Below are 54,177 nucleotides of genomic sequence, written 5' to 3'. Positions count from 1 at the left end.
CCGATGCGGTAACTCAGATGATCGACTGTATGCCCCGGCGTTGCCCACACCTCGATCGTCTGCTCGCCGAACGGCAGTCGGTCGCCCTCGTCCAAGAGACGGTCGAACGGGTCGACGACGGCTTCGTCCGTTGCCGCGTCCGGAAGGGCGTAGACGTCCCTCACCGCTGCACCGACCTCGATCACCAGCCGGCCGATCCCGATCCGCCCGCCAACCGCCTCCCGAAGGGCGATGGCGCCGGAGACGTGGTCGTGATGGACATGGGTGTCCAGGATCCATTCGAGGCGCAAGTTCTCGGCCTGGATGAATTCGACCACGGCGTCGACCGGGGCGCGGCTGGTACGCCCCGACTTCGGGTCCAGATCGAACACGGGGTCGATCACCACGCAGGACCCGGATGTGCGGCAGGAGACGACATGGGTGGCCGTGCCGCTGCGCACGTCGTGGAACGTGTGCACGTCGATCCCCATCGCCGTCTCCTCGCTTCCCCGATCGTCCATCGATCAGCCCTTGGGTTGCGCGACGACGCGCAGGTAGGGCTTCAGCGTCTTCCAACCGTCGGGAAACTTCTCGCGGGCGGCCTCGTCGGAGACCGATGGCGCGATGATGACGTCCTCGCCCTGGCGCCAGTTCACCGGGGTCGCGACCGAATGGTTCGCGGTGAGCTGAAGCGAGTCGACGACGCGGAGTATCTCGTCGAAGTTGCGGCCCGTGCTCGCCGGATAGTTCAGGCTGAGCTTCAGCTTCCGGTCGGGGCCGATGACGAACACCGAACGCACCGTCAGCGTGTCGCTCGCGTTGGGATGGATCATGCCGTAGAGCTGAGAGACGTGGCGGTCGTGGTCGGCGATGAGCGGGAAGTCGACGCGCTGCCCCTGCGTCTCTTCGATGTCGTCTTCCCAGGCGCCGTGGCGCGCCAACTCGTCGACGCTGAGGCCGATCACCTTCACGCCGCGTCGGTCGAACTCGGGCTTGAGGCGCGCCACGTCGCCGAGTTCGGTCGTGCAGACCGGCGTGAAGTTCTTCGGGTGCGAGAACAGCACGGCCCAGGAGCCGGCCAGCCACTCGTGGAAGCGGATCGGCCCTTGTGTCGTCTGTGCCTCGAAGTCGGGTACGGTATCGCCTAGCTGCGGCATTGGTCTGCTTCTCTCCTTGGATTGGGTAGACGGCGTCGCGTCTAGGCGCGGTCCGGCGTGCGGCCGGACGCATTGTGACCCGGTCCGTCGGCGTCGCGGCACGCTTCTTCGTGCCCGTTGCGATCCTCGCTGCGGGCATGGTGATTTGTTCGGCCGCGATCGTCACGGTCGTGACGGTGCCGATCCGTCCGACCGCGCAGGTCCGGTTCGCCTTGATAGTGGCGTGAGCGGTCGTGCCGGGCGTCCGAGTCGTGCATCGTAGAGGCGTCGCCGTGATGCACTGCGTCCTGAGCCACGGCGGGAGCGACGAACAGTACGGTCGACAAGGCGGCGATGGTGAGCTTCATGGATGGTCTCCCTTCGTCATGATGCGCCCTACTTCGGGTCTGTACCCGCTATAGGGTCAAACGAAGTCACGGCATCGTGAGATGGCGGTTGGCGACGCAGATCGGCACGGTCCACCACCTCGCCGTGCCCGCCGTTGCACCGACCCACTCCAGCGTCTCGGAACTGCCCCGTTTGAGGCCGACACCTTCGGCAGAGCCACATTCCGGAGGTCCGTCCATGAATCCCGTCGACATCGACCTCGTCCAGCAACGGCGGAAGCAGGTCCTGAGACTGTCCGCCTTGGTGCTGCTCGCCTTCTGCCTGGCGATCGGGCCGCTTTGGGCCGAGCACTCCATCCTGGAAGAGGCCGTCGAGTCGACAGGCCTCGCCGCGATCGCCGCGGGGGTCATCGGGCGGGCGTGGTGCTCCCTGTACATCGGCGGACGCAAGACGAGGGAGATCGTCGACGTCGGCCCCTACTCGATCAGCCGCAACCCGTTGTACGTCTTCACCTACTTGGCGATGTTCGGCGTCGGCGCCCAGTCCGGGAGCCTGACCATCGGCTTGGTCCTCGCCCTGTCGGTGGCCGCCATCTTCCGCGTCGTCATCGGCCGCGAGGAGGCATTCCTCGCCGCGGAGTTCGGCCCTGCCTACGAAGCTTACCGCCAGCGGGTGCCGCGCTACGGCCCTCGGCTTTCGGCTTGGCGCGACATGCCCGTGGTCGCGGTGCGCCCCGACCGCGTGGCACGCACGCTGGCGGACGGCCTCCTGTTCCTGCTCGCGTGGCCCGCCTTCGAGCTCCTCGAGGAAGCCCGCGAGTTCGGCTGGATCGGAACGGTGCTGCTCGTGCCCTGACGCCCGACCCGAAACGGTCGGCGCCACGTCGGCCGACTGCCGTTCCTCCCGGCGCCCGGAACGCAGCGCCGGGCAACGGAGGGGTTGCCCCTCCGGCAACCGGGCGGGCCGTACGGGACGGCATGCCCAAGAGGCGCCGAACGGGGCCCCCGGGAATCCCGAGGCCACGGGGACGATGTCAGTCGTCGCCTCTCCGGCCGGCGGCCCCATCGAGCTTGTCCAGCCAATCCGGGCTCGATTGATCGTGATGGTGTAGGTCGTCGGCGTCGCGATAGCCCTCGACCGTCGCGGACAGGGTCTGCACGGTCCCGTCGCGGAAAGCGAGGTCGAGCGTCACCGTGTCCCCTATGGCGATCGGGTCCTTCGGGGTGAGGTGCATGTGGATCCCCCGCTGCAACATCACCAACTCGGCGTGACCGGGAATCGTTACGCCGGGCTGCTTCTCCTTCGCTCCGGCACGGGACCTGTCCGATGGCTGGACGAACCGCACGCGGCTGAAGGCGTCACCTTCGACATTCTCGAGGTATGCCTCCGCGGCCACGCCGTTCCAAACCACGAGGTACCCCTCCAGGTCGCCGTCCCCTTCCCGTGGAACGGTGAGCACGGCCAACTCCGCGACGGGGCCGGCCGGCGAAGCACCTGCCTGGCTGGCCGCGACCGACACGTCCGTCGGCGACAGCGGGATCAGCAGGGCCATCCAGGGACGCAAGACCGCCATCGTGTGGCTCCGGTTCGAAAACGGTTCGCTCCGGTGTCACGGCAATGCGGCGGGAACGCGTTCCCGACCTCGAGCGGCCGACGAAGCCCCGGCGGCGCGCACTGGCAACTGGACCGGGAACCCGCACCCGGCGCGGCGACGGGAGCGGGTTCCACCGGACGCTGCCTCAAGCGGACGTTGGGAACCCGCCTCGGACGAGGATCGGCGAGGGTGTCGAGACGCGGGAGTACAGGTCGACGATGTCCTGGTTCAGCAATCGCACGCAACCGCTGGATACGGCCTTGCCGATGGTCCAGGCCTCCGGGGTGCCGTGCAGGCGGTAGAGCGTGTCGACCCCGTCCTGGAAGATGTAGAGGGCGCGGGCGCCCAGGGGATTGTCGAGGCCGGGAGGTTGTCCCCCGTTCTCGGCGCTGTACCGTTCCAGTTCCGGCTGTCGTTCGATCATTTCGGCCGGTGGGGTCCAGGTCGGCCACGGACGCTTCCACTGGACGACCCCCTTGCCGGACCACGTGAAGCCCTGCCGTCCCAAACCGACGCCGTAGCGCAACGCCTGCCCGTCCTCTCGTACCAGGTAGAGGAAGTAGTTGTCCGTATCGACCACGACCGTCCCGGGACGCTCGCCCGTCGGGTCCGTCACGACCTGTCGGTAGAAGCGGGGGTCGATCTTGCGAAGGTTCACGGCCGGGATCGGGAACCGTTCCTCCGGCATGGCCCGGTACATGGAGAGATAGTTCGGGTCGACCGGGGGTTCCGCAGGCGGGGACGTCGGCGGAGGCGTCCCGACGGTCGTGCAGCCGGGCAGGACGATGGCGCCCAGCGAGAGGGACGCCAGTGTCAGGAACTGCCGGCGGGTGGGATGTGGGAAGTTCGGCTCGATCGCCATTCGCGCATTCGCTTTCATGAAGGTGAACGCTCGGCACCCACCGACCTGACGGGCGCCTCTCGGTGACGCGCGCAGGAGAAGATCCCCTCGGTTACGCCGAAGGAACCGTCTGCCCGGACGTCGCGGACACGCCGGACGGGCGCGGAGGGGGAACCGCGACGGGCATCGATAGCGAAGCGGGCCACGGGGACGTTCGGGGGCGGAGGGCAACCGATCGATCGCCCGGCCCCCCGAGCACGAAGACCTCGACGGACCAGCCGTTCTGGTGGCAATGCTCGTAGGCAGGCGCCGGGAGTTGCGGTCCCCGTTCGTCCATCCTGCCCATGTCTTCAGTCGATCGCGTCGCGGTTGAAGCGACCCTGTCTGACCAAGCGGGCTGGCGCTCCACTGTCGAAGCGGACGCGACGACGCCGTGCATGCCCAGCGCGACGACCGTCATCAGCATCCAGCACAGGAGGAGCCGACGCATCATTCGGCGTGGCCCCTCGACCACGTCGGCGGCCGCCTGGCGGTGCGGTCTTCGCCGCTCGGCGAGCCGCCTGCGTCACGCGCGGGAACGCCGATGGAGGCTCCCCGAAGTTTGGCTGCCAAGCGCACGTCGCCCCACTCGCATGCGGAATCGTCGGGCTACGGGCCCGTGGTCGCAAGGTGTCCGCGTCGGGTTAACTTTCCCTATCCGGTCCGACGTGCCGCGATGCGGTTCGCGACGGGCGCAGCCCGCCCCGGCAGGTTCGTTTTCGGTGAAGCTTCCCCGGATTTGCGGGGCCCTTGCGTCCGCGTCTCGGAACGTCCGGTAACTTTCCCGCATGCGGCCGGGGAAACGCGTTCACGCAAACGTGGTGATCCGAACGTGCCGCGGCACAGGCCGATGGGCGTTTTGTCCAGTTGGTTTACGTCGCCGACAGGTCCCTTTTGCCGAGCAAAGGAGGACGTTCATGTTCGACGGCTTCGACCCCATCCTGCTGGCACGCATCCAGTTCGCCTTCACGGTCAGCTTCCACTTCATCTTCCCGGCATTCTCGATCGGCCTGGCGAGCTTCCTCGCCGTGCTGGAGGGGCTGTGGTTGTGGACGGGGCGCCAGCTTTACCTCGAGCTCTTCAAGTACTGGACCAAGATCTTCGCCGTCGCCTTCGCGATGGGCGTCGTCTCGGGGATCGTCATGTCCTACCAGTTCGGGACGAACTGGGCGGTGTTCTCCGACAAGGCGGGGCCGGTCATCGGCCCGTTGATGGCCTACGAGGTGCTGACCGCCTTCTTCCTTGAGGCGGGGTTCCTGGGTGTAATGCTGTTCGGCATGAACAAGGTCGGGAGGGGTCTGCATTTCGCCTCCACCCTTGCCGTCGCCGTCGGCACGCTGATCTCGGCGACCTGGATCCTGTCGGTGAACAGTTGGATGCAGACGCCCGTTGGGTTCGAGATCAACGAGGCAGGCCAGTTCGTACCGGGAGCCAGTTGGTGGGCGATCGTCTTCAACCCGAGCTTTCCCTACCGCCTGACCCACACCGTCATCGCCGCCTACCTCACCACCGCCTTCGCGGTCGGGGCGGTCGGTGCCTGGCACCTCCTTAAGGACCGCTCGGATCCCCATGCCCGAAAGATGTTCTCCATGGCCATGTGGATGGCTGCGGTCATGGCCCCGGTCCAGATCTTCGCCGGCGACCAGCATGGACTGAACACACTGGAGCACCAGCCCGCCAAGGTCATGGCGATGGAGGGCCACTACGACAGTCACCCGGACGGGGCGCCGCTGATCCTGTTCGGCATCCCGAACTCGGAGGAGAGACGGATCGACTATGCGGTCCAGATCCCGAAGCTGTCCTCGTTGATCCTGAAGCACGACTTGAACGCGCCCCTCGCGGGGCTGGACACGGTTCCCGAAGCCGACCAACCGCCCGTCGGCATCGTCTTCTGGTCCTTCCGGATGATGGTGTCCATCGGGATGGCGATGCTGGGTATCGGCCTCTGGAGCTTGTGGGCACGATGGCGCGGGAGTCTTTACGAGACCCCGTGGCTTCACCGCGCGGCGCTCGCGATGGGTCCGTCCGGCTTCGTCGCCGTGCTCGCCGGATGGGTGACCACGGAGGTCGGGCGCCAGCCGTTCACGGTCTACGGTCTCCTTCGAACGGCGGAGAGCGCGTCCCCGTTGGCGGCCCCCGCCGTCGGCGCCTCGCTGGTGGCGTTCGTGGTCGTCTACTTCACGGTCTTCGGCTTCGGTACCTGGTACATCCTCCGCCTCATGCGCAAGGGCGCCCACTCGGGAGAACGCCAGATAACTCGGGACGCGCCGATCCGGACCGCCGGCATCACGCCCGGCCTCGCCCAGCAGACGGAGGGACACCCGTGATCGGCGTCGACCTTGACCTTGCCACCGTCTGGGCCTTCGTGCTCGCGTTCGCGGTTTTTGCCTACGTCGTCATGGACGGGTTCGACCTCGGGATCGGCATCCTCTTCCCAGTCTTCGAGGTCGGTTCCGAGCGCGACAAGGCCATGAACTCGATCGCCCCCGTCTGGGACGGCAACGAGACATGGCTGGTGCTGGGAGGGGGAGGCCTGTTTGCGGCCTTCCCGCTCGCTTACGGCGTGGTCATGACGGCGCTCTACCCACCGATCATCGCCATGCTCCTTGGTCTCGTCTTTCGGGGCGTCGCCTTCGAGGCGCGCTGGCGCGATCCCGCCCATCGCCGCGGTTGGGACCTCGCCTTCACCTGCGGCTCGATCGTCGCGGCATTCTCGCAAGGGATGATCCTCGGGGCACTCCTGCAAGGCATCGAGATCGAGGGGCGTGGCTATGCGGGAGGATGGCTCGACTGGCTGACCCCTTTCAGCGTCCTCACCGGAATCGGCGTGGTCTGCGGCTACGCCCTGCTCGGCGCCACTTGGCTGATCTGGAAGACGGACGGCGGGACGCAGGACCACGCCTTCCGCCTCGCCGGACGATACGGTGTCGCCACGCTCGTCGCGATCGCGCTCGTCAGCCTCGCGACCCTTGGTCTCGACTACGGCTACCGCGACAAGTGGCTGAGCTTCCCAGCCGTGATCCTGACGGCGCAGGTGCCCCTGCTGACGGCGATACTCGCCTTCGCGTTCCGTCGCTCGATCCGCAAGCGCCGGGAGGCGCGTCCCTTCTTCCTAGCGCTGGCCTTGTTCCTGATGTGCTTCGTGGGACTTGGCATCAGCATGTATCCGTTCATCGTCCCCGACACCCTGACCATCTGGCAAGCTGCCGCGCCCGCATCGAGCCAGGAGTTCCTTCTGGTCGGCTCGGCGGTCTTGATCCCCGTCATCCTCTGCTACACGGCGTTCTCGTACTGGGTGTTCCGGGGAAAGGTCGCCGAGGACGGGTATCACTGATGGAGGACGGCCTTCACGCGGGTCCTTGGTGGAAGCGGCTCCTGTGGCTGGTGGCCATCTGGGCCGCCAGCCTGGCAGTGCTCGGCATCGTGGCTTTGGGCATTCGGTTCTGGCTGAACGGATGAACGCACCGTCCGGGTCGAGCCGACGCGGCATGGGAGCCCCGAGCCGCGCCCCGTTCGTCGTCAGGCTCCTGCCGGAACCGGACTTCCCCGCAAGGGCGGGATGTCCGCCGCTGACCCAGCCGTCATTCGACGCGCCTTCGGAAGACCAGGACCTCGTGTCCGGCTTCCGGCGGAAGGACCAACCCGGACAGGGACGCGTCCGACTCGCAGGTGAAGCCGGGCGACGAGCGGTACGCGTCCCTGTTCCCGGTCGCAAAACCGTACCGACTGCCCACGACCACGTATGTCTGGACGCTCCGCGTGTCGAAGACGGCCGCTTCGAACGGGTTCCCCGGCGGGGGCCATGAACATATGACCACCTCGGGGGCAAGCGCCGCGAGCGCTTCCCTCGCATCCATCTTCCGGACGAAGTCGGGGTAGCGGATCTCGTGCCCCCAGCTCATGTCGTCGACCGCAGCGATCTGGATGCCCGCTCCCGCGAGGAAGCGGGTCAATGTGCCGTCGCCTGCCGCGATCTCGAGGCATCGCCTGCCGCCCACGATTCCGGCGACGGCATCCACGAACTCGCGCGACAGGAAGCAGTAGCTGCCGCGGGACTGTTCGCGTGTCAGAAAGGCACCCTTGTCGCGGACGAACGGCCAAGCCAGCCGGAACACGCGCATCGAGACGGGCTTCTTGTTGCCGTCCCCGTCGCGGAGGAGGCCCGAGGCGATCGCCGCGGACATCCTGCCGAGGGCGGGTGCATCCTCGTCCCCCCTCGTCACGGCGTCGGTGCCGATCCGCTGGAGCGCGAGGATCGCCATGCGTTGCCGGACTAGGCGCAGCGTCTCCTCCCGGCGACGCTTCCTCCCTTTCGCTCGAACGGTCCATGCGGGGCCGGAACGCAGCAGTACCGTGTTCATGCGTGCGGCGGATCGCTCGGAGATGGCGGTCGCCATGTCGCGCTCGACGCGCGCCCACTCCTCGGGGAAGCGCTCGCGCATGGACTGAAGGTCGGGCTTCGACCGCAACCATGCCCCGACGTCGAACGGATCCTTCATGGCATCCGCCCCCGGGAACACGATGGGGCCCGGCAGCAAACGGCGGCGGAAGCCGAGCCGGGGAATGCGTACGGGGCGAGGCTCGGCCGGCCGAACGTTCCGTTGCGGGGCTGATTGCCCGCGCCGATGTCGTCGGTGCGGTGTGTCGTGGTCCAGGCCGGCATCGCGAACGGTACGGGCGCGGACATGGGAGGCGCCGCCCGGATCGCGTCACGCGAGCGGGTGCGGCCTTCCAAGGAAGGTCGTGTCATGGATGGGTTCCGAGTGTCCGAATGCTGTCGTGCCGCGTCGGGCGCAAGCCACGGCCGCGGCGGCGGTCAGGCGACGTCGGGGGATCTCGGGGGTCGGTCGAGCCTTGCGGGAAGACCCGACACGTAGTCGGCGGTTGCCGGGGCTACGACCGTGTCGCCGGTACGCGCCATGAAGGGTGGGAGCGCGGGCGGGACTCCCAGCTTCTCGTGGCCATGGTCTGCGGAGTGGTTCTTGTGATGGCCGCCGGCGCTCTTGATCGTCGTGTCGGCGGGACCCTCGTCCCGGTCGCGGCGATGTCCGGCGTCGTCGAACGCGACCGTGGCGAGGCTCGCTTCATGGCGATCGTTGAAGACGGACGGACCGACCGATACGCACAACAGGGTGACGACGACCGCTAGCGCGACCGCCAAACGTCCCGCGATGGCTCGTCCAAGTCTCCGCATGCTGCTCATGCAAGTGTCCGGGGACTTCGAGAGGACGCCCCACTTCCGGCGCGAACCTTGTCGGCGCAGATCGGCGCGGGGTCAAGGTTTCGAAACGGCCAGACCGGTCGCCGTCGTCCTGGCCGCCGCCAGCGGATTGCCTTGGAAGCGCCGGAACGGGCATCGCCCCGCAATGGTCCGCAAGGCTCAGAGGGCGGATGACGCACGCGAGCCGAAGCCTGTCCCTCGACGATGGCCGAACGACATGGAGGTTGTCCACAGGGTTACGGGGTGGCGGTATTTCGAATCGATCGCATCGTTGACTCTTGGTGCCCGACGGACCTAGCCTGGTGCTCATGCGACAGGCACCTGCCTACATGCGGAAAAGCCAGCGCCCCGTCGGCGCAGCGCCGACGCGCGTCGCATCCCTCCGACCGCCCATACGCTGACCCCGCCACCTTCCCGAGGTTGAAGGACGCGAGGCCATGCCCCGTCCGAAGCGGAGCTTAGCCATGCGTGCCGAGCGTTCAAACACCTGCGCTCCATCCGACGTCGGCGACCATCCGTCGTGCGCATCCCGTACCGGGTTCGAGGCCCGCCACCGTCCACTGCGCTGCATCGGCGATGCGTCGTTCGCGTCCGCGCTGGCGGCGGACGTCGCGCTGCTTCTCGACGTCGACCCGTCGGTCCACCGCTGGAGGTGCCGCGTGGCGGTCGGCCGCGACGGGCTCGTCGCTGACTTCGAGACGTGGGGCAGCGGTGGCCAGGAGTTCCTGTTCGTGGCGGCTGACAGTCCCCCGTCATGCGACCCTCGTGCTCTGGCGCTTCCGTCGAGCGCGAAGGTCGTCGGCCCCGACGACGTCGATCCGATCAGGCTGGAGAACGCGCGGGCGATCGTCCCCTACGCGAGGTGGCGGGTGACCCTCGATGACCGCGTCAGGCTGCTCGCCGCGCTTGACGAGGAAGGCTCCGTCACCCTCGCGGACTGCCTGGGCATCCTCAGGCATACCTCGCGCCCGGTCGCCGCCGTCGCCGCGCTGGCGCTTGCCAGGGTGGTGGACCTCGACCTCGACGAACCGCTCGGATCGCGGACGCGCGTCATACGCCGCCAAGCCTGACCCCTCCGCAACCCTTTCCTTCCTTCGCGTCCGTCCGCACCGCGGCCGGCGAACGGAGTGTCACGTCATGGCGATCTTCGTCGCGCCGAACGGCGCCCCCCTCAACCTTCGCGATGAACTGGAGCGCCTGCGGGGCGTCGTCACGGACATGGAAGCGCTGGCAAGGGGCGAGTACCCCGGGCGTGCCGTGCTCGCCGACGCCCCGCTCATCGACGGGTGGGCGCTCGGCTCGCGCACGACGCACTGCCTTGCGGGCCGCGTCACGGGGCATCCCGTTCTCGCCTCCGGCAGGCTCGCAAGGACGTCGGACCTCTGGATCCTTGCGCCCTCGCACGGCTTCGCGCGCACGCTGTCCCGCGTCTACCGTCTGGGCCGTCCCTACGAGAGCGACGGGAGGGACGGCGAATGACCCGGCTCGACAACTACCGCCCGGTCGATGACCTCCCGCGTTCTTCGCGCGGCGGCACGCCGTTCGACCTGACCGACTTCGTGGCGACGTCGCTCCTGAAGCGCGCGCTGCGCGCGGCCGGGCTTCATCACGTCCTCGCAGGCGCCCCGTGCACCTTCGTCGTCGTTGGCATCCCCGGCGGTGCCCTCAGCCTCTTCATGGACGCGATCGAGAACCAGTTCCGCAGGTCGGGACGCGACCCGAACTGCGTCAGGAGCAAGGTCCACGACCGTACGGGCATGAAGGCCGACCGCACCAAGTCGGTCGACGTCGCAGTGCCCAGCCTCCAAAGCCATCGCAGCACCTGCTGGCTCTACGACACGCCTGACGACGTCCCGGCGTTCCTCGCGACCATCGCGGACGGGGTCGCCGCCATCCCCATGCCCGACCGCCGCCTGCTCCTGGCGATGGCCTCGCGCGTGCGGGCCATCGAGCCGATGGGTGCCCGCGAGCTCGAGTACGTCATGTCGGTGCCCTGGCACCTGCTGACCTCCTTCGTGGAGGGCGGCCGCTCGTTCCGCGCTGCGGCCGGGCTGGCCATGCGCATCGAGGCCGCGCGCTCGGCTGAACCGACGGGTCGGGAGAAGGAGGCCGCATCAGAAAAGAATTCCGATGCGGCAGGTGAGGTCGTCGGCGTTTCCGATGGCCCGACCCTGGACGATCTGCCGGGCCTCGGCGAGGCTGCCGAATGGGGACGGACCCTCGCGGTCGACCTCGCGGACTACAGGGCCGGCCGCATCGGTTGGGGCGAGGTGGACCGAGGCGCGCTCCTGCACGGACCGCCGGGAACGGGCAAGACGACGTTCGCCCGTGCGCTCGGGAGGACGTGCGGTGTCCCCGTCCACATCCACAGCCTCGCGCGCTGGCAGGCGGCGGGCTACCTCAACGCCCTGCTGAAGGCCATGCGCAATGCCTTCTCCGAGGCGATCGCAGCCGCTCCGTGCATCCTGTTCGTCGACGAACTCGACTCGTTCGGCGACCGGGCGAACGTCGACGACCACAACGCGAGATACACGAGGGAGGTGATCAACGCCTTCCTGGAATGCCTTGACGGTGCCGAGGGACGGCCGGGCGTCGTCGTCGTCGGCGCCACCAACCATCCGCAGCTCATCGATCCCGCCATCCGCAGGGCCGGTCGCCTCGACAGGGAGATCGCGATCCCCCTGCCGGATGCGTGCGCGCGGGCGCAGATCCTGCGCTTCCACCTTCGGTGGGACCTCCCGGGCGCGGACCTGACGGAGGTCGCCGAGGCCATGGACGGCAAGAGCGGCGCCGACATTGAAGCTCTCGTGCGCGGCGCCCGCCGGGCGGCGCGCACGGCGCGGCGCCCCATGGAGCACGGCGACCTGGTCAGCGCCCTGCCGCCGGCCCTCCGCCTGACCGACGCGGCCTTCAAGCGGGTGTGCGTGCACGAGGCGGGACACATCGTCGTGGGGCAGGCGCTCGCCGCTGCGTCGGGTTCCGTCCCCGTGCGGGCCGCGGTCCGGCGCGAGCTCCGGGGGCCGAACGGCAACCGGACGGAGTTCACGCTCGAGCGCGGGGGAGAAGGAACGCTGGCCTCATACCTTCACTTGGTGACGACGATGCTCGGGGGGACGGCTGCCGAGCTCGAGGTGTTCGGCCAGTCGAGCGAGCTCAGCGGCGGTTCGCCGGATTCGGACCTCGCGAGGGCGACGAGGCTCGTCGCCCGCATCGAGCTGGACCTCGGCCTCGGCGGCACGCTGGCCACGACGGGGATGACGTCCGACGACGAGGTCGCCCGGTGCCTCCGACTGGACAGGGCGTTCGGGCGTCGCGTCGAACGGACGCTGGCCGAGTGTCTGGAATGTGCGCGCGGGTTCCTAAGGGAACGGCGAACCGACCTCGATGCCATCGCCGGGCGCCTGGAGATGCACGGGACCTGGCATGCCGCATCTGGACGGCACGTCCACTCCGTGGCCCGGACCGGGACGGAGGCGGAAGTCAAACCAGCCTCAGCGCGGTCGGACAGGCGGCGGGGAGCGCCCCGCGCCGTTCCCGGCTAACGGCTCAGGCGGACAGGCTCCATGCGATGCCTGCCCGCCTCGACGTTAACGCGTCCTTCAGCATGAGGGCGCGATGCTGGCACCGAACTTTCCCGAAGCGTGGGCGGCACCCGTGGCGACCCACACTCGGCGCCCCGGTCCGCGGATGACGGGGGCAGCGGCAGGCGGAATGACGGCAACCTTCATAGACCTCTTCAGCGGGGCCGGACTCTTCAGCGCCGGAATGATCGAGGCCGGTCTCGCCCCCGTGCTCGCGGTCGAGCTCTCGCACGACGCGGTGGAGAGCTACGAACGCAACGTCGCGGGCTGCGTCGTCCGCGCCGACGCGTCCGAGGCGTTCTCCGACCTTCGCTGCGACGTGCTCGTGGCGGGCCCGCCTTGCCAGGGCTTCAGCACCCTCGGCCGCCGCGACCCCCTCGACGAGCGCAACGAACTCGGCCTCAGCGTCCTCCCGTGGGTCCGCAAGTCGTCGCCGCGGGTCGTGGTGATCGAGAACGTGCCCCCGTTCGTCAGGTCCCAGCAGTGGCACCGCTTGGCGGAAGGCCTCCGGGGCATGGGTTACGGGATCGACGTCTGGGAGCTGGACGCCAAGGATTTCGGGACGCCGCAACGCCGCCGCCGGGCCTTCACCGTCGCGTCCAAGGTCGGGGCGATCGCCCGTCCGGAGCCGACCGGAACCCCGACCACCGTCGCCGAGGCCATCATGGACCCGACCCGGCCCGTCGCGGCCGACGACCCGATGAACGTGTGGCCGACCCCGCGCGGGGTAGCGTCCGAGCGGATCGCGCGCGTGCCGAAGGGTGGCGACAAGAGGGACATCATCAAGCTGGCGCCGGAGCTCTGCCCGCCCTCGTGGCTGAGGATGGGCTGCCAGGCGACGGACGCGTGGGGCCGCATGGACGCGGACGCTCCGTCGAACACCCTGCGCTGCACGTTCCAGAACCCCTCCAAGGGCCGCTACCTTCACCCCGTCGAGGACCGGGTGTTGTCGTTGCGGGAGGGCGCACGCCTACAAGGCGTGCCCGACTCGTGGACGTTCGCCGGTCGTCCGTACCCGGTCGCACGACAGATTGGGAACGGGGTTCCGATCCCGTTGGCGGCAGCGGTTGGAAAGGCGGTGGTCGCAGCTCTTTGAAACGCTTCAGGGCGTGACGGCCGCAGTCGTGAGGACGGTCCCAGCCATCGGTCGACCTTTTACCACCCATCGAACTCTATTGCGTCCCCGTCGACGCTGTGTCCCGCACGGGCCACCAGCTCGACGATGTCCGCCCCCCCTCTGAAGTCATATGCCAGGTCTTCCAAGACATCGGCGTCGAGTTCGGTCAGCCTCTCCTGAGTCTCCTTGTCAAGGAGGATCCCATTTTGTTGGGCGTGCTTCTGGATCATCCGCAGTGCCATTTTGACGCGGCCGGAGTCTTCACCTTCGTCAAAAACCTGAGTGAACAGTTTGGATTGTTGCACATCGACACGGATTGCCATCTCGAGACTCCTTTTGACGTCCTCGGGCACCTTCTTGAGCAGAGCTGCGACCAACAAGAGTGCTGGACCGTCCCCAGCGTGGAACGGATCGATCTCGGCCTCACGGGACACGATTCTGGCAGCCCTCTTCCACTCCTTTCGGTAGGCTTCGGTCCAGTCGTCTGGCTCTAGGAAAGGTCGGCATAGAAGGCCGAGTACGATGTCGGAAGGCTCGGTCGACCGTAGAAGGCGGTCCGCCCAATCATCGTTGAAGGACTCAAGGTCCAGCAGTTGAAACTCGTAATCGAGAACGCCTGCGCTGATCGTCGACGCCATGCCGGACGTTCCGTTCCCGACATAAAGAACCTTCTGCTTGATCCTGGGATCTACGCCTGTCCGCAACTTGTACCTATGCTTGGCGATGAGCCAGTAGTATTCGAGCATCCTCCATCGCATCGTCGCGTGGTCACGTGTCTGGAACTCGACATGGTGATACCAACCCCGCTTCCAGAACAGAGCATCGACGCTCCGCGGGGGGAATCCAGCAAACTCCGTCGGAAGCGACCTAGCTCGAACGAGCCCCAACATCTCACGGAGCATCGAACGCTCCGGGTCGATGATGCGCTTGAAGAGAATATCGTACTTCGCGAACTTCGCCTTTCTCAGTTCGACGAGGTCATACGTCATGCCGTTTCCCCCGACCCGCCGGCTGTAGCCGAAGCGGTCGTCGCCTGGCCACCTTCTACCGAGTCTCGCGACGAGGCCGCTTCCTCGTCGGCACGCCGTTTGAGGACGCCTAGCATCTCTTCATGAACCCGCCGGGTCCGCGCGAGCATCTCGTGAAGGCTCAAGACCTCCCAGTCGGCGTTCGGACCGCGGTCCCCTAGCTCCGCCAAGAGCTGCATCTGTCCGTCGGATTTCGTCGACGGATGCGGCAGGGCGCCGATGAGTGCGCCCTCGACCTTGACCTTCCGCCCGTTGGCGGTGCCCTCGGCCTCGAAGAAGCGCCGCACGCGGGTCATGTAGGTCTTGAGCTGCGTAAGGTGCTCGACCCTGAGCGGCACCGTCGGCGCCTTGAGCTCGACGACGAACACGTTGGCGGGATGCGGTCCGTCCCCGACCAATGCGACGAGGTCAGGGCGGACGGTGCGCCGCTGTTCCTGATCTTCGGTCTCGCCTTCGGGCGCGATGCTGGCGTTCTCGGCCGGCGGCGGCGCGTACCCGTCCACCTTCAACTCGGCGGCCAGCCTGTCGAGGACGTTGGCCATCCCCTCGTCGCTCGCGATGTAGCCGGAGAGGTCGGGGCGTATCAGCCACGGGGACGCCTTGAGGAGCTGGTGGAGCGCGCGCTCGTCGTGCGGCCCCTTGCCGATCGTCTTCATCGAGCCATCGACGACCCGCTCCAAACCGATGATGCCGTTCCGCCGGGCCTGGTAGAGCTTGATGGCGTCGTCGCGCTCGACCTCGCGCAGCTCCACGAGCTTCGGCGCGATCTCGGCGATGCTCTCGGCATTCCCCGACACTCGGATCAGGTCGATCAGGATCTCGCCCGCGTTGGCTGTGCCGATGATCAGCGGGGTCAGGTGCTCGAACTCGTCGGAGTGAACCCCGTAGCGACCGACGAACACCTTCGCGAGATCCCTGGCGTGCCTCTGTTGGTTGGGGGCGATCATCGTGAGGACACGACGCAGTTCACGCGCCTCCGGCGCCGTGTCGATCATCCGGTCGGCTTCCCTCTCCTTGAAGCGCGCGTGTGCGTTGACCGCCTCCCGCATGATGTCGGTCACGCGGCGCAGGAAGCTCTTCACGACGTCGCTGCTCTGGATGATGCCCGCGCGGTTCGTACCGATGACGTCGACGTTTAGGTTGTCGAGGTCGTCCGACTCGACGATGCACTCCATATATTGCTGGGCCATGAAGTTGTGCATCCCGGTGTTCAGGCCGAGGAGCGAGGGATCCATCGCGAGGCGGTTCTTCGAGTAGATGTAGGCGCCCCGCTTCTCGGCGGGCAGGCTCTTCTTCCTGAACTGGACCCGATAGCGCAGGTCTAGGGCGCCCCAATGGGGGTCGTCGAGCGTCTCCTCCGCCATCCCCCCGTCGGCCATCCCCTCCGGGTACACGAACTCCAGCTCGGGCTTCGGCTGCCGGATGGGGTCGCCCTGCAACCGGATCTCGAACTCCTCGGGACGGATCGGATTGAACGTCTCGGCCAGCACCGACTCGATCTCGTCCCCGGTGAAATTCATGGAGTCGCACCGAAGGCCCATCAGGGTGATCGTCGTGCCGTGGTGGTCGACCTCGTGCGGCAAGGCCTCGTGGTACTCGTGCGGGATCACGACCGAACCGATGTCCGTGGTCATGCGCAGGGTGTCCGCCCGCAGGTCCACCTCGGTCCAGAACGTCTGCCCCGCCCTCTTGGACCTCACCTTCATCCGCTCCGCGACGCCGAAGGCGGAGAGCTTGCCGATCCCCTTGCGGCCCATGACGAGGCGCTTGCCGGCCTCCGAGTAGAAGTCGCTCTCCTCCTGTGCGCCCTTCCGCCGGCGCCGGTTGCGGTTGAGGGGGAGGAACGCCTCGGCAATCTGGCTCGCGCTCATGCCGTGCCCCGTGTCGCGGATCGTGATCGTCACGTCCTCGGGCAAGGGGTCGACGATGACGTGGGCCCGGCGCTTCGGACGTCTCGAGTCGGCGGGCGGAGCCTCGTCGAGGCGCTCAGCCTCAAGCTTCTTAGTCGCCTCGCGCCTGACCTCGTCGCGGGCCCAGGCGATCGTGGTCGCGTCGAAGCGGATGTCGACGAAGGGGGAGTCGGAGTCGAACGCGTTCGCCGCGAACTCGACCAGCACCTTGCCCACCCGCGTGTACATCTTGATGCCGAGGTTATCGAGGACGCCGCCCTCGATCTTCATCTTGAACTCGTAGGGGCGGGAATCGCGGTCGATGGCGCCCGGCGGGATCGGGTCGACGGATGTCTCGTTTGGGTCGTACATGGGTCCCTCCCGGCGCCCGCGCCACCCGTCAAGGATTCGCGGCCTTCCGATTCCTTAACAGGACGGCCGGTCCGGTGAACAGGGACCCGTCCGCGACGGACGCGTGCCGTAGGCGGCCGGGCCGGCGGACATCCGCGCCGCGGGACGGCTGACACGGAACGGAGAGAACGCATGATCACGCTGACGGGCTTCCTGTCGAGACTGCCCGGCCTGAGGCCGCTGCTCGCCCGCAAGGCGATCCTCTCCGGATCGGTCCTGTCGCGCGAGGAGAAGGCTGACATCGTCGCGCGGGACTCCCCCATGGACATCACGCTGCTCGTTGGGCCCGACGCGGCGGCTGCGATCCTCGCCGCTTACCGCCAGGGGCGCCTGCCCATGGAACGCGGGACCGAGCCGCAGGACGCCCCGGGGGCCGAAGCGTACGTATCGGACGTCGAGGTCCGCCGCCGGCGCGACGAGAGGAAGAGGCGGACGGATGCCCTTCGCGACCTGTCCCTCGTACGGGAAGCCGACCTCCTCGACCACTCCTTCCTCGACGCCCTCTTCGTCGCCCACATGGGAACGGGGTCGGGCACGATGACGATCGCGGGGATCCCGGTGACGAAGTCGCTGTCGCGCTACCCGACCAACAGCGGGAAGGGTTCCGGCTGGGGCGTCACGCTCGCGTGGACGGGAACCGACGGACAGCCGCGCGTCTCGTCGACGCTGCCGCCGGAGGCCTCGAACAGGCGCAACGACGCCGACCAGAACTGGGGACTGCATGACTGACGGCGTCGGGAACGGGACCGTTTGCCGTCGCGAGCTATCGAGACAGGGACGGCTCGCACCCCTCCCCCGGGTTCAGCCGCTACTCTCGTGCGGCGGCGGGAGCGGAAGGTCGCGGGACAGCGCCCGGAACAGGAGGGCGCCGACGGCCTCCCGATCCTTCACGCCGCATTCCCACACCACGACGACCTTCCAGCCCAGGGCCTCTAGGTCGTCCCGCGCCTTGGCGTCGCGCGCGACGTTGCGGTCGAACTTCGCCTGCCAGTAGTCCGTCCGCGTCTTCGGAAGAGAGGCCGCCTTGCATCCCTCGTGGCGATGCCAGAAGCAACCGTGGACGAAAACGGCGACGTGATGCTTCGGCAGCACTAGGTCGGGCGTTCCCGGAAGGTCCCGCCGATGCAGGCGGAATCGCAAGCCCAAAGCGTGAGCGATCGAACGGACCGCCTTCTCGGGCTGTGTGTTCGACGACCGGACCGCCCGCATGTTGGCGCTCCTGGCTTCTGGGCTGACCGTGTCCATGGCCCTGCATCCCTCGCGAAGCGGGCGGAAGTTCGTCACGGGCCGTGCTCGGCGGAAAGGCGCCCGAAGCGAGTTCCGCATGTTTTCGTCGCGAACGAAGGCTGTTCGGCGCGTCGCGTAGACGGTCCCGCCAGATGCTCCGCCGAGCCGACCACGCTAAGGGCGCTACGGGTCATGGCGTCGTGCCCGGTGAGTCGCATTGTTGGGCACGGCGGACGCGGAGGTCAGGAGTTTCCGGCGGCCCAATCGCTTTCGGGGAGTAGCGCAATCCCTTTCACGTGGTGGGTCCAATCCCCTTCATCGGACAGCCCAAACCCTTTCGGGCTGTTTGCGGACCGCTCCGCGCAACGGCTTGGACGGGGCTTGAACGCCTACGTGACCGGGCATCCGCGAGGACATGGCCGCCTTGAGCGACTGATGCCAACATGCGTACAACCTGTCGGACGGACGAAGCCAGCCCAGCCGGCGCGATCGGCATCCACAGCATCTCAGACACGCGCCCGGGGAGCAGCCGATGCACGACGACAACTTCTCGGACCTCACGATCGAGTGGGAGTCGCCATCGACCTGGGTTCCTGCGATTGGGAACTGGGTCGGCGACCGCTTGAAGTCGGGAGGCTTGGAGCGCCTGACCCGAAAGCCCCGAAAGCAACTCTACGTCGACGACGCGGAATGGGTCGACCGCGTCGGGAGGGCGTCCGTGCCCGGCTTGGAGGACCTCCTCGACGAACTGTCCGACGACCTTGCAGCGGCGCGCGCCGTTGTCTTCCACGGCAGCCGGGTGGACGACCCCGGACGCTTCTCGAGGGAGGGCTTGAAGGTCAACGACCCCGCGGCTCTCGACGACCATGTGAGGGAACTCATCCGGAGCGAGCCGGAGTTGGCCGCCGTTTACCCGGACGCCGACGCGCTCCTCGCCTCGTTCCCGAAGCGTGAGCGGGATGCCGGTTTGCTCCACGTCGTCCTCGACAGCCGCTCGCTGACCGGGGGCGGGGCGGGACACTACCTGATCTACGGCAGCGAATGGGTGCAGGTGATCCTCGGCTGGGTCGCGCATCCGGTGCTGCGCAAGCGGGGCTACCCCACGCTCGTTCGTGCCGTCCTGAACCTCGACAGGTCGTCGGACGGTGAAAGACGTGACCTGGCGAGACACTTGTTGCTCGAATGGGCCCGTCTAACGGCAACGCGAGATGTCTGGGTGCAGGACATCGACTTCACGTTCACCCTCGCGGAGGCTCTCCCGTCCGGCGCCGTACTGGGTCATACGCATCCGGCGACCATCGAGGACCCCTTCCATGGGGTCAGACGGAGGACCAAGTCGCGGAGATGCCCGGCATGCGATCCATGAACCTCAAGCTTTGCCGTTCGAAGTCGGAAACCGGGGTCAACCCGGTTCAGCGATGCTCCGGTTCCGGAAAACCCGTCACCGGAGCATGCGTTCAGTCAGCCTAATCCTGTCAGCAGAAGCCCAATCCGTTACAGACCGAGTTCAATCCCTTCCCGCCACAACGCAGCCTTCGCAATCGTTTTCCGATCAGATGTCGAGGTTTGCCACCTGCAGGGCGTTCTCCTGGATGAACTCGCGGCGCGGCTCCACCTCGTCGCCCATCAGGCGTGAGAAGAGCTGGTCGGCGTCGGTCGCATCGGCGATCTTGACCTGGAGGAGCGAGCGGACCTCGGGGTCGAGGGTCGTCTCCCAGAGCTGTTCGGGGTCCATCTCGCCGAGGCCCTTGTAGCGCTGCAGCGACAGGCCCTTGCGGCCGACCTCGAAGACGGCGTTCAGGAGGTCGAGCGGACCGCTGAGAGCGCGCTCGGTCTCCTTGCGCTTGAGGACGGGTGGCGTGTCGTAGATCTCGCCGAGCCGGGCGGCCAGGCGATGCAGGGCGATCGCATCGGCCGACTGCACGAGACCCGCATCCAGCGCCTGCACCTCCAGAACGCCGCGCACGGTGCGCTGGAAGCGGTAGCCGCCCTCGCCGTCCGCCTCGCCGATCCAGCCGCGCTCGGTTTCCTCGGCGACGGCATCCAGCGCCTTGGCGATGCGGTCGGCCATCACCTCGGCCTCGCCGCGATTGTCGGCCACCGCGGGGCTCAGCGCGCCGGCGATCGCCGCCTGCTCGACCACGGGCCGGCCATAGCGTGAGTGGAGCCCGCCGAGGATCTGGCGCACCTGAAGCGCGTCCTCGACTGCGGCGCGCAGGTCGCGGCCCCGTCGCACCTCGCCCGAACCGAGCGTCAGCACGGCGTCCTCGAGGCCGCCGTCGATCAGGTAGTTCTCCAGCGCCTTCTCGTTCTTAAGATACTGGCTCTGCTTGCCGCGCGTCACTTTATAGAGCGGCGGCTGGGCGATGTAGACGTAGCCGCGCTCGATGAGCTCGGGCATCTGCCGGAAGAAGAAGGTCAGGAGCAGCGTGCGGATATGGGCGCCGTCGACGTCGGCGTCCGTCATGATGATGATCTTGTGGTAGCGCAGCTTGTCGGCGTCGAAGCCGTAGGTCGAGCCCTCGAACGTGCCAATGCCGGTGCCGAGCGCGGTGATCAGGGTGCCGATCTGGTCCGACGAGATCATTCGGTCGAAGCGCACGCGCTCGACGTTCAGGATCTTGCCGCGGAGCGGCAGGATCGCCTGGTTCTGGCGCGAGCGCGCGCCCTTGGCCGAGCCGCCGGCGGAATCGCCCTCGACGATGAAGATCTCCGACTTCGCCGGGTCCTTCTCCTGGCAGTCCGCGAGCTTGCCGGGCAGGGTCGAGACGCTCATGACGTCCTTGCGCACGGTCTCGCGCGCCTTGCGCGCCGCCTCGCGCGCGGCCGCCGCCTGCACCATCTTGCCGATGACGTTGCGCGCGTCCGACGGGTGCTCCTCGAACCAGGAGCCGAGCGCCTCGTTCATCGCGCTCTCCACCACGGGCCGCACCTCGGAGGAGACGAGCTTGCCCTTGGTCTGCGAGGAGAACTTCGGGTCCGGTACCTTGACCGACAGGACGCAGGTCAGCCCCTCGCGGCAGTCGTCGCCGGTCGGCTGGACCTTCTCCTTCTTCAGCTGGCCGGAGCTTTCGGCATAGCCGATGACCTGGCGCGTCAGCGCGCCGCGAAAGCCCGCCATGTGCGTGCCGCCGTCGCGCTGGGGAATGTTGTTGGTGAAGCACAGGACGTTGTCCTGGTAGCTGTCGTTCCACCAGAGCGCGGCTTCCACCGTGATGCCCTCGCGCTCGCTCTTCACCGTGATCGGCTCGGAAAGCAGCGGCTTGCGGGCGCGGTCGAGGTAGCGCACGAAGGCTTCGAGCCCGCCCTCGTAGAAGAGTTCGTTGCGCTTCTCGTCGGCATGGCGCTTGTCGGCCAAGATGATGCGCACGCCCGAGTTCAGGAAGGCAAGCTCGCGCAGGCGGTGCTCGAGCGTCCCGTAGTCGAATGTCGTGACGCCCCGGAACGTATCGGTCGAAGGCAGGAAGGTGATCGCGGTCCCGGTCTCGGAGCCCGCCTCGCCCGTCACCACGAGCGGCGCGTCGGCGACGCCGTGCGTGAAGCTCATCTCATGGACCTGCCCCTTGCGGGATATCTTCATCTTGAGCCACACGGACAGGGCGTTGACCACCGAGACGCCGACGCCGTGGAGGCCGCCGGACACCTTGTAGGAGTTCTGGTCGAACTTACCGCCGGCGTGCAGCTGGGTCATGATGACCTCGGCCGCCGAGACGCCTTCGGAGGAGTGGATATCGGTCGGGATGCCGCGCCCGTTGTCGGTCACGGTGCAGGAGCCGTCGGGGTTGAGCGTGACGGTGACGAGCGTCGCGTGACCGGCGAGCGCCTCGTCAATCGCGTTGTCCACCACCTCGTAGACCATGTGATGGAGGCCGGACCCGTCGTCCGTGTCGCCGATATACATGCCGGGACGCTTGCGGACGGCGTCGAGACCCTTCAGCACCTTGATGGAATCGGCGCCGTACTCGGCCGGGGCGCCGGGGTTCGTCTCGAAGGCTTCTGACATGATGTTCCTGTGGTGACGCGAGGGGGAGCCCAAAGGCTCCGCTCGCCCTGCGCTCGTGCCCGCCGGGGCCTCCCCGATATAATGGTTTCCCGCTGAAAAACCAAGCTTTCCAGAGCTTGGCGCAGACGCCCGAGGGCTTTCGTCGGCAGGGCGGAGGTCCCATATGCCGCGCTCCGATCGATGAGGAGCAGTGCCCGGATGTCCGCGACCCGCGAGGCCTTTCTCGCCCCAGCACCCCGTCCCCGGCCGGGCCCGCTCTCGACGCCGGCCTTCGTCTGGACCGCGATGCGCAACCCCCTCGCCATCTGGAGCGAACAGGCCTATCGCGAAAGGGTGGTCCGCAACGACTGGCTGAAGGTCCCCACGGTCATCGTCAACGACCCGGCGGCGATCCGGCACTGCCTCGTCGACAACGCGGCCAACTACGCCATGCAGCCGCTGCGCCAGCGCGTCCTGCGCCCGATGCTACGCGACGGCCTCCTGACCGCCGAGGGCGAGCTCTGGCGGCGCACCCGACGGGCCATGGCGCCGGTCTTCACGCCGCGCAACGTCGGGGGCCTCGCCGCGATCATGGCGGAGCGCTCGGCCGCCTTCGCCGATCGCCTGGGCGCCGGCGCGGAGGGTCCGCCGCGCGACATCGCGAACGAGATGACGCTCCTGACCTACGACATCCTGCAGGCGACGCTGTTCACCGACGCGATCGCCGGCGAGCCGGCGGAGTTCGCCCGCGCGATGGACGATTTCCTCCATCGCATGGGCCGGATCGACCCGCTCGACATCCTCGACGCGCCGGCGTTCCTGCCGCGCCTCGGGCGTCTCCTCGGCCATCGCTCCACCGCCTACTTCCGCCGCCTCATCACCGAGACCGCCGCCCGGCGCCGGGCCCTCCTCAGGGAAGCGCCGGAGAGCGCCCCGCGCGATCTCCTGACGCTGCTTCTCGAGGCCGACGGGCTGTCGCCGGCGGAGATCGAGGACAACATCATCACCTTCATCGGCGCCGGCCACGAGACCACGGCGCGCGCGCTCGGCTGGACGCTCTATCTCCTCGCCAATGCGCCGGCGGAGCGCGAGAAGGTGGAGCGCGAACTCGACGAGCGCCTTCCCGACCTGCCCGACCCGCGCGAATGGGCGGACGCCCTGCCCCGGACGCGCGCCGCACTGGAAGAGGCGATGCGGCTCTATCCGCCGGCCCCCTCGCTCAACCGCATGGCGGTCGAGGACGACGTGGTGGCGGGCATGCCGATTCCGGCGGGCGCCTCGCTCCTCGTGCTGCCCTGGCTCGTCCATCGTCACGAGGCGCTGTGGGAGCGGCCTGGCCATTTCCTGCCCGACCGCTTCCTGCCGGAGAATCGGGCCCGGCTCGACCGCTTCCAGTACATCCCCTTCGGTGTCGGGCCGCGCGTGTGCATCGGGGCGTCGTTCGCGATGCAGGAGGGCGTGATCGCGCTGGCCTGCCTCCTGCGGGACCTGCGCTTCGATTACGCCGGCCGCCGGCCGCCCCATCCGGTGCAGAAGATCACCGTGCAGCCACGAGACGGCTTGCCGATGCGCGTCGTGCGTCGGCGAAAGTCGTCGTAGCGCGTCGCAAACGGGGTCCGGTGGCGGTTGCACCTTGATTTCGGCCGCGAAAGAGGCCATTGACACGCGATCGTTTGCCTGCCGACCGCGACGGACGTGGCCCATCCCTTCGGGGAATGGCCCCGAGCCTTTCGGCTCCGCCGCCGACGGACGAATGAAGAATCGCCGGGCAACCCCCGGACATCAACCCGCGCGGGGCTCGACCTCGCCACTCGTATCGAAAGGATGCCCATGAAGGTCGACGTTCGCGACAACAATGTGGAACAGGCGCTGCGCGCCCTGAAGAAGAAGCTCCAGCGCGAGGGCGTCTTCCGCGAGATGAAGGAACGCCGGGCTTACGAGAAGCCGTCCGAGCGCCGCGTCCGCGAGAAGCAGGATGCCATCCGCCGCACCCGCAAGGCCGCCCGCAAGCAGGCCCAGCGCGAGGGCCTGCTGCCCGCGCCGAAGAAGGCCGTTCGTCCGGGCGCTCCGTCGCGCGGCGCCTGAGCCTCTTCCGTTTCGATGGAAAAAGGGCGGCGGACCTCCGGGTCCGTCGCCCTTTTTCGTATGAGCCCCGTCACCCCTTCGGACTGGCGACCACGCCGTCCGAAGCTGCGTCCGCGCGGTCGTTGACGAGAACGGGGCTCGCGCTCGGCGCCTCGTCCGCGCCGAGATAGCGCGAGGGATCGGTGTCGGCCGGCACGATCCGCTGGATCGCCTTCGGTTCCGCCCCGCCGAACCGTTCGGTGAAGCGGAGCCGGATCGCCTCGGCGATCCGCCGCTGCGCCGTCGCCGTCTCCCCTTCCCGCACGCGTCCACGCAGCACGAGCACCTGGGCGTCGGGGGTCAGCTGGTCGAGAAAGGCCACCGGCTCGCTGAGACGTCCGTCGGCGCCCTCGCGACGCCAGGCGTCGACCAGCACCTCGCGTGCCTCCTCGAAGGGCACCTCGCGCGGCACGGTCACGGACCAGGCCAGAAGCCGCGAGGCGGCGCGCGAGTGATTGCGCATCCACACGTTCCAGAGCGTCGAGTTGGGCGCGAAGACGAAGAGGCCGTCGAACGTCTCGAGATGGCAGGTGAACAGACCGATCTCGTGGACGGTGCCGGAGAAGTTCTGGGTCTCGATATAGTCGCCGACGCGGAACGGGCGCAGCCAGAGCAGCATGATGCCGGCGGCGATGTTGGTCAGCGTGCCCTGCAGGGCCAGACCGACCGCCAGACCCGCGGCGCCGAGCACGGCAAGCAGCGAGGTCATCTGCACGCCGACCTGGCCGAGCGCGATGATCAGCGTCATCACGATCACGACATAGCGCACGATCGCGACGAGCGGCCCGCGCACCGTCTGGTCGATCTTGGCCGACGCCCCGAAGGCGCGCGTGACGAGCAGGGCGAGGCGTCCGGCCAGGAAGAAGCCGATCGCCAGGATCAGAAGCGCGACGACGAGATTGGGAAGGAAGGCGGCGGCCTGGGCGGCCAGAGTGCGCAGGAAGGTCTGCGAGCTTTCCAAGGTTTCGGTCAAAGGCATGCGATGCGTCCGGGCTGTGCGAAGCTTGGGTCGGGCGAAGCACTGCCTCCCCGCAGCGCCCTCCTAACAAGGGACACACGGCCCAAAAGAAAAGGGCCGCTCGGGGGCGGCCCTCTTGTTCATTTCGTGGCGACCCGTCAGATCGAGGGTGCGCCGCGCGGCGGCTCCTTGGGCTCGCTCTCGTCCACCAGCCCCTCGAAGAGGGCGGTCGACAGATAGCGCTCGGCAAAGGACGGGATGATGACGACGATCGTCTTGCCGGCGTTCTCCTCGCGCTGGCCGACCTTGATCGCGGCAGCGAGCGCCGCGCCGGACGAGATGCCGACCGGCACGCCCTCGAGACGCGCCACGAGACGCGCGGTCTCGAAGCTCTCGTCGTTGGAGACCGTGACCACCTCGTCGTAGATCTCGCGGTCGAGGATCGGCGGCGCGAAGCCCGCGCCGATGCCCTGGATCTTGTGGGGACCGGGCGAGCCGCCCGACAGGACCGGCGAGGCCTCGGGCTCGACGGCGACGACCTGCACGCCGGGCTTGCGGCTCTTCAACACCTGGCCCGTGCCCGTGATCGTGCCGCCCGTGCCGATGCCGGACACGAGGATGTCGACGCCGCCGGCCGTGTCGTTCCAGATCTCCTCGGCGGTCGTCACGCGGTGGATCTGCGGGTTGGCCGGATTCTCGAACTGCTGCGGAATGACCGCGTTCGGGATCTCGGCCCGCAGTTCCTCCGCCTTGGCGATCGCGCCCTTCATGCCCCTCGCGCCTTCCGTCAGCACCAGTTCGGCACCGAGGAGCCGCAGCATCTTGCGCCGCTCGATCGACATCGTGTCAGGCATGGTGAGGATGAGCTGGTAGCCCTTGGCGGCGGCCGCGAAGGCCAGCGCGATGCCCGTATTGCCGGACGTCGGCTCGATCAGCGTGTTGCGCCCCGGCTGGATCGTGCCGGCCGCTTCCAGCGCCTCCAGCATGGCGACGCCGATCCGGTCCTTCACCGATGCGATCGGGTTGAAGAATTCCAGCTTGGCGACGAGATGGGCCTTCACGCCCTTCTCCCGTGCCAGCTTGTCGAGGCGCACCAGCGGCGTATCGCCGATCGTGTCGAGAATGGAATCGTAGATCCGTCCCCGGCCATGGGTGCGGGCGGTCGTCTCGTTGGCGGGATTGTCCATGGATCTCGCGCCTCCTTCTCTCGGGTTCCTGCCGCGCTGCCGCGTCCGTGGAGTCAGTCTAGAGCGAACGATGCCCGCAACCCAAGCACTCCTGCCCGGCGCGGACGGCCCGTTCGGGCAATATTGTGCCCCTGCAGGCCTGCGTCGAGGAATGATCTTCGGCCGGGCCGCGAGCGGGGCGCAACAGGGTCGTACAAATGCGATCGAACGGCTTCATCCAACGGCAAGGCGGAGGCGTCAGTTTGGGCCGCCAGTGCTTCAGCCGCGGATGCCATGCGACAGACCTCCATCGACGACCTCGTGCGCTTCTCCCTGGAGCTTCTCGGGCTGACCCTCACCATGGGTGCGGTGATGGTGATCGCCGCCTTCTATGCTTTCGATGGGTTCGCGCTTCCCGCCACGCGCGCCACGCTCCTGTTCTGTCTCCTCGCGCTGTTCGGCTGTGCCCTCCCGCTCCAGGTCTATGCGGCGCTTCGCATCTCGCGTCTGCGGCGACAGAACGCGCGGCTTCACCATGCGGCAACGCGCGACGGCCTGACGCAGGTGCTCAACCGCACCGCCTTCAAGCGCGCCGCCGAGGCGGAGATCGGCGCGACGGGACGGCGTCGCGCGCGAGACGCGGTCCACCACACGCTGCTGATCCTCGACGCCGACCATTTCAAGAAGATCAACGACCGCCTCGGCCACCATGTCGGCGACGAGGCGCTGACCGCCATCGCCGCGACGCTCCGGCGCTCGGTGCGCCAGGACGACCTCGTCGGCCGGCTCGGCGGCGAGGAGTTCGCGATCCTCCTGAAAGACGCGGGACTGGAGGAGGCGCGGATCGTGGCGGAGCGCCTGCGCATGGCGATCGCGCGCATCGAGGTCGGCCCGGCGGACCGCCGGACGCGGCTGTCGATCTCTGCCGGCGGCATCGCGTTCCGCGGGCCTGTGGCCTTCCCCGCGCTCTACAAGATGGCGGACGCCAATCTCTACCAGGCCAAGCGCACCGGACGGAACCGTGTGGAACTCACGCGCCTCGGCGCGCTCGGCCGAGGCCCGACGATCGAGGGCGCGGCCGTGGACCGTCGCCTGCGCGAGGCCAAGGACCCACGCCGGATCGCGTCGCGCTGAGGCCCGACGCACGCGCGGTGACATTCGGTGCTCTGGACGTGCTTCGGGACCTTGTTCATCGCATCGTCGGCGCGCGAAAGCCGACCCGGCTTTCGCCGGAAATGCTTTAGCGCCCCGTGGAGCCGAAGCCTCCGGCGCCGCGCGCCGAGGACGAGACGTCCGCCACCGGTTCGAAGGCGGCCTGAGCCACGGGCGATACGACGATCTGGGCGATCCGCTCGCCGCGCGCGATGGTGAACGGCTCAGGCCCCAGATTGACGAGGATCACCTGCACCTCGCCGCGGTAGTCGCTGTCGACGGTCCCGGGGCTGTTGAGGACGGTGACGCCGTGCCGCGCCGCGAGCCCCGAGCGTGGCCGCACCTGCACCTCCCAGCCAGCGGGAATGTCCATCACCAGCCCGGTCGGCACGAGCGCGCGCGCCATGGAGCCGAGCACCAGCGGCTCGTTGACGGCGGCGCGGATGTCGGCGCCGGCCGCTCCGGCGGACTGATAGGCCGGAAGGTCGAGACCCTCGGCATGCGGGAGCCGGCGGATGCCGATCGTGGGAAGCGCGCTCATGCGGGCCCGAGTGCCCCGAGTCGGCGCGCGATGTCCAGCGCCAGCCGATCGGCGACGGCGGCCTTCGGCATCGTGGGCCATTCCTCGACGCCGGCATGCGAGACCAGCCGCACCGTGTTCGCGTCTCCGCCCATCACGTCGCCCGAGACGTCGTTGGCGACGATGAGGTCGGCACCCTTGCGGGCGAGCTTCAGCGCAGCGTTCTCTAGGAGATCGCGCGTCTCGGCCGCGAAGCCGACCACGAGCCGGGGACGGCGCGGCCCGGTGCCGACCGTGCGCAGGATGTCGGGATTTTCGACCAGGGCGAGCGCCGGCGGTCCGGCCTCCGTCTTCTTGATCTTGTGAGCTGCGTCCCCGTCCGTGCGCCAGTCGGCGACGGCGGCGACGAACACCGCGGCGTCCGCGGGAAGCGCCGCGTCGACCGCCGCCAGCATCTCGCGCGCCGTCTCGACATGAACGGTGGAAACGCCTGCCGGATCGGGAAGCGCGACCGGGCCGGAGACCAGCGTCACCCGCGCGCCGAGACGGGCAAGGCTCGCTGCGATCGCATGGCCCTGGCGTCCCGACGAGCGGTTGGCGATGTAGCGCACCGGGTCGATCGGCTCGTGCGTCGGGCCGGAGGTGACGAGGACGTGCCGGCCGGCAAGCGGGCCCGCCGCCACGCCCGGGAGGCCCTCCGCAGCGGCCACGATCTCCAGCGGCTCGGCCATGCGCCCCTCGCCGGCCTCGCCGCTCTCGGCCATCTCGCCCCGGTTGGGGCCAACGAAGCGGATGCCATCCCCTTTCAGCGTCGCAAGGCTGCGGCGCGTGGCGGGATGGGTCCACATGGCCGGGTTCATGGCGGGCGCCAGCAGCACGGGCGCGCGGGTCGCGAGCAGAACCGCGCCGGCCAGATCGTCGCCGATCCCCGCAGCCATCTTGGCCATGCGCGTCGCGCTGGCCGGGGCGACGATCACGAGGTCGGCGGATCGCGCGAGCCGGATATGGCCGACGTCATGCTCGTCGTCGCGGTCGAAGAGTTCGCCGTAGACCTTGGTGCCGGCGAGCGCTCCGACCGACAAGGGCGTGACGAACTCGCCCGCGGCCCTCGTCATCACCGGCGTCACCTTCGCCCCCCGTTCGCGCAGGCGGCGAATGAGGTCGAGGCACTTGTAGGCTGCGATGCCGCCGCCGATGACGAGAAGGATGTGCTTTTCGGCAAGGGTCATGGCGGGCTCGGAAGGGCGGAGCGGACGTCGGTGTGGACGAAGTCGTCGCCCTTGAAAAGGAGCGGCGCGTCGAGCGCGCGGGCGAGCGCATAAGCGAAGCAGTCGCCGAAGTTCAGCCGGGCGGGATGGCCGGTGCCGCCGCCGAAGCGCCGGTGAGCTTCGGTCGCGAGTTGCATCTGCCGTTCGTCGAAGGCTGGATAGGAGATCCTCATTTCCGACAGGACGGCCTCGACCCGGGCCTTGCCCTCGCCTCCCCATTTGGCACGCGCGACGATGCCGAGTTCCAGCCTCGTGCCTGTCGACATGGCGAAGTCGTTTCGCGAGCCCATGATCTCCGCAATGGCCTCGGCTTCCGGCTCACCCGCGACGATAGCCACCACGGCTGACGTATCTACGACGATCACTCCGAACCGTCCGGCAACCCTTCCGAAGGGGCCGACAGTTCGTCCGAAAAGGCTTTGAGATCGAATGACTTCAAAGGCGGCCTGCCGAGGGCAAGGATACGAGCGACGCGCGCCTTTCGCTCGGCTTCGCTTTCGGGTGGGAGACTTGTCTCCTCGCGCGCCGCCGCACGCAGGATGTCGCGCACCTCGCTTTCCACCGAAACGCCCTTGCGTGCCGCTCGCAGGCGTAGAGCAGACTTTACGTCGTCCTCGATGTTGCGAACCGTCAAATTGGCCATCGCAGAACTCTTTCTCAACCGAAGGTACGACGCCAAACCTGTGATCGCAATGCAATCACCCTGCCCTCTACCCGAAGGTCAGCTGCCAGGCGATGACCACCAGCGCGACCGCCGAGGCGATCTGCGCGACGTGGCTGATGATGAGGCCGGTGCGCGACTCCTTGGCGAGTTCCATCAGGTCGTCGTCGTTGATGTGGATGCCGTTCTCGATGAGGTCCGGCATGTTGTTGGCGAAGACCTCCAGTCCCGCGGCGAAATCCGGGAAGCGGTGGATCACCCGGCCGATCGCCTCGAGCCCCCGCTTGGCGTCGCGGAGCTTGGCGGCGGGGCCGAGCTCGGAGACGATGTAGTCCGTGACAACGGGCTCCGCCGCCTCCCACATGTTGAAGCGGGGGTCGTAGGATCGCGCGACACCCTCCACCACCACCATGGTCTTCTGCAGAAGAACCAGCTCGGGTCGAGCCTGCATGTCGAAGAGCTCCGTCACCTCGAAGAGGAGGGTCAGGAGATGGGCCATCGAGATGGTCTCGGCCGGCTGGCCGTGGATCGGCTCGCCGATCGCCCGCAGGGCCTGTGCGAAGGACAGGACGTCCTGCGTGCGGGGCACGTAGCCCGCTTCGAAATGCACCTCGGCGACGCGCTGGTAGTCGCGCCGGATGAAGCCGTAGAGGATCTCCGCCAGGAAACGGCGCGAGTCCGCCGTCAGGCGCCCGACGATGCCCAGATCGACCGCCACGATCGTGCCGTCGGGCACCACGAAGAGGTTTCCCGGATGCATGTCGGCGTGGAAGAAGCCGTCGCGCATCGAATGGCGCAGGAAGGACTGGACGAGATTGACGCCGAGGCGCGGCAGGTCGTGGCCCGCAGCGGCAACGGCGGCGACGTCGTTCATCTTGATGCCGTCGATCCACTCCATCGTGAGGACGTCGCGGCCCGTGCGCTCCCAGTCGATGCCGGGCACGCGAAAATGCGGATCCTCCGCCACGTTGTCGGCCATCTCCGACGAGGCGGCCGCCTCCAGGCGCAGGTCCATCTCGATGCGGGTCGACTGGGCGAGCGTCTCCACCACGGCGACGGGCCGCAGGCGCCGGGACGAGCGCACGACCTTCTCCAGGACCCAGGCGATGAAGGCGAAGGCCTCGAGCTCGCGCCGGAAGCGCACGCGCACGCCCGGCCGGATGACCTTGACCGCGACGTCGCGATAGGAGCCCTCGCGGGTCAGGACGCGGGCCTTGTGGACCTGCGCGATGGAGGCCGCTCCGACCACCTCGCCGAACTCGACGAAGAGGTCGTCGATCCGCCGGCCGAGCGTCACCTCGATGTCGCGGATGGCTTGCTCGCGCGGGAACGGCGGCACCTTGTCCTGAAGCTGGCTCAGCTCCAGCGCGATCTCCGTGCCGACGATGTCGGGGCGCGTCGCCAGGAACTGGCCGAGCTTTACATAGGACGGCCCCAGCCGGTTGAGCGCATGGGACAGGCGCTCCGAGCGCGCCCGGCGGGTGGCCGAGCGCCGGGCCATGAGGCCCGCGAGACGGTGCGCGAGGCTCGCCATCGGTGGCAGGCCCTCGGCCGGCAGGGCCGAGACGACGCCCTCGCGCGCCAGGATGTAGACCGCCCGGATCAGCGCGATCGTGCCGGTGACGGGATTGCTCAACCTCAGAGCTTCCAGCCCGAATGGATGGCGGCGATGCCCCCGGTCAGGTTGCGGTGCGTCACGCGCTCGAAGCCGGCGCGCCGGATCGCCGCCTCGAAATTCGACTGGTTGGGGAAGCGACGGATCGATTCCACGAGATACTCGTAGGACTCGCGATCCCGGGCGACCGCCCCGCCGATGGCCGGGATCGCCTTGAAGCTCCAGAGATCGTAGACCTTGTCGAGGACCGGCAGGTCGACCTCGGAGAATTCGAGGCACAGGAAGCGCCCGCCGGGCTTCAGGACGCGGTAGGCTTCCGCCAGCGCCAGGTCGATGCGCGGCACGTTGCGGATGCCGAACGCGATCGTGTAGGCGTCGAAGCCGTCGTCCTCGAGCTTCAGGTCCTCGGCATTGCCTTCCACGAAGGTGAGGTTTCCCGAAAGGCCGCGCTTTTCCGCACGCTCGGCCCCGACGCCCAGCATCGAGGCGTTGATGTCGAGGACGGTGCCCCTTGCGGCCCCGCGCGAGGCCTCCACGATGCGGAAGGCGACGTCGCCCGTGCCGCCGGCAACATCCAGGAAGCGCCAGCCCGGGCGGCGCGAGGGCGCGAGCCACTGCACCATCGCGTCCTTCCAGAGGCGGTGCATGCCGCCCGACATCAGGTCGTTCATCAGGTCGTAGTTGGAGGCGACGCGGTGAAACACCTCGTTCACGCGGGCCTGCTTCTCCTCGCGGCCCGAGACCGTCTCGAATCCGTAGGAGGTTTCCATGCCCTCCGTTGCGCCGACGCGGGTTCGCGACATGCTGATCGACCTCTCGATGTTCGGAGCCGCGACCGGCGCGCCCCCAGGCGGGCGACCCATAGCGGAACGGGTCCAGGCGCGCCATGTCTTGTGCCGCGTCCGCAACATGGCGGCGCGCTCGACGAGGAGATGATAAGCAGCGATGCCCGAATTGCCAGAGGTCGAGACCGTCCGCCGCGGCCTGGCGCCGGTGATGGAGGGTGCGCGCATCGCCCGCGTCGAGACGCGGCGAGACGCCCTGCGCTTTCCGCTGCCCGAACGCTTCGCCGCGCGCCTGGAGGGCCGGCGCATCCTGTCGCTCGGACGCCGGGCGAAGTATCTTCTCGCCGAGATCGAGGGCGACCTCGTGCTCGCCATGCATCTCGGCATGTCCGGCTCGTTCCGAATCGAGGGAATCGAGGGGGCGGGAGGCGGCGAGCCCGTGGCGAGTGCCGCCTTCCATCTCGCGCGCTCCGAGGACCGGCTGCACGACCACGTCCTCTTTCACCTCGACACGCCCGCCGCGCGCATCGTCTTCAACGACCCCCGGCGCTTCGGCTACATGAGCCTGATCGAGGCGGCCCAGCGCGATACGCATCCCCATTTCCGGGCTCTGGGAATCGAGCCGACGGGCAACGCGCTTTCCGGCGAGGCGTTGGCGCCGCGCGTCAAGGGCAAGGCGGCACCGCTGAAGGCCGCGCTTCTCGACCAGACGATCATCGCGGGCCTTGGCAACATCTATGTCTGCGAGGCCTTGTGGCGCGCCCGCCTGTCGCCGCGCCGCATGGCTGGCACACTGGTGCGCGCCGACGGGCGGCCGACCCAGCGCCTCGAGGCACTGGCGCTGCATATTCGCGAAACCATCGCCGACGCGATCGAGGCCGGCGGCTCGACCTTGCGCGACTACCGGCAGGCAGACGGCGCGCTCGGCTACTTCCAGCACCGTTTCCAGGTCTACGACCGCGAGGGCGAGCCCTGCCGACGCGAGGCTTGCCGCGGCATTGTCCAGCGGATCGTCCAGTCCGGCCGCTCCACGTTCTTCTGCCCGGTCTGCCAGAGGTGAGCGCCGACTACCCGCGCACGCCGGACGGCCGCTACTTCGTCGCCAAGGGGCGGCTCTGGCGCTGCTCCGATCCGGCGCTCGGCGAGCGCGAGCGCGAGGCGGCCGTGCATGCGCTGATGGACGCGCGGCGTGCGGTCCGCGATGCGGGCACGGACGCCGAGCGGCGCGCGGCGCGCCGGGGCGTCGACGCCGCCAAGCAGGCGCTCGGCGAGCGCGGTCCCGTCTGGTGGACCGACGGGGCGCGCGACTGGACGCGCTTCGCGCCAAAGAACACGCCCTATGCCGACTGGTTCGCGGCCCTCTCCACGGCGGAGCGGACGGCCGGCGGCGCCTGAGCCGCTTGGCGGACCGCCCGCCCGCCCCTATCCTTTGCGGCACAACGGGAGGACGGGCATGGACTACACGAGCATCAAGGTGGACCGTCGCGGCCGGGTCGGCTGGATGACCATCGATCGTCCGAAGGCGTTGAACGCCCTGAACAGCCAGGTCCTCACCGAACTCCTCCATGCGTCCGACGCCTTCGCTGCCGACCCCGAGATCGGCGCCATGGTGCTGACGGGGTCCGAGCGCGCCTTCGCCGCCGGCGCCGACATCAAGGAGATGCAGCCCTTCGGCTTCGCCGAGGCCTATCTCTCCGACTTCGCCAGCGGCTGGGACCGGTTCGCGAGCGCCCGCAAGCCGATGATCGCGGCGGTCGCCGGCTATGCGCTCGGCGGCGGCTGCGAGGTCGCGATGATGTGCGACTTCATCATCGCCGCCGAATCGGCCAAGTTCGGCCAGCCCGAGATCACGCTCGGCGTTCTGCCCGGCATGGGCGGCACGCAGCGCATGGCCCGCGCCATCGGCAAGGCGAAGACCATGGACCTCTGCCTCACCGGCCGCATGATGGACGCCGGAGAGGCCGAGCGCTCCGGGCTCGTCGCGCGCGTCGTGCCCGACGCCGAGCTTCTGGCGGAGGCGCAGAAGGCGGCCGAGACCATCGCGGGCTTCTCCCTGCCGGCCGCGATGATGACGAAGGAGGCGATCACGAGGGCCTTCGACACGACGCTGACGGAGGGCCTTCGCGCCGAGCGACGCTTGTTTGCCGCCGCCTTCGCGCTGGAGGATCAGTCGGAGGGCATGGCCGCCTTCATCGAGAAGCGCAAACCCGGCTTCCGCCACCGCTGAGGTCCCGGTGGCGCAACCGTTGACGCGGCAGGTGCTTGCGCCTATAAGCGCGCCAGATTTCAGGCGGCATCGTTCCGGTGCGGCCTTTCACGCCTTGCCGCTCGGTTTCGTTCGGCTCGGCGGCTTCACGCTGAAACCATTCGCGCGGAGACAGGCGGCCCGGTTGGTCGTTCGGTTCCGCGTCTAGCCGAGAGAGACTGAATATGGCCAATACGCCGTCGGCCAAGAAGGCCGCCCGCAAGATCGCCCGTCGCACCGCGATCAACCGTGACCGCCGCTCGCGCGTTCGCAGCTTCCTTCGCAAGGTCGAGGAAGCGATCCTGACGGGCGACAAGGCCGCAGCCCAGGCCGCCTTCAAGCTGGCCGAACCCGAACTGGCGCGCGCTGCCTCGAAGGGCGTGATGCATCGCAACACGGTGTCCCGCAAGATCTCGCGCCTGTCGAGCCGGGTGAAGGCCGTCGGCGCCGCCTGAGCGCCGCCCACATCCAAACCCTACGAAGGGCTCGGAGCGACCGCTCCGGGTCCTTTTCGATTCGTGCCATGCACGCTCGGTGCTTTGTGGCTGGCCACGCACAAATGTGACCGTCACACGCTTGTTATGTGATCGCCGCGCAGCAGGAAGCCCGGGCTCAGCGTGAATCAGGTTTACCGCAGCAAAAACAACGGCTTGGCGATGGTTGTGGAAAACCCCCCGGATTGCTGGACGGCGCCGTGCCGAGTCGCGTGAGTCAAGTCTGACTCCGAAAAAGAATCCCGAGTTCAGACCTGCGACCAAATCGCGGCCGACCCCTTCCTCGAATCTCCCGTTGAATCAGGCGATTGCGAAAATCGCGGCGGGAACGGGCATGTCGGACTCGCCACAGTTCGACCACGCTTAGGTCGCGGGAGCCGATTCAAAGCTTGCCCGAACCTGGGGCCTTCCGTAGCTTTTGCCTCACGACAAGAGCACTGGACGACGAAGGCTGGGGACAAGAGGTGTTTTCCAGAACTTAAGGGGACCGGCCACGAGCCGGGTCGACCAGGGGCTTTCCGTTTTTCGATGAGTATCACCCAGTGGCTCGCGCTCCGTTCGAGCGCGGCAGGGTGAATTTCGTTCCGCGTTCCGCCGTGTCCGATCGTGTCGGTGCGGCGTGTTGGGAGTTCGCTATGAGCCGTTCCTACAAGGGCGACGTTTCAGTCGAGGAGTGCTGGTCCGCCCTGCAGTCCGATTCCCAAAGCTTCCTGGTCGATGTTCGCACGTCGGCCGAATGGAATTTCGTGGGCTTTCCCCTCGTGCCCGAAAACGGCCGCGACGCCGTCTTCGCCGAGTGGCAGAGCTATCCGACGATGGCCGTCGATCCCGGCTTCACGGATCGCGTCGGCGCGGCCGTTCGGGCGGCCGGCGGCTCCGAGACGTCCAAGCTCTACTTCCTCTGCCGTTCGGGCGCCCGCTCCATGTCGAGCGCGGCGGCGATGACGGCGGCGGGCTTTTCCGACTGCTACAACATCCTCGACGGCTTCGAAGGCCCGCCCGACCCGGACGGCCATCGCGGCCATCAGGCGGGATGGAAGGCGGCCGGTCTGCCCTGGAGGCAGAAATGACCGCCCTGCATGCGGGCGGTGCGCCCAATCCCGCCGTTCCCGGGGCGCGTGCGCGCGCCTTCCCCTCCACCCCCAGCCGTGCGGCCTCGGCCGCGCATCATGATGGCGAGACTTCGATGGCAGCACCAGCACGCGACGAGACGGCGATCCTCGATCGTGTGAACGCTCGTCTCAAGGCGCAGCTCGGTCCCGACGTCTTCGCATCCTGGTTCGCACGCCTGAAGCTCGAGCATGTCGGCAAGGGCGTGGTGCAGCTCTCGGTGCCGACGGCCTTCCTGAAGTCCTGGATCAACGGTCACTATCGCGACCTCCTTCTCCAGATCTTCTCGGAGGAAGTGCCGGGAACGCTGAAGGTGGATGTCGCCGTGCGCTCGGCCGTGCGTGGCATCGCCGTCCCGCCGCCGGCCGCCAGCGCAGACCAGCCGGCGGTCGCCAACGACGGCGGCGCGCGCGTTCCCGCTGCCGCGATGCGTCCCGGATCCGGCTCCGGCTCCGCTGCCGATCGCGCTCCGGCTTCGGAGGGCTCGCGCGCCGAATTCGGCTCGCCCCTCGACAGCCGCTACGTCTTCTCCACCTTCGTGGAGGGCGCATCCAATCGCGTGGCGCTGGCTGCGGCGCGATCCATCGCCGAGAACGGACCCCAGTCGGTTCGCTTTAACCCGCTTTTCCTTCATGCGTCCGTCGGCCTCGGCAAGACGCATCTCCTTCAGGCGATCGCCAACGCGGCCGTTGCGCGAGACGACAAGCCGCGGGTCGTGTACCTGACGGCCGAATACTTCATGTGGCGCTTCGCCACCGCGATCCGCGACAACCAGGCGCTCGACTTCAAGGAGAACCTGCGCGGCATCGACATTCTGATCATCGACGACATGCAGTTCCTGCAGGGCAAGTCGATCCAGCAGGAGTTCTGCCACCTCCTCAACGCGCTGATCGATTCGGCGCGGCAGGTGATCGTGGCGGCCGATCGCCCGGCCTTCGAGCTGGAATCGCTCGACAGCCGGGTCCGCTCGCGCCTTTCGGGGGGTGTCGCCATCGAGATGGTCTCGCCGGACTACGACATGCGCCGCGGCATCCTCGCCTCGCGCGTGTCGGCCATGCGCGCGGGCGATCCGAGCTTCGCGATCCCCGAGACGGTGGTGGATACGATCGCGCGGCGCGTGGTCGGCTCGGGCCGCGATCTCGAGGGCGCCTTCAACCAGATCGCCTTCCGGCACGCGGTGGGCCAGCCTCTCTCGGCGGAGCATCTCGACGATCTCCTCAACCAGCTGACGCGCGCCGGCGGCGAGAAGCGTGTGCGCATCGAGGACATCCTGAAGTTCGTCTCGCGCCACTACAACGTGTCGCGCACCGATATCCTGTCGGCCCGGCGCACCCGCACCATCGTGCGCCCGCGCCAGATCGCGATGTATCTCGCCAAGACCATGACGCCCCGCTCGCTGCCCGAGATCGGCCGCCGCTTCGGCGGGCGCGACCATACGACGGTGCTCCATGCCGTGCGCAAGATCGAGGCGGAGCGGGCCGGCGACGAGAAGCTGTCGGAGGAACTCGACGTGATCCGCCGCATGATCGAGGAGTAATCTTCCGCGATCGCGAACCGACCGCCGGATGCCTGGGGTTTCCGGCGGTTTCCCTTTGCGCCTGCCGCCCTTTGCTCTAAAACGTCGGGACCTTTTGAGAAAGGTCGCGCCCGTTCGGCGCCCTTTCGAGTCTCCGAACGGTTGTCGTCCATGCGTATCATCATCGAGCGATCCAACCTCCTGAAGTCGCTGAGCCACATCCAGCGCGTGGTGGAACGGCGCAACACGATCCCGATCCTGTCCAATGTCCTCCTGAAGACCGAGGACGGCGCTATGCGCCTCAAGGCGACCGACCTCGACATCGAGATCACCGAGAGCGTGCCGGCGAGCGGCGACGTGCCGGGTGCCACCACGGTGCCCGCCCACCTCCTCTACGACATCGTGCGGAAGCTTCCCGACGGCTCGGAGGTCAAGCTCGAGACCACCGGCGACGGCGCGCAGATGACGGTTTCGGCGGGCCGCTCGACCTTCCGTCTCCAGTGCCTGCCGGAAACCGACTTCCCCGACATCACGGCCGGTGCCTTCACGCACGCCTTCACGCTCAAGTCGTCCGACCTCGCGCGCCTCGTCGAGCGGACGCAGTTCGCCATCTCCACGGAGGAAACGCGCTACTATCTCAACGGCATCTTCCTCCACACGGTCGAGTCGGGCGGCGCGCTCGCGCTGCGTGCGGTCGCGACCGACGGGCACCGCCTCGCACGCGCCGAGATGGCCGCGCCCGCGGGATCGGAAGGGATGCCCGGCATCATCGTGCCGCGCAAGACCGTGGCCGAGATCCAGAAGCTTCTCGGCGAAGGCGCCGAGACCGTGGCGGTCGAGCTTTCGGACTCCAAGATCCGCTTCAGCCTCGGTGCCGTGGTGATGACCTCGAAGCTCATCGACGGCACCTTCCCGGACTACGGGCGTGTCATCCCGACCGGCAACGACAAGGCGCTGACGCTCGACCGGCAGAGCTTCTCGGCCGCCGTCGACCGCGTCTCCACCATCTCGTCCGAGCGCGGGCGGGCGGTGAAGCTCGCCCTCTCGGATGGCCAGCTCGTCCTCACCGTCAATTCGCCGGATGCCGGCACCGCGACCGAGGAACTCCCGGTCGGCTACGAGGCGGAGGAGATCGAGATCGGCTTCAACGCCCGCTACCTCCTCGACATCACCGGTCAGCTTTCGGGCGACAGCGCCGTCTTCATGATGGCCGATCCCGGCTCACCGACCCTCATCCGCGACGGGGGCGACGAGGGAACGCTCTACGTCCTGATGCCGATGCGCGTCTAAGGGGACGCACCGCCACGTCCATGGACACCATTCGCGATGCCCGGCTCCGCGTGACCGGGCTCGGCCTCGTGGACTTTCGCAACTACGAGACGCTGAACCTCGCGATCCGCTCGCCCTTCGTCGTGCTGCACGGCGACAACGGATCGGGCAAGACCAATCTTCTCGAGGCCCTGTCGCTCCTGTCGCCCGGCAAGGGGCTGCGCCGCGCCGCCTATGGCGAGATCGCGCGAACGGCCGCGTCCACGGCGACGGGCGGTTTTTCGGTGCGCGCGCGCCTTGCGGCCGACGCCCCGGAGGACGAGCCGACGGACATCCTCACGCTGGTGCGGCCGGACGAGGGCACGCCCCAGCGCGTGCTTCGCATCGACGGAACCACGGCGCGCTCGACGGACGAGCTTCTGGACCTCCTGCGCGTCATCTGGCTGACGCCGTCGATGGACGGGCTCTTCACCGGTCCCGGCACCGAGCGTCGCCGCTTCCTCGACCGCATGGTGCTCACCGTCGATCCCGGGCACGGGCGCCGGACGGTGGACTACGAGAAGGCGATGCGCGGCCGCAACCGGCTCCTCGCCGACGATCGCCTCGACGACCGGTGGCTCGCCGGCATCGAGCGGCAGATGGCGGAACTCGGCCTTGCCATCGCGCTCGCGCGCGCCGACCTCACGGCGCGCCTCGCCGGACTTCTGGATGCCGCATCGGCGTCGCCGTTCCCCGTCGCCGGGCTCGACCTCCAGTCGGGCTACGAGGACCTGGTCCTCGAGGGGGCGGCCGTCGACCTCGAGGACCAGGTCGCCGAACGTCTGGCGCGCCGCCGCATGGTCGACCGCGCCGCCGGCCGCACGCTGGCGGGGCCGCATCGCGGCGACCTCGTCGTCACCCATCGCGCCAAGGCGATGCCCGCCGCCCTGTCGTCCACCGGCGAGCAGAAGGCGCTGCTGATCGGTCTCGTGCTGGCGCATGCACGTCTCGTGGAAGCCTCGTCCGGCATGGCGCCCGTCCTTCTTCTCGACGAGATCGCCGCCCATCTCGATCCCGGCCGCCGAGCCGCTCTGTTCGACATCCTCGACGGGCTCGGCGTCCAGTCCTTCCTTACCGGCACCGACGCCGCGCTCTTCGAAGCGCTGGATGGAAGGGCCCAGATGCTCTGCGTCGCCAACGGAGCCGTGACATGACGCACTCCCCTCCCCCGCTCTCGCCGGACGAGCTTGGTCGCTATGCCCGCCACATCGTGCTGCCGGAGATCGGCGGACCCGGCCAGCAGAGGCTCAAGAGCGCCCGCGTACTGCTTGTCGGTGCAGGCGGCATCGGCTCGCCGGCCGCGCTCTATCTTGCGGCAGCCGGCGTCGGGACGATCGGGCTCGCCGACGACGACCATGTGTCGCTCTCCAATCTGCAGCGCCAGATCCTGTTCGGCACAAGTGACCTCGGCCGGCCCAAGGTGGAGGTCGCCGCCGAGGCACTCGGACGGCTCAATCCGCATGTCGCCGTGGAGATCCATGCCCTTCGGCTCGGCGAGGCGAACGCGGCCGCGATCCTCGCGCGATACGACGTGGTGATCGACGGCTCGGACAATTTCGCCACGCGCTTTCTGGTGGCGGACCTCTGCGAAGCCGCCGCCGTGCCGCTCGTCACCGTGGCCGTGCAGCGCTTCTCGGGTTCGCTGACGACGCTCGTGCCCCATCGCGAGGGACCGGACGGGCGGCTCTTCCCGCGCTTTCGCGACCTCTTTCCCGAACCGCCGCCGGAAGGCACGGTGCCGACCTGCGCCGAAGCCGGCATCCTCGGCGTCGTGACCGGCATCATGGGCACGATGGGTGCGGCGGAAGCGATCAAGCTGGTGACGGGCGCGGGCGATCCGATGACGGGACGGCTGCTTCTCGTCGATGTCTTGCGCATGCGCTTCGAGGAAATCCGCTATCGTCGCCCGGCGGCTCCTTCCGCCGAGAGCGCTTAGGCTCGCTTCTAGGACTTCGATAAAGTTCGAGCCGTATCCGCGACGTTATCCTTGAGACGAGAACGGATCCCGGAACGGTAACACGTCCGTGATTTCGGAGAATTGCGATTGTATCCTTGCCCCGTTGTTCACCAGCGATCCCATAAGGTTCGCTCGACACTTCGGGGAGACGACGATGAAGCCGATCGCAATTCTGGGAGCAGGCCTGGCCGGTCTGACGGCGGCGGCCGAACTCAAGCGTCGTGGCCTGCCGGCGGTGGTCTTCGAGGCCGGCAAGGCGGTCGGCGGCATGGCCGCCTCGTTTCGGGACGCCGAGGGCTTCTCCTACGATTACGGCGCGCATTTCATCTCCAACCGCCTGGCGAAGGCTCTCGGCGCCGAGGACATCTGCCGCACCGTGCGCCATTACGGCGAGGCCGTGGTGGTGGACGGGCGCAGCCGCAGCCATCCGTTCGGCCTCATGGCCGAGCCGCGCTTCCTCGCCAGCGCCCTGAAAAGCCGCATCGCCCCGCGCAACAAGGCGCCGGCCGCCAACGCCGAAGACTGGATGCGCCGCTCCTACGGCGACGCCATGGCCGAGGACGTGGCGATGCCCCTCGTCGAGGCCTGGTCCGGCGCGCCGGCGCGCGAACTCTCGCCCTCCGTCGGCGAGAAGTTCGGCAACAGCATTCTGAAGTCGATCTATCTCAATGCCGCCGCCAAGGTGACGCGCCGCGCCGTCTGCAACGGCTACACGCGCACCATGCCGGAGGGTGCCGGCGTCTATCACGTCTATCCCGAAGGCGGCCTCGCCAAGCTTCTGGAGCCGACGCTGCGCAAGCTCGACGGCTCGGTGCGACTGGACTCGCCGGTCGAACGCATCCTCGTCGAGAAGGGTCGCGTGGTCGCGGTGCGCAGTGTGGGGGCGGAGGTGCCGGTCTCCGCCGTCATATCGACCGCACCGGTCAACATCCTGCCGCGCCTCATGGAGGGCACCGACGCGCTGGCGCCGCTGTCCGCCTTCCGCTACCGCCCGATGATGTTCGTGAACCTGCGCTTTTCCGGCCGCGCCATCCTTCCCGACACGATGGTGTGGGTGCCCGACCGCAGCCAGTTGAGCTTCCGCCTCACCGAAGCGCCGATCTCGATGCCCTGGCTGGCGCCGGAGGGAAAGACGCTGATCACCTTCGACATCGGCTGCGAGGTCGGCGACGAGCGCTGGACGATGAGCGACGAGGATCTCGCCAAACGCTGCCTCGATCAGATCTGCGCGCTCTACGGCGAGGGCCTGCGGACGCGCTACCTCGGCGCCGGCGGCACGATCCGGACCCCGATCTCCTATCCCGTCTACCTCAACGCCTACGAGGCCGAGCGTCGCCTCTTCGCCCGATCCACCGGCGTCCAGGGCCTCTACAGCGTCGGGCGCAACGGCGAGTTCGCCCATATCCTGATGGAGGACGTGTTCTGGCGCACGATCCGGCGGATGGAGGACGTTGAGCGCTACGTCGCCGCTCCGGGCGCTTGGGAAGGGCGACCGGGACTTGTGGCGGAAGACCCGCTTGCGGGCCTCGGCTTCGCCAGCGCACGGCTGTCGCAAGCCGTCTGACGCGGCCGCAGCCAGGAGGGGAACGCCGGCCGACCGGCCGTCCTCGACAGCCCCGCGCAAGGGGTTGTTAACCTCGATCCGCGATCATGCGACGTGTCGGGCTCGTGCGTCATCCTTTGGGAAGACTTCAGGCGAGCCCGGCGAGCCCGGCCTCACCGGGTCACAGCGTCCTCGCCTGTCCGGAGTCCCCCGTGTCCCGCTTCCCGTTTCTCGGGCCGATCGCCCTCGCCCTTCTCGTCGCCCTGCCGCCTCTCGGCGCCGCGCGCGCGCAGTCTCCGGCCGCGGCCGCGACGCCCCCCGCTGCGACGGCCGCCGAGGAAGGCGTGGACGCCGAGATGCAGCGCAAGCTCCCGCTGCCCCGCTTCGTGTCTCTGAAGTCGGCGCGCGTGAACCTGCGCGTCGGCCCGGGCAAGGATTATGCCGTGTCTTGGCTCTATCTGAAGCCCGGCCTGCCGGTGGAGGTGATCCAGGAATACGATCTCTGGCGCCGCATTCGCGACTCGGAGGGCACCGAGGGCTGGGTCTACCACTCGCTCCTGTCGGGCGAGCGCACCGCGCTGGCGGCTCCCTGGCTGAAGGGCAAGACGCTGGCGACCATCACCATGCACCGCTCGGCCGCCACGGACGGCCCGATCGTGGCCGAGATGGAGCCCGGCGTCCTGACCAAGGTGCGCGAGTGCTCCTTCGGCTGGTGCCAGGTGGAAGCCGCCGGCCGCCGCGGCTTCGTCACCCAGAAGGAGATCTGGGGCGTTTACCCCGACGAACGGTTCTGAGGCGCCTCGTCCCCCCGCCTCGAATGCAGAAAGGCCGGCGATCTTGCGACCGCCGGCCTTTCTCTATAATGGCGCGATCCCGAAACCGGGAAGCCGTCAGCTCAGCGTCTTGGCGCCCGTCTTGCGGCGCAGACGCACCACCACGTCGACATTGACGATCTCCATGCCTTCGGGCGGCTCGGGCAGGTTGCCGATGGTCAGCGTCCCGTCCGGGATGTCGATCATCGTGTTGTCAGCTTCCACGAAGAAATGGTGGTGGTCCGAGGTGTTGGTGTCGAAATAGGTGCGCTGCCCCTCGCCCGACAACGGACGCACGAGGCCGGCGTCGGTGAACTGGTGCAGCGTGTTGTAGACGGTGGCCAGCGACACCGGCTCGCCCGCCTTGTGGGCTTCCTCGTGCAGTTCCTCGGCCGAGAGGTGTCGGTCGCCCGCTCCGAAGATCAGGTTGCACAAGGCGACGCGCTGGCGGGTCGGCCGCAAGCCCGAAGCGCGCAGGCGCTCGAAGACGCAGAAGGTCTGGGGCCGGCTGGCCGTGCGCATATCCGCCATCGAGGGCTTCGCCCGGTTGTCCATCGTTCAGATCACCGAAAACTTGACTAACTGCATCACCTTTAGCCGAGCGTCATGCACCGCCGCAAGGTCTTGTCGGAATGCAATATAGTCGCAATCCCGGTCGCGAACAATCGAGGCCTCAGGGCGACGCGCAAACGGGGGCAAGGGCACTGATCGCCTTTCCCGAACCGCGAAGCGGCAGGCGCATGAAACCGGCCGGGCTCGACACCTCGACGCTCTTGCCCCGTTTCAGGGCGGCAAGGATCGCTGCGGTCTCGCCGCTTTCCACCACGCGCACGAAGCGCGAGCCGCCGCCGGGTCCCTCGGGCTCGACCCGCGCCTCGCCGGAAAAGCCCATCCCGTCCACCGAGATCACCAGCGTCACCGGGCGGTCCGCCGGAAAGCGGGCGCCGTTGCCCGCCGCCGTGATCGCGATCCGCCCCCCGGGCAGACAGGTGATCCGTGCGCCCGCCGGCCGCCCGTCCCGGGAAAAGAATGCCGCGCCCCCTTCGCCCTTGCCGGTGCTGCGCCATTCCTGCGCAACAGCCGAACCGGCGACGCCGGAGAGAACGAGGGCGACGAGAACCAGACGCATGAAGGCTCCTTGGCGGCGGCGGTCGGCGCGAAACCGTGACGCCTCTCTGGAAGTTAACGGATTTGCCCTCGGGCGCTCGCGTGGTAAGGGCCGTCCCGCGATCGATTTGATACGAATTGGAACGGCGGCGGCGTGTCGTTCCCCAACCGGACGGATCCATGGACACGGTGAAGACCTATTTCGGCAAGGACGAAATTCTGGCCTGCGGCCGGGGCGAGCTCTTCGGCGCGGGAAATGCCCAGCTGCCGCTGCCGCCCATGCTGATGTTCGACCGCATCACCTCCGTCACGACCGATGGCGGCGAGTTCGGCAAGGGCTCGATCCGCGCCGAGTTCGACGTCTCGCCGGATCTCTGGTTCTTCGCCTGCCACTTCCAGGGCGATCCGGTCATGCCCGGCTGCCTCGGTCTCGACGCCTTGTGGCAGCTCACCGGCTTCTATCTCGGCTGGCTGGGCGAGCCCGGTCGCGGCCGCGCGCTCGGCGTCGGCGAGGTGAAGTTCACCGGTCAGGTGACCCCGGACGTCAAGCTCGTCGAATACGGCGTCGATTTCCGTCGCGTGATGCGCTCGAAACTGAAGCTCGGCATCGCGGAAGGCTGGATGAAGGCCGACGGCGTCGTCATCTATCAGGCGAGCAACCTGCGCGTCGGCCTGTTCCAGGACGAGCAGCCGGGCGAAGCGGTCGGCGGCTGATCCGCCCCGTCCATCTTGAAGACGAAGGGTCCAGGGACCTTGGAAGGGAGTTTGGCCATGAGGCGCGTCGTCGTGACCGGAATGGGCATCGTGTCCTCGATCGGCAACGATCTGAACGAGGTGACCGCCTCGCTGCGGGAAGCGAAATCGGGCATCAGCTTTAGCCAGGACTTCGCCGACAACGGCTTCCGCTGCCGCGTCTGGGGCAAGCCGGAGATCGACGTGTCCGAGATGGTGGACCGGCGGGCGATGCGCTTCCTCAGCCAGGGCGGCGCATGGAACCACGTCGCGATGAAACAGGCGATCGCCGATTCCGGTTTGGCCGAGAGCGACATCTCGAACAACGAACGCACCGGCATCATCATGGGCTCGGGCGGCCCCTCGACGCGCACGCTGATCGAGGCCGCCGACATCACCCGCAAGAACAACAGCCCCAAGCGTATCGGTCCCTTCGCAGTGCCCAAAGCCATGTCGTCGACCGCCTCGGCGACGCTCGCGACCTGGTTCAAGATCCACGGCGTGAACTACTCGATCTCGTCGGCCTGCTCGACCTCGGCCCATTGCATCGGCAACGCGGCCGAGATGATCCAGTGGGGCAAGCAGGACGTGATGTTCGCCGGCGGCCACGAAGACCTCGACTGGACCATGTCGAACCTCTTCGACGCGATGGGCGCCATGTCCTCGGACTTCAACGACCGGCCGGCGGTCGCCTCGCGCGCCTACGACAAGAACCGCGACGGGTTCGTGATCGCGGGCGGCGCGGGCGTCGTGGTGCTGGAGGAATACGAGCGGGCCGTGGCGCGCGGCGCCAGGATCTACGCAGAGCTCGTCGGCTACGGCGCCACCTCCGACGGCTACGACATGGTCGCCCCGTCCGGCGAGGGCGCGGTGCGCTGCATGCGCCAGGCCCTTTCCACCGTGAAGGGCCGCGTGGATTACGTGAACACGCACGGCACCTCGACGCCGGTCGGCGATTCCAAGGAGATCGGCGCCATCCGCGAAGTGTTCGGCGGCGACATGCCCCACGTCCAGTCCACCAAGTCGCTCACCGGCCATTCGCTCGGCGCGGCGGGCGTGCAGGAGGCGATCTATTCGCTCCTGATGATGCAGGGCGGGTTCGTCGGCGAAAGCGCCCATATCGAAGAGCTCGACCCGGAGTTCGAGGGCGTGCCGATCGTGCGCCATCGCATCGACGACGCCGACATCGATATCGCCCTGTCGAACTCCTTCGGCTTTGGCGGCACCAACGCCACGCTCGTGTTCCAGCGCGTCCGCGCCTGAGAAAGGCCTTGTCCATGACGGGATTGATGACGGGCAAGCGGGGCCTCGTGATGGGCGTCGCCAACCACAACTCCATCGCCTGGGGCGCGGCGCGCGCGCTTGCCGCGCAAGGCGCCGAGATCGCCTTCAGCTACCAGGGCGAGGCCTTCGGCAAGCGGCTCCGTCCGCTCGCGGCCGAGATCGGCTCGACGCTTCTCCTCGACTGCGACGTCGAGGACATCGCCTCGGTGGACCGTCTGTTCGAAACGCTGAAGGCCGAGTGGGGCAAGATCGACTTCGTGGTCCATGCCATCGGCTTCTCCGACAAGAACGAGCTGAAGGGCCTCTACGCCGATACGACGCGCGAGAACTTCACGCGCACCATGGTCATCTCCTGCTTCTCGTTCACCGAGGTCGCTAAGCGCGCGGCCGCGATCATGAACGAGGGCGGCTCCATGGTGACACTGACCTATGGCGGGTCGATGCGCGTCATGCCGAACTACAACGTGATGGGCGTCGCCAAGGCGGCGCTGGAAGCATCCGTGCGCTATCTCGCCGCCGACTTCGGCCCGCGCGACATCCGCGTCAACGCCGTGTCGGCCGGCCCCTTGCGCACGCTGGCGGGCGCGGGCGTCTCCGACGCGCGGTTGATGCTGAACTACCAGCGACGCAACGCCCCGATGCGCCGCAACGTCACGCACGAGGAGGTCGGCAACTCGACGCTCTACCTCCTGTCCGACCTGTCGAAGGGCGTGACCGGCGAGATCCACTACGTCGATGCCGGCTACAACATCATGTCGATGCCGGCGCTCGACGAGCTGAAGGCGCAGGAGCGCCGCGCCGAGATCGCCGGCGAGGTGGAACCGGCGTCCGCCTGACGGATCCTCAATCCGAGCCGAGGCGCGTCGCGATCTCCGCCATCGAGGCCGACACCCAGTCGGCCCCCGCCTCGGTCAGGATCGCGCCCGCACTCGGGGCGGCGTGACTGCCGCCGACATAGCCGATGGCCATCATGCCGGCCGCCTTGGCCGCCATGATGCCGAAGCGGGAATCCTCGATCACCGCGCAGCGCCCGGGCTCGACGCCCATCCGCGCGGCCGCGTACAGGAAGAGATCGGGCGCCGGCTTGCCGCGCTCGACCTGCGATGCGGAGAACACGGCGTCCGGTTCGAAGAAGCGTTGAAGCCCTGCGACGGCGAGGCTGAGACGGATCCGCTCGGGATGCGACGACGAGGCGACGCAGCGCTGCAGGCGTGATCCCGCCAAAAGATCAACGACGCCGTCGCTCGGCCGGAGCCGCTCGCGGAACACGGCGGCCGTCGCCGGCCAGAGTTCGGCCTCGGCGCCCGGCGGCAGCGCCCTGCCCGTCGCCCGTGCCAGCGCGGCGAGCCCGTCCGCCGACTTCATGCCGATGATGCTGGCGAAGAGCTCGGCCGAGATCTCGATCCCGTGCGCCCGATGGACCGCGCGCAGGGCCTCGCCCGCCAGCATCTCGCTATCGACGAGGACGCCGTCGCAGTCGAAGACGACGAGATCCGGCACGCCCGCGTCAGACGAATCGCGCGCGGATCGCGGCGGCGACCCGCATCGGCGTCTCGAGGCTCGGCAGGTGGCCGCAGTCCTCCAGCGCGACGAACTCGGCGTCCGGCATGGCTCGCGCCATGGCGCGCCCGGCATCGGGCGAGGAGAAGCTGTCCGCCTCGCCCCATACGAGAAGCGCGCGGCAGGCGAGGCCGGGAAGATCGGCCACGCGATCGGGGCGCGTCATCAGCGCCTCGTTCTGCGCCAGCAGTCGGTCGAGGCCGGCGCGGGCGGCCATGACGCGGAACGCGTCGGCGGCCTCCTGTCCCCGCCCCTCGGGCTCGAACACGATCGCACGGGCCATCTCCTCCAGCATCTCGGCGCCGCCGTCGGCCTCGATCGCGGCCCGGCGGCGGTCGAACGGCTCGCGGCTCGTCGGCCCCTGCGGCGCCGCGCCCATCACGACGAGGCCCTGGGTGAGATCGGGCGCCGTCAGCGCAACCTCCCGCGCCACGTGGCCGCCGAACGACGTACCGCCCACGACGAACGGCTTGCCCTCCGCCGCGTCGAGCACCTCGCGCGCGCAGGCCGCCATGTCGGGCGCGGCGGGCACCACGACACGGCAGTCGAAGTCGGGGCGCAGCAGCGGGATCAGCGGTTCGTAGAGATCGCCGTCGCAGGCGAAGGCGGGCACGAGAATAAGGCGCATGAGGGCTCCGATGAGCAGGACCTCGGCTCATCTAGGGCAGGCACGTGAGGATGCGATGACGGCGCTGGCGCGTTGCGGCTCCGCCTGCACGTCGATATGGAGGGCGTGGAACGCCCTTCCCTTGCCCATCCTCCAGGAAATCTCCCATGCAGCAACGACCGCTCGGGCGCACCGACCTGCGCGTCAGCCGGATCTGTCTCGGCACCATGACCTTCGGCGAGCAGAACAGCGAGGCCGAGGCGCACCGGCAGCTCGACCGCGCGACCGAGCGCGGCGTCAACTTCCTGGATGCGGCCGAGCTCTATCCGATCCCGCCGAAGGCCGAGACGCAGGGGCGCACGGAAGCCTACATCGCCTCCTGGCTGAAGGCGCGCGGCAACCGCGACCGCATCGTCGTCGCGACCAAGGTCGTCGGACGATCGGTAATGACCTGGTTTCGGCAGGACGGCTCGGAGCCGCGTCTCGACCGGCGCAATGTGGTGGAAGCCGTGGAAGGCTCGCTCCAGCGGCTCGGGATCGACTGCATCGACCTTTACCAAATCCACTGGCCGGACCGTCCGACCACCGGCTTCGGCTCCGTGCCGACGCGCTGGAAGGCCCCCGAGTCGGTGGCCGACGAGGTCGCAATCGCGGAAACGGCCGAGGTGTTCGGCGAGCTCACCGCCGCGGGCAAGATCCGTCACATGGGCCTTTCCAACGAAAGCGCCTGGGGCACGATGCGCTGGCTGGCGCTGGCGGAAACCGGCGCCGCGCCGCGGGTGGCGAGCGTCCAGAACGCCTACAACCTCCTGAACCGTACGTTCGAGACGGGCCAAGCGGAGATCGCGGCGCGCGAGGATGTCGGCCTTCTCGCCTACTCGCCGCTGGCGCAGGGCTACCTCACCGGCAAATATGCCGGCGGCGCCCTGCCCGCCGGCTCGCGCAAGGCCCTCTTCGACCGACTTCAGCGCTACGAGAAGCCCGGCACGACCGACGCCATCGACGCCTATGTGGCGCTGGCGCGCGAGCTCAGCATCGCGCCCGCAACCTTCGCCAATGCCTTCGTGCTGGCCCAGCCCTTCGTCACCGCCTCGATCATCGGCGCGACCACGATGGAACAGCTGGACGAGTGCCTCGCGGCCGAGGAGGTCGCATGGACGCCCGCCATGCAGGAGGCCGTGGACGCCCTCTACCAGCGCTTCGGCAATCCGGCGCCCTGAACCTCAGGCGCGGGGCGGCCGGTCGCCGTCGTCCCGCCCCGCCACCGCGTCGCGCAGGGCCCGCGCGTCCGCCGTCATCTGCCGCAGCCGGTCGAGCGAGAGACCCGTCGCCTCGATCAGCGCCTCGCCGAGGCAGGCGCTGCGATCGGAAAGCGCCCTCCCCGCCTCGGTGAGCCGCACGAAGACCTGCCGCGCGTCCACCAGGTCGCGCTCGCGCGTGACGAAACCGGCTCCCGCCAGCCGGGTGACCAGGGGCGTCACGGTGCTTGGCTCGAGCGCCAGCCGCTCGGCCAGTTGCCCGATCAACTGCGCGTCGCTTTCCCACAAGGCCGCCAGCACGAGATATTGCGGGTAGGTGATGCCCCAGCCATCCAGAATCGGCTTGTAGAGGCGACCGACCGCCATCGACGCGCCGTAGAGCGCGAAGCAGAGGTGGTCGTCGAGGGGAAGCCGCGGCTGCGCATCCGTCATGGGAAGAACTCCCGATTCAAGTGAAGAATGTCTATCACGATAACTTTCTACTGGACAGCGCGCCGGACCAGCGCTACGTATTGATTATCGCGATAATGAATTGCGAGACAAAGGAGAAATCGATGCCCGTCGACGTGATCTACAAGACCAGCGCCCTTGCAACCGGCGGTGGCCGCGATGGCCATGCCCGATCGGAAGACGGCGCCGTGGACGTGGACCTCGTGGTTCCCAAGGAGATGGGCGGCCCAGGCGGCGTCGGCGCCAATCCGGAGAAGCTGTTCGCGGCCGGCTACTCCGCCTGCTTCCTCGGCGCGATGCGGGCCGTGTCGTCGAAGGTCGGCGTCAAGGTTCCCAACGATGCGACGGTCAGCGCCGAGGTCGGCTTCGGCCCGCGCTCGGAAGGCGGCTACGGCATCACGGCGGACCTGACCATCACGCTGCCGGGCGTCGACCGCGCGGACGCGCAGCGTCTCGTCGAGACCGCTCATCAGGTCTGCCCCTATTCCAACGCGACCCGCAACAATCTCGACGTCGGCCTGACCATCGTCTGATCGCCGGGACGCGGCGTATCGTGGAGGCCCCGGCGGTTCGTCCGACGGGGCTTTTTTCATGCCGCCAACCGCGCAACGAAGAAGGGCGGCCCGAGGGGCCGCCCTGTTCATTCTGCATTAAGGGATGCGGATCTTACTCCGCGTCGTCTTCCTTGGCCTTCTTGATCTCCTCGCCGGTCGCCTGGTCGACGACCTTCATGGAGAGGCGGACCTTGCCGCGCTCGTCGAAGCCCATGAGCTTGACCCAGACCTTCTGGCCTTCCTTGACCACGTCCTGCGTCTTCTGGACGCGATCGGAGGCGAGTTGGCTGATGTGGACGAGGCCGTCGCGCGAGCCGAAGAAGTTCACGAAGGCACCGAACTCGACGCACTTCACCACCGTGCCCTCGTAGATCTCGCCGACTTCCGGCTCGGCCACGATCGAGTGGATCCACTTCTTGGCCGCCTCGATCTCCTTGCCCGACGACGAGGCGATCTTCACGGTGCCGTCGTCCTCGATGTTGATCTTGGCGCCGGTCTTCTCGACGATCTCGCGGATCACCTTGCCGCCCGAGCCGATCACGTCGCGGATCTTGTCGGTCGGGATCTGCATGACCTCGATGCGCGGCGCGAACTCGCCGAGCTCGGCGCGGGCCGAACCCAGCGCCTTGTTCATCTCGACGAGGATGTGCTCGCGGCCGCCCTTGGCCTGCTCGAGGGCGATCTTCATGATCTCCTCGGTGATGCCCTGGATCTTGATGTCCATCTGGAGCGAGGTGATGCCCCGGTCGGTGCCGGCGACCTTGAAGTCCATGTCGCCGAGGTGGTCCTCGTCGCCGAGGATGTCGGAGAGAACCGCGAAGCGCTCACCCTCGAGGATGAGGCCCATGGCGATGCCCGCCACCGGACGCTGCAGCGGAACGCCCGCATCCATCAGCGCCAGCGAGGTGCCGCAGACGGTCGCCATCGAGGACGAACCGTTGGACTCCGTCACCTCGGACACGGCGCGGATCGTGTAGGGGAAGGCTTCCTTGGCCGGCAGCATCGGACGGATCGCGCGCCAGGCAAGCTTGCCGTGGCCGATCTCGCGGCGGGCGGGCGAACCCATGCGGCCCGTCTCGCCGACCGAGTACGGAGGGAAGTTGTAGTGAAGGAGGAAGGTCTCCTTGTAGGTGCCGGTCAGCGAATCGACGTACTGCTCGTCCTCGCCGGTGCCGAGCGTCGCCACCACGAGGGCCTGCGTCTCGCCGCGCGTGAACAGCGCCGAGCCGTGGGTGCGCGGCAGGATGCCGGCCTCGGCGACGATCTGGCGCACGGTCGACAGGTCGCGACCGTCGATGCGGCTCTTGGTGTCGAGGATGTTCCAGCGCACGATCTTGGCCTGGAGGTCCTTGAACACCGCGCCGACGACTTCCTTGGAAGCCTTCGGGTCCTGGCCCTCGGGCAGGAAGTGCGCCATCACCTTGGCCTTCACCGCGTCCACGGCCGCGTAGCGGGCCTGCTTGTCGGTGTTCTTGTAGGCGTCGCGCAGCTCGGTCTCGGCAAGGCCCAGCATCTCGGTCTCGAGCGCCGAATGATCCGGCACGTTGTGCTCGCGCGGCTCCTTGGCGGCATGCTCGGCGAGCTTGATGATCGCCTCGATCACCGGCTGGAAGCCACGGTGGCCGAACATCACGGCGCCGAGCATCGTCGCCTCGTCCAGCTCGTGCGCCTCGGACTCGACCATCAGGACGGCGTCCTGCGTGCCGGCCACGACGAGGTCGAGCTTGGACTCGGCCATCTCGTCGACATGCGGGTTCAGCTTGTACTCGCCGCCGATGTAGCCGACGCGCGCGCCGCCGATCGGCCCCATGAAGGGCACGCCGGACAGCGTCAGCGCGGCCGAGGCCGCGACCATCGCGAGGACGTCCGGGTCGTTCTCGAGGTCATGCTGCAGGACCGTGACGACGACCTGCGTGTCGTTCTTGTAGCCTTCCGCGAAGAGCGGCCGGATCGGGCGGTCGATGAGACGCGAGACCAGCGTCTCCTTCTCGGACGGACGTCCCTCGCGCTTGAAGTAGCCGCCCGGGATCTTGCCGGCCGCGAAGGCCTTTTCCTGGTAGTTGACGGTCAGCGGGAAGAAGTCGAAGCCGGGCTTCGGGGCCTTCTGCGAGACGACGGTGGCGAGCACGGCGGTCTCGCCATAGGTCGCGAGCACGGCGCCGTCGGCCTGGCGGGCGATCTTGCCCGTCTCGAGGGTCAGCGTACGGCCGCCCCATTCGATCTCGACCTTGTGGGTATTGAACATGTGGTGTGCCTCATGGCTTGGCCGCGAGGGATCGCGGCCGTTGCGGTTTAAACGCACATGGGCAAGACGGCGGGAGGCTTCCGGCGAGGCGCGGCGACGACGCGGCGCTCGGGCACGATGGGTTCCCTCGGGCGTCGGCCGCCGTCGGGATCATGCCGGGAAGCATCCGGCAATCCTGCCCCATGAGCGCCTGGGCTCTCGGGCACGGCGTCTCACGAGACCGCCGGCCGGGACAGACTTCCCCGCCGGAGCGGGAGAAGCTGGATCGGAATGCGGGCGCGGCGCTCGAGGGGACCCCCGAGCGCCGCGCCGAATGACTGGGTTAGCGACGCAGGCCGAGACGGCCGATCAGCGCGGTGTAGCGCTCTTCCTCGCGCTCCTTCAGGTAGTCGAGGAGGCGGCGACGCTGGGACACCATCTTGAGAAGGCCACGGCGCGAGTGGTTGTCCTTCTTGTGGCCCTTGAAGTGTTCGGTCAGATTGGCGATGCGCTCCGACAGAAGGGCGACCTGCACCTCGGGCGAACCGGTGTCGCCCTCCTTGGTCGCGTATTCCTTCATGAGTTCGGCTTTGCGCTCGAGCGTGATCGACATCGGATATCCCTTTCTTGGAAAGTCGGAGGGTTGGGACGCCCTGGCCGGGATGTCGTCCAGCAAGGGCCATGCGAGGCGCCCGGGCAGAACGTCCGGGCACGCGGTGCGGGTATAGGCGGTCTTGGCGGGGAATGCCAGCCCGGAACGGCGTGGCCCGTTC

General features: G+C 68.2%; 56 protein-coding genes (1 of these 56 only partly in view). 29 read left to right on the top strand and 27 right to left on the bottom strand.

From position 1 onward, the window contains the following. The 4 genes from AUL34_RS19385 to AUL34_RS22445 all read right to left on the bottom strand — a co-directional run. Positions 1-500, bottom strand: partial view of an MBL fold metallo-hydrolase gene (locus tag AUL34_RS19385; RefSeq protein ID WP_061937590.1) — the 5' portion only. It extends 412 nt beyond the left edge of the window; 500 of the gene's 912 nt are visible here — the first part of the coding sequence; its start codon is at positions 498-500; its stop codon lies beyond the left edge, outside the window. A 3-nt stretch (positions 501-503) separates the two neighbouring features. After that, positions 504-1,136, bottom strand: coding sequence for a peroxiredoxin (locus AUL34_RS19380; protein WP_061937587.1), 633 nt, complete (start codon positions 1,134-1,136; stop codon positions 504-506). A 41-nt stretch (positions 1,137-1,177) separates the two neighbouring features. Next, a complete protein-coding gene (locus AUL34_RS22450) occupies positions 1,178-1,483 on the bottom strand; it encodes a hypothetical protein (RefSeq protein ID WP_156421018.1) in 306 nt (101 codons plus the stop codon). Positions 1,484-1,549: 66 nt separating this feature from the next. Then, complete coding sequence (locus AUL34_RS22445; RefSeq protein WP_156421017.1) at positions 1,550-1,717, bottom strand: hypothetical protein; 168 nt, start codon at positions 1,715-1,717, stop codon at positions 1,550-1,552. On the opposite strand from AUL34_RS22445, the gene AUL34_RS19375 reads away from it, so the two are divergent. Continuing rightward, positions 1,701-2,318 carry an isoprenylcysteine carboxylmethyltransferase family protein gene (locus AUL34_RS19375; protein ID WP_061937584.1) on the top strand — a complete coding sequence of 206 codons (618 nt, stop codon included), beginning with the start codon at positions 1,701-1,703 and terminating at the stop codon, positions 2,316-2,318. The two genes, AUL34_RS22445 and AUL34_RS19375, sit on opposite strands and share 17 nt — an antisense overlap. A 178-nt stretch (positions 2,319-2,496) precedes the next feature. On the opposite strand, the gene AUL34_RS19370 is transcribed toward AUL34_RS19375, so the two are convergent. Beyond that, positions 2,497-3,036 carry a copper chaperone PCu(A)C gene (locus AUL34_RS19370; RefSeq protein ID WP_061937581.1) on the bottom strand — a complete coding sequence of 180 codons (540 nt, stop codon included), beginning with the start codon at positions 3,034-3,036 and terminating at the stop codon, positions 2,497-2,499. A gap of 166 nt (positions 3,037-3,202) precedes the next feature. After that, on the bottom strand, positions 3,203-3,919 hold the full coding sequence (locus AUL34_RS19365) for a L,D-transpeptidase (protein ID WP_192845794.1): 717 nt from the start codon (positions 3,917-3,919) through the stop codon (positions 3,203-3,205). A gap of 935 nt (positions 3,920-4,854) precedes the next feature. Between AUL34_RS19365 and AUL34_RS19355 the strand changes: the two genes are divergently transcribed. Genes AUL34_RS19355 through AUL34_RS19345 form a run of 3 tightly spaced genes read left to right on the top strand, consistent with a single transcriptional unit; the run spans position 4,855 to position 7,396 of the window. Further along, the gene (locus tag AUL34_RS19355) at positions 4,855-6,264 is read left to right on the top strand and encodes a cytochrome ubiquinol oxidase subunit I (protein WP_061937575.1); all 1,410 of its coding nucleotides are present in this window, start codon (positions 4,855-4,857) and stop codon (positions 6,262-6,264) included. Continuing rightward, positions 6,264-7,271, top strand: coding sequence for a cytochrome d ubiquinol oxidase subunit II (cydB, locus tag AUL34_RS19350; protein ID WP_061937697.1), 1,008 nt, complete (start codon positions 6,264-6,266; stop codon positions 7,269-7,271). Before AUL34_RS19355 ends, cydB begins: the two co-directional genes overlap by 1 nt. After that, on the top strand, positions 7,271-7,396 hold the full coding sequence (locus tag AUL34_RS19345; RefSeq protein WP_061937571.1) for a DUF2474 domain-containing protein: 126 nt from the start codon (positions 7,271-7,273) through the stop codon (positions 7,394-7,396). The genes cydB and AUL34_RS19345 overlap by 1 nt, the downstream gene beginning before the upstream one ends. A 122-nt stretch (positions 7,397-7,518) precedes the next feature. On the opposite strand, the gene AUL34_RS19340 is transcribed toward AUL34_RS19345, so the two are convergent. After that, a complete protein-coding gene (locus tag AUL34_RS19340; protein ID WP_061937568.1) occupies positions 7,519-8,436 on the bottom strand; it encodes a hypothetical protein in 918 nt (305 codons plus the stop codon). 317 nt (positions 8,437-8,753) lie between these two features. Further along, positions 8,754-9,140, bottom strand: a complete 387-nt coding sequence (locus AUL34_RS19335) for a hypothetical protein (protein ID WP_156421016.1) — start codon at positions 9,138-9,140, stop codon at positions 8,754-8,756. A gap of 482 nt (positions 9,141-9,622) precedes the next feature. Between AUL34_RS19335 and AUL34_RS19330 the strand changes: the two genes are divergently transcribed. From AUL34_RS19330 to AUL34_RS19315, 4 genes are all read left to right on the top strand, one after another. Further along, a complete protein-coding gene (locus AUL34_RS19330; protein ID WP_061937562.1) occupies positions 9,623-10,228 on the top strand; it encodes a hypothetical protein in 606 nt (201 codons plus the stop codon). Positions 10,229-10,295: 67 nt separating this feature from the next. Then, positions 10,296-10,637, top strand: coding sequence for a DUF6634 family protein (locus AUL34_RS19325; RefSeq protein WP_061937560.1), 342 nt, complete (start codon positions 10,296-10,298; stop codon positions 10,635-10,637). After that, positions 10,634-12,700, top strand: a complete 2,067-nt coding sequence (locus AUL34_RS19320) for an AAA family ATPase (RefSeq protein ID WP_061937558.1) — start codon at positions 10,634-10,636, stop codon at positions 12,698-12,700. Before AUL34_RS19325 ends, AUL34_RS19320 begins: the two co-directional genes overlap by 4 nt. A 169-nt stretch (positions 12,701-12,869) precedes the next feature. After that, entirely contained in the window at positions 12,870-13,835 is a 966-nt protein-coding gene (locus AUL34_RS19315) for a DNA cytosine methyltransferase (protein ID WP_061937556.1), read from the top strand. A 59-nt stretch (positions 13,836-13,894) separates the two neighbouring features. Here AUL34_RS19315 and AUL34_RS19310 read toward each other — a convergent pair whose 3' ends face one another. Together AUL34_RS19310 and AUL34_RS19305 are read right to left on the bottom strand one after the other, a co-directional pair. Next, positions 13,895-14,845, bottom strand: coding sequence for a hypothetical protein (locus tag AUL34_RS19310; RefSeq protein ID WP_061937554.1), 951 nt, complete (start codon positions 14,843-14,845; stop codon positions 13,895-13,897). Beyond that, entirely contained in the window at positions 14,842-17,145 is a 2,304-nt protein-coding gene (locus AUL34_RS19305; protein WP_061937551.1) for an ATP-binding protein, read from the bottom strand. Before AUL34_RS19305 ends, AUL34_RS19310 begins: the two co-directional genes overlap by 4 nt. A 171-nt stretch (positions 17,146-17,316) precedes the next feature. Here AUL34_RS19305 and AUL34_RS19300 point away from each other — a divergent pair, with 171 nt between their 5' ends. Beyond that, the gene (locus tag AUL34_RS19300) at positions 17,317-17,913 is read left to right on the top strand and encodes a hypothetical protein (protein WP_061937548.1); all 597 of its coding nucleotides are present in this window, start codon (positions 17,317-17,319) and stop codon (positions 17,911-17,913) included. Positions 17,914-17,985: 72 nt separating this feature from the next. Here the strand turns inward: AUL34_RS19300 and AUL34_RS19295 are convergent, their stop codons facing one another. Continuing rightward, positions 17,986-18,429, bottom strand: a complete 444-nt coding sequence (locus AUL34_RS19295; RefSeq protein ID WP_061937545.1) for a very short patch repair endonuclease — start codon at positions 18,427-18,429, stop codon at positions 17,986-17,988. A 514-nt stretch (positions 18,430-18,943) separates the two neighbouring features. Between AUL34_RS19295 and AUL34_RS19290 the strand changes: the two genes are divergently transcribed. Continuing rightward, positions 18,944-19,777 (top strand): hypothetical protein, encoded by an 834-nt coding sequence (locus AUL34_RS19290; protein WP_061937542.1) that lies wholly within the window; start codon positions 18,944-18,946, stop codon positions 19,775-19,777. A gap of 186 nt (positions 19,778-19,963) precedes the next feature. On the opposite strand, the gene gyrB is transcribed toward AUL34_RS19290, so the two are convergent. After that, positions 19,964-22,414, bottom strand: coding sequence for a DNA topoisomerase (ATP-hydrolyzing) subunit B (gene gyrB / locus AUL34_RS19285; protein WP_061937539.1), 2,451 nt, complete (start codon positions 22,412-22,414; stop codon positions 19,964-19,966). A 198-nt stretch (positions 22,415-22,612) separates the two neighbouring features. On the opposite strand from gyrB, the gene AUL34_RS19280 reads away from it, so the two are divergent. Further along, on the top strand, positions 22,613-23,992 hold the full coding sequence (locus AUL34_RS19280) for a cytochrome P450 (protein ID WP_061937536.1): 1,380 nt from the start codon (positions 22,613-22,615) through the stop codon (positions 23,990-23,992). 231 nt (positions 23,993-24,223) lie between these two features. After that, complete coding sequence (gene rpsU, locus AUL34_RS19275; RefSeq protein ID WP_055893455.1) at positions 24,224-24,478, top strand: 30S ribosomal protein S21; 255 nt, start codon at positions 24,224-24,226, stop codon at positions 24,476-24,478. A 70-nt stretch (positions 24,479-24,548) separates the two neighbouring features. Here rpsU and AUL34_RS19270 read toward each other — a convergent pair whose 3' ends face one another. Together AUL34_RS19270 and cysK are read right to left on the bottom strand one after the other, a co-directional pair. Then, complete coding sequence (locus tag AUL34_RS19270; protein ID WP_061937533.1) at positions 24,549-25,496, bottom strand: mechanosensitive ion channel family protein; 948 nt, start codon at positions 25,494-25,496, stop codon at positions 24,549-24,551. A gap of 137 nt (positions 25,497-25,633) precedes the next feature. Beyond that, positions 25,634-26,662 (bottom strand): cysteine synthase A, encoded by a 1,029-nt coding sequence (gene cysK / locus AUL34_RS19265; protein WP_061937530.1) that lies wholly within the window; start codon positions 26,660-26,662, stop codon positions 25,634-25,636. Positions 26,663-26,935: 273 nt separating this feature from the next. Here cysK and AUL34_RS19260 point away from each other — a divergent pair, with 273 nt between their 5' ends. Continuing rightward, entirely contained in the window at positions 26,936-27,775 is an 840-nt protein-coding gene (locus AUL34_RS19260; RefSeq protein ID WP_061937527.1) for a GGDEF domain-containing protein, read from the top strand. A 106-nt stretch (positions 27,776-27,881) separates the two neighbouring features. On the opposite strand, the gene dut is transcribed toward AUL34_RS19260, so the two are convergent. From dut to ubiE, 6 genes are all read right to left on the bottom strand, one after another. Continuing rightward, the gene (dut, locus tag AUL34_RS19255; RefSeq protein ID WP_061937525.1) at positions 27,882-28,334 is read right to left on the bottom strand and encodes a dUTP diphosphatase; all 453 of its coding nucleotides are present in this window, start codon (positions 28,332-28,334) and stop codon (positions 27,882-27,884) included. Continuing rightward, a complete protein-coding gene (gene coaBC, locus AUL34_RS19250) occupies positions 28,331-29,542 on the bottom strand; it encodes a bifunctional phosphopantothenoylcysteine decarboxylase/phosphopantothenate--cysteine ligase CoaBC (protein ID WP_061937522.1) in 1,212 nt (403 codons plus the stop codon). The genes dut and coaBC overlap by 4 nt, the downstream gene beginning before the upstream one ends. Further along, positions 29,539-29,946, bottom strand: coding sequence for a type II toxin-antitoxin system VapC family toxin (locus AUL34_RS19245; RefSeq protein WP_061937519.1), 408 nt, complete (start codon positions 29,944-29,946; stop codon positions 29,539-29,541). The genes coaBC and AUL34_RS19245 overlap by 4 nt, the downstream gene beginning before the upstream one ends. Beyond that, a complete protein-coding gene (locus AUL34_RS19240; protein WP_061937516.1) occupies positions 29,943-30,224 on the bottom strand; it encodes a hypothetical protein in 282 nt (93 codons plus the stop codon). The genes AUL34_RS19245 and AUL34_RS19240 overlap by 4 nt, the downstream gene beginning before the upstream one ends. 67 nt (positions 30,225-30,291) lie before the next feature. Further along, on the bottom strand, positions 30,292-31,878 hold the full coding sequence (ubiB, locus tag AUL34_RS19235; protein WP_061937513.1) for a 2-polyprenylphenol 6-hydroxylase: 1,587 nt from the start codon (positions 31,876-31,878) through the stop codon (positions 30,292-30,294). Between the two features lie 2 nt (positions 31,879-31,880). Then, entirely contained in the window at positions 31,881-32,660 is a 780-nt protein-coding gene (gene ubiE / locus AUL34_RS19230; RefSeq protein ID WP_061937510.1) for a bifunctional demethylmenaquinone methyltransferase/2-methoxy-6-polyprenyl-1,4-benzoquinol methylase UbiE, read from the bottom strand. A 142-nt stretch (positions 32,661-32,802) separates the two neighbouring features. Between ubiE and mutM the strand changes: the two genes are divergently transcribed. The 11 genes from mutM (at position 32,803) to AUL34_RS19175 (ending at position 43,609) form a co-directional block, all read left to right on the top strand. Next, positions 32,803-33,702, top strand: coding sequence for a bifunctional DNA-formamidopyrimidine glycosylase/DNA-(apurinic or apyrimidinic site) lyase (mutM, locus tag AUL34_RS19225; protein ID WP_061937508.1), 900 nt, complete (start codon positions 32,803-32,805; stop codon positions 33,700-33,702). Continuing rightward, positions 33,699-34,037 carry a hypothetical protein gene (locus tag AUL34_RS19220; RefSeq protein WP_061937505.1) on the top strand — a complete coding sequence of 113 codons (339 nt, stop codon included), beginning with the start codon at positions 33,699-33,701 and terminating at the stop codon, positions 34,035-34,037. Before mutM ends, AUL34_RS19220 begins: the two co-directional genes overlap by 4 nt. Before the next feature lie 58 nt (positions 34,038-34,095). Further along, the gene (locus AUL34_RS19215) at positions 34,096-34,869 is read left to right on the top strand and encodes an enoyl-CoA hydratase (RefSeq protein ID WP_061937502.1); all 774 of its coding nucleotides are present in this window, start codon (positions 34,096-34,098) and stop codon (positions 34,867-34,869) included. A gap of 203 nt (positions 34,870-35,072) precedes the next feature. Next, positions 35,073-35,342, top strand: coding sequence for a 30S ribosomal protein S20 (rpsT, locus tag AUL34_RS19210; RefSeq protein ID WP_061937499.1), 270 nt, complete (start codon positions 35,073-35,075; stop codon positions 35,340-35,342). A 674-nt stretch (positions 35,343-36,016) separates the two neighbouring features. Then, positions 36,017-36,451 carry a rhodanese-like domain-containing protein gene (locus AUL34_RS19205; RefSeq protein WP_061937496.1) on the top strand — a complete coding sequence of 145 codons (435 nt, stop codon included), beginning with the start codon at positions 36,017-36,019 and terminating at the stop codon, positions 36,449-36,451. Between the two features lie 116 nt (positions 36,452-36,567). Further along, the gene (gene dnaA, locus AUL34_RS19200) at positions 36,568-38,028 is read left to right on the top strand and encodes a chromosomal replication initiator protein DnaA (protein WP_061937694.1); all 1,461 of its coding nucleotides are present in this window, start codon (positions 36,568-36,570) and stop codon (positions 38,026-38,028) included. Between the two features lie 150 nt (positions 38,029-38,178). After that, entirely contained in the window at positions 38,179-39,297 is a 1,119-nt protein-coding gene (gene dnaN / locus AUL34_RS19195) for a DNA polymerase III subunit beta (RefSeq protein WP_061937495.1), read from the top strand. Between the two features lie 20 nt (positions 39,298-39,317). Continuing rightward, positions 39,318-40,469, top strand: coding sequence for a DNA replication/repair protein RecF (gene recF, locus AUL34_RS19190; RefSeq protein WP_061937492.1), 1,152 nt, complete (start codon positions 39,318-39,320; stop codon positions 40,467-40,469). After that, entirely contained in the window at positions 40,466-41,251 is a 786-nt protein-coding gene (locus AUL34_RS19185; protein WP_061937488.1) for a molybdopterin-synthase adenylyltransferase MoeB, read from the top strand. Before recF ends, AUL34_RS19185 begins: the two co-directional genes overlap by 4 nt. 175 nt (positions 41,252-41,426) lie before the next feature. Further along, positions 41,427-42,836, top strand: coding sequence for an NAD(P)/FAD-dependent oxidoreductase (locus AUL34_RS19180; protein ID WP_082653514.1), 1,410 nt, complete (start codon positions 41,427-41,429; stop codon positions 42,834-42,836). 191 nt (positions 42,837-43,027) lie between these two features. Then, a complete protein-coding gene (locus AUL34_RS19175; protein ID WP_061937485.1) occupies positions 43,028-43,609 on the top strand; it encodes an SH3 domain-containing protein in 582 nt (193 codons plus the stop codon). 96 nt (positions 43,610-43,705) lie between these two features. Here AUL34_RS19175 and irrA read toward each other — a convergent pair whose 3' ends face one another. Both irrA and AUL34_RS19165 read right to left on the bottom strand, forming a co-directional pair. After that, the gene (gene irrA, locus AUL34_RS19170) at positions 43,706-44,149 is read right to left on the bottom strand and encodes an iron response transcriptional regulator IrrA (protein ID WP_061937691.1); all 444 of its coding nucleotides are present in this window, start codon (positions 44,147-44,149) and stop codon (positions 43,706-43,708) included. A gap of 151 nt (positions 44,150-44,300) precedes the next feature. Then, positions 44,301-44,756, bottom strand: a complete 456-nt coding sequence (locus tag AUL34_RS19165) for a hypothetical protein (RefSeq protein WP_061937482.1) — start codon at positions 44,754-44,756, stop codon at positions 44,301-44,303. Positions 44,757-44,914: 158 nt separating this feature from the next. On the opposite strand from AUL34_RS19165, the gene fabA reads away from it, so the two are divergent. From fabA to fabI, 3 genes are read left to right on the top strand one after another with little or no spacing between them, the layout of a single operon-like run. Continuing rightward, a complete protein-coding gene (gene fabA / locus AUL34_RS19160; RefSeq protein WP_061937479.1) occupies positions 44,915-45,448 on the top strand; it encodes a 3-hydroxyacyl-[acyl-carrier-protein] dehydratase FabA in 534 nt (177 codons plus the stop codon). Positions 45,449-45,505: 57 nt separating this feature from the next. Then, complete coding sequence (gene fabB / locus AUL34_RS19155) at positions 45,506-46,729, top strand: beta-ketoacyl-ACP synthase I (protein WP_061937475.1); 1,224 nt, start codon at positions 45,506-45,508, stop codon at positions 46,727-46,729. A 14-nt stretch (positions 46,730-46,743) separates the two neighbouring features. Beyond that, on the top strand, positions 46,744-47,586 hold the full coding sequence (gene fabI, locus AUL34_RS19150; RefSeq protein WP_061937472.1) for an enoyl-ACP reductase FabI: 843 nt from the start codon (positions 46,744-46,746) through the stop codon (positions 47,584-47,586). 7 nt (positions 47,587-47,593) lie between these two features. Here the strand turns inward: fabI and AUL34_RS19145 are convergent, their stop codons facing one another. Both AUL34_RS19145 and AUL34_RS22945 read right to left on the bottom strand, forming a co-directional pair. Beyond that, the gene (locus AUL34_RS19145) at positions 47,594-48,250 is read right to left on the bottom strand and encodes an HAD family phosphatase (RefSeq protein WP_244492652.1); all 657 of its coding nucleotides are present in this window, start codon (positions 48,248-48,250) and stop codon (positions 47,594-47,596) included. A gap of 7 nt (positions 48,251-48,257) precedes the next feature. After that, positions 48,258-48,938, bottom strand: a complete 681-nt coding sequence (locus tag AUL34_RS22945; protein ID WP_061937469.1) for an alpha/beta fold hydrolase — start codon at positions 48,936-48,938, stop codon at positions 48,258-48,260. A 146-nt stretch (positions 48,939-49,084) separates the two neighbouring features. Here AUL34_RS22945 and AUL34_RS19135 point away from each other — a divergent pair, with 146 nt between their 5' ends. Continuing rightward, on the top strand, positions 49,085-50,137 hold the full coding sequence (locus AUL34_RS19135) for an aldo/keto reductase (protein WP_061937465.1): 1,053 nt from the start codon (positions 49,085-49,087) through the stop codon (positions 50,135-50,137). Positions 50,138-50,140: 3 nt separating this feature from the next. Here the strand turns inward: AUL34_RS19135 and AUL34_RS19130 are convergent, their stop codons facing one another. Beyond that, positions 50,141-50,608 carry a MarR family winged helix-turn-helix transcriptional regulator gene (locus tag AUL34_RS19130; protein WP_061937462.1) on the bottom strand — a complete coding sequence of 156 codons (468 nt, stop codon included), beginning with the start codon at positions 50,606-50,608 and terminating at the stop codon, positions 50,141-50,143. 122 nt (positions 50,609-50,730) lie between these two features. On the opposite strand from AUL34_RS19130, the gene AUL34_RS19125 reads away from it, so the two are divergent. Continuing rightward, positions 50,731-51,159 (top strand): organic hydroperoxide resistance protein, encoded by a 429-nt coding sequence (locus tag AUL34_RS19125; protein ID WP_061937459.1) that lies wholly within the window; start codon positions 50,731-50,733, stop codon positions 51,157-51,159. A 133-nt stretch (positions 51,160-51,292) separates the two neighbouring features. Here the strand turns inward: AUL34_RS19125 and pnp are convergent, their stop codons facing one another. Together pnp and rpsO are read right to left on the bottom strand one after the other, a co-directional pair. After that, on the bottom strand, positions 51,293-53,425 hold the full coding sequence (gene pnp, locus AUL34_RS19120) for a polyribonucleotide nucleotidyltransferase (RefSeq protein ID WP_061937456.1): 2,133 nt from the start codon (positions 53,423-53,425) through the stop codon (positions 51,293-51,295). Positions 53,426-53,747: 322 nt separating this feature from the next. After that, positions 53,748-54,017, bottom strand: coding sequence for a 30S ribosomal protein S15 (gene rpsO / locus AUL34_RS19115; RefSeq protein ID WP_061937454.1), 270 nt, complete (start codon positions 54,015-54,017; stop codon positions 53,748-53,750). Positions 54,018-54,177: the final 160 nt, after the last annotated feature.

Origin of the sequence: Aureimonas sp. AU22 (assembly GCF_001463745.1) — a bacterium.
Taxonomy (GTDB): Bacteria; Pseudomonadota; Alphaproteobacteria; order Rhizobiales; family Rhizobiaceae; genus Aureimonas.
This window is presented reverse-complemented; position numbering and strand designations above follow the sequence as displayed.

Excerpts from the sequence above, each read along its gene's own strand:
- fabI (WP_061937472.1), top strand. The coding sequence starts at position 46,744 with ATGACGGGATTGATGACGGGCAAGCGGGGCCTCGTGATGGGCGTCGCC.
- AUL34_RS19345 (WP_061937571.1), top strand. The coding sequence starts at position 7,271 with ATGGAGGACGGCCTTCACGCGGGTCCTTGGTGGAAGCGGCTCCTGTGG.
- fabA (WP_061937479.1), top strand. The coding sequence starts at position 44,915 with ATGGACACGGTGAAGACCTATTTCGGCAAGGACGAAATTCTGGCCTGC.
- AUL34_RS19310 (WP_061937554.1), bottom strand. The coding sequence starts at position 14,845 with ATGACGTATGACCTCGTCGAACTGAGAAAGGCGAAGTTCGCGAAGTAC.
- AUL34_RS22445 (WP_156421017.1), bottom strand. The coding sequence starts at position 1,717 with ATGTCGACGGGATTCATGGACGGACCTCCGGAATGTGGCTCTGCCGAA.
- pnp (WP_061937456.1), bottom strand. The coding sequence starts at position 53,425 with ATGTTCAATACCCACAAGGTCGAGATCGAATGGGGCGGCCGTACGCTG.
- AUL34_RS19135 (WP_061937465.1), top strand. The coding sequence starts at position 49,085 with ATGCAGCAACGACCGCTCGGGCGCACCGACCTGCGCGTCAGCCGGATC.
- mutM (WP_061937508.1), top strand. The coding sequence starts at position 32,803 with ATGCCCGAATTGCCAGAGGTCGAGACCGTCCGCCGCGGCCTGGCGCCG.
- gyrB (WP_061937539.1), bottom strand. The coding sequence starts at position 22,414 with ATGTCAGAAGCCTTCGAGACGAACCCCGGCGCCCCGGCCGAGTACGGC.
- AUL34_RS19320 (WP_061937558.1), top strand. The coding sequence starts at position 10,634 with ATGACCCGGCTCGACAACTACCGCCCGGTCGATGACCTCCCGCGTTCT.
- dnaN (WP_061937495.1), top strand. The coding sequence starts at position 38,179 with ATGCGTATCATCATCGAGCGATCCAACCTCCTGAAGTCGCTGAGCCAC.
- ubiE (WP_061937510.1), bottom strand. The coding sequence starts at position 32,660 with ATGTCGCGAACCCGCGTCGGCGCAACGGAGGGCATGGAAACCTCCTAC.
- AUL34_RS19240 (WP_061937516.1), bottom strand. The coding sequence starts at position 30,224 with ATGGCCAATTTGACGGTTCGCAACATCGAGGACGACGTAAAGTCTGCT.
- AUL34_RS19340 (WP_061937568.1), bottom strand. The coding sequence starts at position 8,436 with ATGAAGGATCCGTTCGACGTCGGGGCATGGTTGCGGTCGAAGCCCGAC.
- AUL34_RS19370 (WP_061937581.1), bottom strand. The coding sequence starts at position 3,036 with ATGGCGGTCTTGCGTCCCTGGATGGCCCTGCTGATCCCGCTGTCGCCG.
- AUL34_RS19270 (WP_061937533.1), bottom strand. The coding sequence starts at position 25,496 with ATGCCTTTGACCGAAACCTTGGAAAGCTCGCAGACCTTCCTGCGCACT.
- AUL34_RS19205 (WP_061937496.1), top strand. The coding sequence starts at position 36,017 with ATGAGCCGTTCCTACAAGGGCGACGTTTCAGTCGAGGAGTGCTGGTCC.
- recF (WP_061937492.1), top strand. The coding sequence starts at position 39,318 with ATGGACACCATTCGCGATGCCCGGCTCCGCGTGACCGGGCTCGGCCTC.
- AUL34_RS19305 (WP_061937551.1), bottom strand. The coding sequence starts at position 17,145 with ATGTACGACCCAAACGAGACATCCGTCGACCCGATCCCGCCGGGCGCC.
- AUL34_RS19280 (WP_061937536.1), top strand. The coding sequence starts at position 22,613 with ATGTCCGCGACCCGCGAGGCCTTTCTCGCCCCAGCACCCCGTCCCCGG.
- rpsT (WP_061937499.1), top strand. The coding sequence starts at position 35,073 with ATGGCCAATACGCCGTCGGCCAAGAAGGCCGCCCGCAAGATCGCCCGT.
- AUL34_RS19300 (WP_061937548.1), top strand. The coding sequence starts at position 17,317 with ATGATCACGCTGACGGGCTTCCTGTCGAGACTGCCCGGCCTGAGGCCG.
- AUL34_RS19355 (WP_061937575.1), top strand. The coding sequence starts at position 4,855 with ATGTTCGACGGCTTCGACCCCATCCTGCTGGCACGCATCCAGTTCGCC.
- AUL34_RS19215 (WP_061937502.1), top strand. The coding sequence starts at position 34,096 with ATGGACTACACGAGCATCAAGGTGGACCGTCGCGGCCGGGTCGGCTGG.
- AUL34_RS22450 (WP_156421018.1), bottom strand. The coding sequence starts at position 1,483 with ATGAAGCTCACCATCGCCGCCTTGTCGACCGTACTGTTCGTCGCTCCC.
- AUL34_RS19290 (WP_061937542.1), top strand. The coding sequence starts at position 18,944 with ATGCACGACGACAACTTCTCGGACCTCACGATCGAGTGGGAGTCGCCA.
- AUL34_RS19295 (WP_061937545.1), bottom strand. The coding sequence starts at position 18,429 with ATGGACACGGTCAGCCCAGAAGCCAGGAGCGCCAACATGCGGGCGGTC.
- AUL34_RS19375 (WP_061937584.1), top strand. The coding sequence starts at position 1,701 with ATGAATCCCGTCGACATCGACCTCGTCCAGCAACGGCGGAAGCAGGTC.
- AUL34_RS19365 (WP_192845794.1), bottom strand. The coding sequence starts at position 3,919 with ATGGCGATCGAGCCGAACTTCCCACATCCCACCCGCCGGCAGTTCCTG.
- dut (WP_061937525.1), bottom strand. The coding sequence starts at position 28,334 with ATGAGCGCGCTTCCCACGATCGGCATCCGCCGGCTCCCGCATGCCGAG.
- AUL34_RS19260 (WP_061937527.1), top strand. The coding sequence starts at position 26,936 with ATGCGACAGACCTCCATCGACGACCTCGTGCGCTTCTCCCTGGAGCTT.
- AUL34_RS19315 (WP_061937556.1), top strand. The coding sequence starts at position 12,870 with ATGACGGCAACCTTCATAGACCTCTTCAGCGGGGCCGGACTCTTCAGC.
- AUL34_RS19330 (WP_061937562.1), top strand. The coding sequence starts at position 9,623 with ATGCGTGCCGAGCGTTCAAACACCTGCGCTCCATCCGACGTCGGCGAC.
- AUL34_RS19125 (WP_061937459.1), top strand. The coding sequence starts at position 50,731 with ATGCCCGTCGACGTGATCTACAAGACCAGCGCCCTTGCAACCGGCGGT.
- cysK (WP_061937530.1), bottom strand. The coding sequence starts at position 26,662 with ATGGACAATCCCGCCAACGAGACGACCGCCCGCACCCATGGCCGGGGA.
- AUL34_RS22945 (WP_061937469.1), bottom strand. The coding sequence starts at position 48,938 with ATGCGCCTTATTCTCGTGCCCGCCTTCGCCTGCGACGGCGATCTCTAC.
- coaBC (WP_061937522.1), bottom strand. The coding sequence starts at position 29,542 with ATGACCCTTGCCGAAAAGCACATCCTTCTCGTCATCGGCGGCGGCATC.
- AUL34_RS19130 (WP_061937462.1), bottom strand. The coding sequence starts at position 50,608 with ATGACGGATGCGCAGCCGCGGCTTCCCCTCGACGACCACCTCTGCTTC.
- AUL34_RS19325 (WP_061937560.1), top strand. The coding sequence starts at position 10,296 with ATGGCGATCTTCGTCGCGCCGAACGGCGCCCCCCTCAACCTTCGCGAT.
- rpsU (WP_055893455.1), top strand. The coding sequence starts at position 24,224 with ATGAAGGTCGACGTTCGCGACAACAATGTGGAACAGGCGCTGCGCGCC.
- AUL34_RS19335 (WP_156421016.1), bottom strand. The coding sequence starts at position 9,140 with ATGAGCAGCATGCGGAGACTTGGACGAGCCATCGCGGGACGTTTGGCG.
- irrA (WP_061937691.1), bottom strand. The coding sequence starts at position 44,149 with ATGCGCACGGCCAGCCGGCCCCAGACCTTCTGCGTCTTCGAGCGCCTG.
- AUL34_RS19165 (WP_061937482.1), bottom strand. The coding sequence starts at position 44,756 with ATGCGTCTGGTTCTCGTCGCCCTCGTTCTCTCCGGCGTCGCCGGTTCG.
- AUL34_RS19180 (WP_082653514.1), top strand. The coding sequence starts at position 41,427 with ATGAAGCCGATCGCAATTCTGGGAGCAGGCCTGGCCGGTCTGACGGCG.
- dnaA (WP_061937694.1), top strand. The coding sequence starts at position 36,568 with ATGGCAGCACCAGCACGCGACGAGACGGCGATCCTCGATCGTGTGAAC.
- AUL34_RS19380 (WP_061937587.1), bottom strand. The coding sequence starts at position 1,136 with ATGCCGCAGCTAGGCGATACCGTACCCGACTTCGAGGCACAGACGACA.
- AUL34_RS19185 (WP_061937488.1), top strand. The coding sequence starts at position 40,466 with ATGACGCACTCCCCTCCCCCGCTCTCGCCGGACGAGCTTGGTCGCTAT.
- fabB (WP_061937475.1), top strand. The coding sequence starts at position 45,506 with ATGAGGCGCGTCGTCGTGACCGGAATGGGCATCGTGTCCTCGATCGGC.
- rpsO (WP_061937454.1), bottom strand. The coding sequence starts at position 54,017 with ATGTCGATCACGCTCGAGCGCAAAGCCGAACTCATGAAGGAATACGCG.